Origin of the sequence: Burkholderia sp. BE17 (genome assembly GCF_009362305.1) — a bacterium.
In the GTDB taxonomy this organism is placed as follows: domain Bacteria; phylum Pseudomonadota; class Gammaproteobacteria; order Burkholderiales; family Burkholderiaceae; genus Burkholderia; species Burkholderia pyrrocinia_C.
This window is the reverse complement of record NZ_WHNU01000004.1, coordinates 1-57419: the sequence shown is the minus strand read 5'-3', so window position 1 is coordinate 57419 and position 57419 is coordinate 1. Positions and strand designations below refer to the sequence as shown.

Here is a 57419-nt window from a genome sequence, read left to right as displayed (position 1 = left end):
GGTTCAGCGGCGAATCGATGCCGTGCCAGTACTGCGCGCCGAAATACACGCCGTCGCAGATGTCGGGCCCGAGCGCCTCGAACTGCTCGAGGCCCGATGCCCACGCGAGCAGGATCGTGCAGTTGCGCTTCATCCCGAAACTGACGGCCTGGCGCAGCGTGTCCGAAGACTGCGAGCCGAAGTTCAGGATCAGCAGCACGTCCGGCTGCGCGGCCGCCGCGTTCGTCAGGTAGCCGCTGAACTCCTTCTCGGCGAGCGAGTGGTAGCTGTTGCCGACATGCTCGATACCCTTCTCCTTGAAGATCGCTTTCGCGGCCGACAGCAGGCCGTCGCCGAACACGTATTGCGGCGTGATCGTGTACCAGCGCTTCGCCTTCGGCACCATCTGGATCAACGGGCGCACCGTCTGCTCGATCGCGCCGAAGGTCGGCACCGACCAGCGGAACGTCGCGGCATTGCAATCCTTGCCGGTGATTTCGTCCGCGCCGGCCGTCGTGATGAACACGCCGTCCGCCTTCTGGACTTCCTTGCCCATCGCCAGCGATTCGGACGACAGGATGCCGCCCGCGAAGAAGCGCACGCCCTTCTGCTGCGCGATCTCCTGCACGCGCCGCACGGCGGTCGCGGGCTTGCCCTCGGTGTCGAGCGCCGTATAGGCAAGCGGCGCGCCGAGCACCTTGCCGTATTGCTTGACGGCGAGCTGCATGCCGAGATCGGCGTACTTGCCGTTGGCGGCGAACGGCCCCGACATCGGCACCGGGCACGCAAGCTGGATGGTCGAACCCTGCGCGAACGCGGCACGGGACGACATGCTGCCGAGCGCACCCGGCACGGCCGACAGTGCGGCCAGTTTCAACAGTTCTCGGCGATTCAAGTTGACGCTCCTGATAAAGGGGACACACGCGATGCGACCGACTGCCAAACCGTGCCCACGCCCTGCAGGATGCGCGCCGCCGGTTGATCCTATTTATCATGATAAATAGAATGAACCTGATGCTAGAGTTGATCAAAATTGGTGTCAATCAGGCAAAATTCCGTACCCTGCGCGGAACGGATCGTCGACGATGACGCAGCGCGCAGTCAGACAAAGGAGTCGTGAAGATGGTCATGGACCGAGCCAGGGCGGGCCTCGCGGTCGAAATCAAGCAGCCGAAGCGGGCCGACCTCGTCGCCGAGGAGATCAAGCGGCTGATCACCGAGAAGGACCTGAAGCCGGGCGACCGCCTGCCGCGCGAAGCCGAGCTGCAGCAGCTCTACGCTGTCAGCAAGAGCACGATCCGCGAGGCGCTGAAGTCGCTCGAGGTGCAGGGGCTCATCAAGGTCACGACCGGGCCGTCGGGTGGCGGGATGGTCGTCGAGGTGCCGCTCGACCGCACGCTGCAGCTCCTGCAGAACTACCTGTTCTTCAAGGACGTGACGATCGACGACATCTATACGGTGCGAAAGCTGCTCGAACCCGAACTGGCGGCGGGCGCCGTGCCGCACCTGACCGAGCGTGACTTCGCGGCGCTGGAGGCGAACATCGCGTGTTGCGACGGCGCGTCGGGCGTGCACGACCGCGGCCACATGCTGCGCCAGCGGCAGGAGGACACAACGTTCCACGACATCCTCGCGGCCGCGAACCCGAACCCTTTCCTGCGATTCAGCTGCGAGCTGATCAACGAGATGATCCGGCAGCTGATCGAGTTCCGGAACGATACGCCGCTCGTCGAGCACAAGCGCTTCGGCGAAGCGAACGTGTCGATCCACAAGGCGATCCTGCAGGCCGCACGCGAGCGCGATGCCGAGCGCGTCCGTGCGCTGATGGTCGAGCACATGACCGAGGCGCCCAAGCATGTGAAGCGGATGAAAGGCAAGCTGCGCGGGCGTCTGATCCTCGACTCCGAGATCCGCAGGCGGGCCGCCGCTCACGTTGCGGGATCCGATGCGGCCGCAACGGATCCCGAAGAGGGCTGAGCGTCTGCAAACGCGGCGTCGACGCGAGGCCGGCTGCTTCGCGGCGGCCTGAACCGCTACCGCGCGATGAATGCCGATGACGCTTCGCTTCTTGCCGTGCCGTTACGGCCGAACGCCGCGAGCGGCGTCGGCACCGGCTGGAACGTGTTCGTCTCGTGATGCACCCGCGGGATCGTGATCTTCATCGCGCGCCGCCTTCCGTGTACCCCGTCGTGCCCTTCGTCTCCAGATACTCGACGAGGCCGAACTCCGCATACTCGCGCCCGTTGCCCGAGCGCTTGTAGCCGCCGAACGGCGCGGCCGGGTTCCACGCCGGGTAGTTGATGTGGACGTTGCCGACCCGCAGCCGTGCGGCGATCCGGCGCGCGCGTTCGAGATCCTTCGACTGCACGTAGGCCGCGAGCCCGTACACCGAATCGTTCGCGAGCGCGACCGCCTCGTCCTCGGTCCGGTAGGTCATGATCGACAGCACCGGCCCGAAGATTTCCTCGGTCGCGATCGTCATGCCCGGCGTGACGTTCGAGAACACCGTCGGCCGCACGTAGAAGCCGTCGCCGAGCCCGTCCGGCCGCCCGGGGCCGCCGGCGACGAGCGTCGCGCCCTCTTCGATCCCGAGCCGGATGAAGTGCTGGATACGGTCGAACTGCGTGCGGCTGACCACCGGTCCGATGCCCGTTTCCGCCGAACGCGGATCGCCGACGACGGTGCGTTCCGCCTCGCGGCGCGCGGCCCGCTCGGCCAGCGCCAGATGATCGGCATGCACGAGCATCCGCGTCGGCGCATTGCACGACTGGCCGCTGTTGCTGAAGCAGCTGCGCACGCCGCGCGTAACCGCATCCTCGATATCGGCGTCGGGCAGGATCAGGTTCGGGCTCTTGCTGCCGAGCTCCTGGTGCACGCGCTTCACGGAATCGGCTGCCGCCTTCGCGACCTCGACGCCCGCGCGCGTCGAACCCGTGAACGACACCATGTCGACATCCGGGTGCCGCGACAGCGCATCGCCCACTTCATGCCCGTAGCCGTGCACGAGGTTGAACACGCCGGGCGGCACGCCGGCTTCGTGCAGGATCTCGGCGAACAGGATCGCGCTGAACGGCGCGATCTCGCTCGGCTTGAGCACCATCGTGCAGCCGGCCGCGAGCGCCGGCGCAACCTTGCACACGATCTGGTTGATCGGCCAGTTCCACGGCGTGATCAGCGCGCATACGCCAATCGGCTCGTGCGACACCAGCAGCGAATCGGTCTGCGTGCTGAAGCGGAACGACTGCAGCGCGCGGATCGTCTGTTCGAGGTGCGCGGTGCCGACCGCGGCCTGCATCGCACGCGCGAATGCGATCGGCGCGCCCATCTCCTGGCTGATCGTTTGCGCGACCTCTTCGTAGCGGCGCCGATAGATGTCGAGCACGCGCTGCAGCAGCGCGACGCGCTCGTCCACCGACCAGCGCGAGTACGCGTCGAAGGCCTGCTTCGCCGCACCGACCGCGCGGTCGACGTCGGCCGCGCCGCCGATCCTGAGTTGCGCATACGGCCGCGCGGTAGCCGGGTCGATCACGTCGATCGACCGTGCATCGGCCGGATCGAGCCACTGGCCGCCGATATAGGACTGTTGTGACGTTCGCATCGAATGCTCCTGTTATGAGGATGTCGGTTCAGCGCATCGCACGCGCACAGGTGTCGACGAGGATGTCGCGGATTTGCGCGACGAACCACACGATCTCGTCGCGCGACATCACGAGCGGTGGCGAGAACTGCACGATCGGCGTGCCTTCATGATCGACACCCGCGCGGCACAGCAGCCCCGCGTCGAAAATCGCGGGCGCGAGCAGCGTCGACACGAACGCCTGCGCGCCGATATCGGCCGACCAGCGGCGCGCGGCCTTGTCGGTCACGAGTTCGAGCGAGTAGTGGTAGCCGTCGCCGCGCACGTCGCCGACGCACGGCAGTTCGAGCAGGCCGTCGAGCGTCCGGCGGAACACCGCTTCGTTGTCGCGGACGTTCGCGAGCACGCCTTCGCGTTCCATGATCGCGAGGTTCGCGAGCGCGGCCGTGCATGCGACCGGATGGCCGCCGTATGTCGCGCCGTGCAGGAACATCTGCTGCGGGCCATCGAGCACGGTGTCGACGACCGCGTCGCTCGCGATCACGCCGCCGAGCGGCACGTATCCCGACGCAATGCCTTTCGCGAACGTGATGATGTCCGGCTTCAGCCCGTAGCGCGCCGACCCGAAATATTCGCCGAGCCGCCCGAACCCGCAGATCACTTCATCCGCGACGAGCAGCACGCCGTGCCGGTCGCAGATGTCGCGCAGCCCGGCCGCGTAGCCGGCCGGCGGCGTCAGGCTGCCGCCCGCGTTCTGCAGCGGCTCGACGACGATCGCGGCGACCGTGTCCGGCCCTTCCTGCACGATCAGCGATTCGATCTCGTCGAGCAGGTGACGCGTGAACTGCGCTTCCGTCTCGCCCGCCGGGCGGCCGTAGCGCTTCGTGTTACCCACATGCCGCACGCCCGACATCAGCGGCTCGAAATGCTTGCGGAAGTTCGTCATCCCGTTCAGCGCAAGTGCACCGAACGACGTGCCGTGATACGCGACGCGCCGCGCGATGAACTTGCGCCGCTGCGGCTCCCCGCGCGACTGGTGATACTGGCGCACCAGCTTGATCGCCGATTCGTTCGACTCCGACCCGCTCGACGTGAAGAACACGCGGTTCAGGCCGTCCGGCGCGAGCGCCGCGAGCTTGTGCGCGAGCCGGATCGCCGGTTCGTGGCCATAACCCCAGTTGGTTGCGAACGGCAGCCGGACCATCTGCTCGCGAATCGCGTCGCCGATCTCCGCGCCGTGGCTATAGCCGACCTGCACGCAGTACAGCCCGGCCAGCGCATCGAAGTAGCGCTTGCCGTTGCGGTCGACGAGCCAGCAGCCTTCGCCGCGGTCGAACACGGTCAGCGCGTGGTCGCGATACGCATCGGCATGCGTGAAGTGCATCAGCAGGTGGCGCTTGCCGAGCGCCTGCAGGTCCGCATCGAGATTGACGTCAACGGCGTTCATGGATCACTCCTCCTTCAGGGTTTCAAAACTGGCATTGCGCGACCGGTCGTCAATTCATCGACAGCGTCGGCGCCGGGCGCGTGAAGCCGCGCGTCAGCCACACGAGCTGGCAGAGTCCGAGCACGAGCCAGCCGATGCCGACGTAGAACGTCTGGCGCGACAGCCCCGACCAGAGCCACACGTTCATCGCGAAGCCGATCGCCGGCATCGCGCCGAACGTGATCCAGCCCGCGGCATGGCGGTGCTCGGGCCGGCACAGATAGCTGCGCATCACGCACAGGTTCACGATCGCGAATGCGACGAGCGCACCGAAACTGATCATGGTCGACGCGAGATCGAGCGAGATGAACAGCGCCGACAGCGACACGACGCCGACCGCGAGCGTCGCGCGCACCGGCGTGTGCAGCCGCGCATGCAGGTGGCCGAACACGCGCTCGGGCAGCACCCGGTCGCGGCCCATCGCGAACAGCACGCGCGTCACGCTCGCCTGCCCGGCCATCGCACTTGCGAAGCAGCCGGCCACGTAGACCGCGACGAACAGCGCCGACAGCGTGCCGCCGCCGATGCGCCGCATCAGTTCGAGGGCGGCCGAATCGAGATCCTTGAACGCGCGCCAGTCGGGGAACACCACTTGCCCGATGTACGCGATCAGCATGAACAGCAGGCCGCTCGTCAGCGTGCAGAGCAGGATCGCGCGCGGGACCGTGCGGCGCGGCTCGCGCGTTTCCTCGGACAGCGTGGTGACCGCATCGAAGCCGAGGAACGACAGGCACAGGATCGCGGACCCGGCGAAGATCGCGCGCGCGTCGCCCGACGACGGCAACGCGACGGCCATCGACAATCCTTCGCCGCTCGCGACCCGCGCCGATGCGGCGACGAAGATCGCGATGAACACGAGCTGGCTCGCGATCAGGATCAGGTTCACGCGGTTGACGAGCCGGATGCCGACGATGTTCAGCCCGGTGACCAGCGCGATGCTCGCGACGATCCACACGCCGGCCGGCACGGCCGGGAATAGCTGCTTCATGTAGATGCCGATCGCGAGGTAGCTGATCATCGGGATGAACAGGTAGTCCATCAGCAGCGCCCAGCCGACCATGAAACCGGCCGACGTGCCGAAGTTGCGGCTCGCGAACGTATATGCGGACCCGGCGCTCGGCATCAGCCGCGCCATGTGGCCGTAGCTGCGCGCGGTGAACAGCATCGCGACCAGCGTGAGCGCATACGCGGCCGTCAGATGCCCGTTCGTCTCGCTCGTGACGATCCCGTAGGTCGTGAACACCGTCATCGGCAGCATGTACGCGAGGCCGAAGATCACCAGCGTGAACAGTCCGAGCGGATGCGCGTTGCGTCGTCCGGTTGCGTCGCATCGACGCGCGCGCGGCTCCGAGTCGTTCGTCGAAACGACCGATGCGGATCGGCCTGGCCAGTCGTTGCTCATGCTGTCCTCGCGTGGATTTCGTTCATGACGTCAACACCCGTTTCGTCGGCAACGCGTGCATTGCGCGATTCGGAAATGAGTGTGGTGCGCCAAAAAATCGACGACGAATGAGAAAAGCGGACGTAATCGAGGGATATTTACGGACAGGTCGCCGCGCATCGCGCCGGCGAGTCTTGAATGGTGCTGTGCCGCACTGGCGTTTTGCGGACATTCCGGCTATGTTCTACGCGATCCCATCGCCGCATCCGCACCATGGACAGCCGCTCCCATCGAAACCAGAGCAGGGCCGAGCGCAGCCTGCGCTCGTCGCTCGGCCTCGCGCGTCCGGCCGGACGCCAGGAAGACATTCCCGCCACCGTCCACGCGATTGCGGTCGCGCTGGACGAGTGCCGCGTGCGGCATATCGACGGCGCCGCGCTGCTCGAAGGCACGGGGCTCGGTGCGGGCGAAGTCGCATCGCCGAACCTGCACGTGAATCGCGGCCAGGAGCAGCGCTGCTTCCGCAACCTGCTGCGCTGCAGCGGCGTGCCGTCGATCGGGTTGTCGATCGGCGCGCCGCTGCACGTGTCGACGCTCGGCCTCGCCGGCTACGCGATGCTGATCAGCGGCTCCGTGATGCAGGCGTTCCGGTGCATGAGCCAGTTTCCGCTGTTCATGGGGCTGTATTTCGATGTGCGTATCGATGCGCACGCGGAAGGCATGAGCGTGACGATCGGCCGCTACAACGGCGAACCCGACCTCGAGGTGTTTCAGGTCGACATGTGCCTGTCCAGCCTGCGTTTGATCGTGTCCGATCTCGTCGGCAAGCCGGTCTGGCCCGAGCAGCTGCAGCTCGCGCGCCGCACGCCGCGCAATGCGGCCGACTATGCGCGCCACTTCGGCTGCAAGGTCGGGTTCAATGCGGGCGACAATCGTCTCGTGTTCACGTCCGTGAACGGCACGGAAACGCCTCGCCTCGCGAACGAAGTCAGCTTCAACGCGCTGCACTACCAGTGCGAGGCGCTCGAACGTCAGTGGGCTGCGTCGGTCGGTACGCGCTTCGCCGATCGCGCGAAGGAGCTGATGGCGCGCGACCTGTCGCGCTTCAAGTCGATGACGTCGCTCGCGGATGCGCTGCACCTGACGGAGCGCACGCTGCGCAGGCGGCTCGACAAGGACGGCATCACGTTTCAGTCGCTGCTCGATGAAGTGCGCCACGACGAAGCGGTGCGGATGCTCGACGACCACACGCTGACGGTCGCGGCGATCGCGGAACGTCTCGGCTACAGCGAGCCGCGCAGCTTCCGTCATGCGTACCGGCGCTGGACCGGCAAGACGCCGCGCGCCGAGCCGGACGCCGACGCGTGAATCGGGCCGGTCAAGGCTTCATTGCCGGCATCAGGACTCTTTGCACAGGTAATTCATGACCAGCATCTGAATGGAGTCGTGCTCGACATGTCGGTCAATCGACAACCGGGTAACGCGTATAGATCACACATCGAAAAACCCGAAACCCGGAATGAAAATCGCAATGAATCGACTCGCGTAGAATGCCCGCAACAATCGATCCGAACGCGGCCACGCTCCGATTCCGCTCGCACCGGCGCAATGCGAAAGAGACCCGTTGCATCCGCCGGCGTCGCCGCGTAATCGGGCGAGCGCAACCGCGACGATCGTCGACCGACGAAGCCACCATGAGCAAACCGATCCTGTACCTCCTCGCCGGCAACGGCAGCGCGGCCGACTGGTGGGACGATGCGCTGCCCCACTTCCACCGCTACCAACCCGTGCCGCTGGAACTGCCGGGTTTCGGCGACAATCCCGCGCCGCCGTGCGAAGACCTCGCCGCCTACGCGCAAGCGCTGCTGGACGCGACCGAACCGGGCCACGCGATCATGGCGGTCGGCGTGAATGCACTGCTGGTGCTGCACGCGTTGCAGCGGCGCCCCGGCCACTTCAGCCGCAGCGTGCTGCTCGCGCCCGTCGGTGCGTTCCTGTGGGAACGGCACCTGCCGAAACTGATGGCGCCGAAGCCGCTGCGCAAGACCATCCACTGGCTGCTCGCGCACTACCCGACGCTATTCGCACGCAAGTTCTCCAACCTCACCTGGACACCCGCGCAGTACCGCCGCATGGGCGCCGGTTATGCGCGCTGCCGCGCGTTCCTGCCGCATTGGGATCTCGTGCGCGCCGATACCGCGCTGCCGCTGCTCGAGTGGGTGGCCGATCGCATCGAACTCGTGTGGGGCGACCAGGACAACGTGCTCGGCGTGCGGCAGGCCGCCGCGTGGTCGGCGATCCTCGCGCGCGCCGACCTCACCGTCACGCTGCAGGCCGGCTGGGGACACTATCCGTGGATCGATGCGCCGGCGGCCTTCGCGCAGTGGCTCGAAGCAGGCGACACGGGCTTCGTCGCACATACGAAAGGCGGACGCCTGGCGCTGGCCGCGATGGCCGGGCTACCAGTGCCGCCCGCGCTGTCGCTCACCCGCGCCGACGACCCGCGCCTGCCCGGCTTTCTCGCGAGCCAGCCCGATGTCGAGTGGGCAATCCGCTCGTCGAGTCATGGCGAAGACCAGGCCGATGCAGCCAACGCCGGCCTGCACACGACGTTCCTGCGCGTGCCGGCGTCGCAGGCGGCCGCGCGCGTGGCCGAGTTGCTCGACGGCGGGCTCGAGGAAGCGGTCGTGCAGCGCTTCGTCACGCCCGTGCTGTCCGGCATTGCGTTCGTGCGTCATCTCGCGGTCGAAGTCGAATGGGTGCGGGGCCACCTCGAAACGCTCGCGGACGGGCAGGCGAGCCCGCAGCGCGCGATCCTGTCGCGGCTCGGCGAACCCTGGCAGAGCGGCACGTTCCCGACCGCGCACGGCTTGAGCGCGACGCAACTGTGGACCTTCCTGCAACGTGTGCTGCGCGCGTTCCACTACGTGCCGGGCGATGTCGAATGGGCATGGGACGGCACGCGGCTGTGGCTGCTGCAGTACCGGCCGATCAGCAGCTACGGCTGGCACCGGCACCTGACCTCCGCCAACATCGCCGAGATCCTGCCGCCGCAGCCGAGCCGGCTGGTCGAGTATGCGCAACGCCGCGCGGCCGGCAGCATCCCGGCCATCATGGCGCGCTGGGATGCACGCGTGCTGCGGGACAACGAACCGTTCACCGCGCTCTATGGCGGCGCGTCGTACATCAACAACGACCTGTTCCTGGCGCGCCTCGCCGACTGGGGCGTATCGGCCGGCAACTACAGCGGCGAGATCGGCGGCGCGACGCCGCCGCTGCGCTGGCGACCGCTGCGCCTGCTGCGATCGCTGCCGGTGTTCTGGCGCATGCTGCGCGTCGCGCGCACCCACCTGCCGACGCTCGAGCACGGCTTGCGTCGCTTCGACCGGGAACTCGCGACGCTCGTCGAGCAGCGCGCCGACGGCCGGCAACTGGCCGACTGGTTCACGCGCTTCTACGTGTTCGTCGTGCAGGGCAACCTGTGCATCGCGGCATCGCTCGCCAGCAGCGGCGGCGCGCTGTGGGGGCGCCCGCCGACCGTGTACGGCCGGCTCGACGACAGCCCGCACCGCTTGCCGTGGGAAACCGATCCGGGCACCGCGCGGCCGGCGCCCACCGACCTGCCGCTGCAGGCATTTCCCGACTGGCCGCTGCCGGTTCGCGTGCTCCACGCGCTCGGCGCGCCCGGCATGCGCGGCTGGTATCTGCAGGTGCGCGAGTGGTATCGCGACAACCTGATGCGCGTGTTCTTCCGCCTGCATCATGCGATGCCGGCCGCCGATCGCGACGCGTGGTTCGCGCCTCATCCCGAGCGCCGCGAACGCAACGGCAGCTTCTGGCAGGACGGCAGCGAAGGCACCGACGAGGCCACCGGCTTCATGATCTATCCCGGCGACACGCAGGGCGTGCTCGGCCACGACATCCTGCTGGAAGACACGCTCGACCCGGGCCGGCACGCGCAGTACCAGGCCGCGCGCGCCGTGATCGCGCGCATGGGCGGCCGGCTGTCGCACGGCGCAACGCTGCTGCGCGAGCTGCGCAAGCCGTCGGCCGTGCTGCCGCGCGTCGATGCGGCATGGGTCGGGCGCCAAGTGCGGCTCAGCGACGGCCGGCTGACGCTGGTCGAATAAGTGCGACGCACCGCCTGCCGGCGTGTTGGAGGGGCCGGCGCCGGATGCACTGGAACAGGTCATCGCGGGCATGGAAGCGCTGTCGCGCAACAGGTTGCGCTACCCGTTCGCGCAGTACGGCATCCAGCAGCACGTGCACGCGGGAATGGAAGTCAGCGATCCGAAGACGACGTGACGCGTCGTGGTTGGCGGCAGCCGGAATCGACGCTCAGCGCTGCGGCGTGCGGACTTTCCCGTCGACCTTCAATATGCGCCTGTCGTGCGCGGCCTCGTATTCGACCGTCTGCGCGGGCGTGACGGCGCCGTACGACCGGCCGTTCACATAAACGGTGCCGTCCCGCAGTTCGATCCTGTCGCCGTCGACCGTCGCGCTGGCCCGTTCGCCCTGCAGCACCGCACCCGAGCAACCGACGGTCGAAAAGCTGCGGACCGAGGTGCCCGGCATCGGGCCGTTGCCGCCCTGGTCCGCCGCATGCGCCGCGCTGCAGGGCGGCGCATCCATGCTGCCGGCAGCGCGGAGCGTTCCCGCGCTGATGGCGCATCCGGCAAGCAACGCAAGCGTCATCGGCAACAGCTTGTTCATGGTGATCTCCGTGGTCCGTGGACCTGGATCGACAACGATGCATCACGTCCGGCCGAAGGCCCGCGATCGAGCAATCGGCCCGATGATCGGTCGACACCCCTGCCCGCAGGTCGGTCGACTGCGTCAAGTATGCATCCGCGTCACGACACTCCGCCATCCGCGCCAATGTCGCTCACGGCCCCAAACTGCCGACTCGTTCTGGCCCCTCGATCGACTTCAGCGCCGGGCCACCCGAAGGCGACTAAAGGGGCCGCCGCCTGGGGCCGCCGCTTCGTCGAAAATCCGCCTTGATCAAGTTGCGACCCGCAACTATTATCGATTGCGACGCGCAACCTTTTCGGGCAGACCATGGATCTCATCGACGCTCCCGCCAAGCCTCGCGAAGCGACCATCCTCGAGCTTCGCGACTTCTCCCGCAAACTGGTTCGCGAGCTCGGCTTCATGCGCGCCACGCTGGCCGACAGCGATTGGGCGCCTTCGGCCGTTCACGCGATCCTCGAGATCGGGATGGCGCCCGGCATCAACGCCCGGGATCTCGGCAACATCCTGCGCCTGGACAAATCGAACACGAGCCGGCAACTCGCGCGGCTCGAAGCCGCCGGTATCGTGGAGCGCCGCGTGTCGAGCGAGGATGCGCGCGCGACCGAGCTGACCCTCACCGCCGAAGGGAAAAAGCTCAGGAAAAGAATCGACCAGTTCGCAACGGACCAGGTGTCGAATGCGCTACGCCGCATGATTCCGGCCGACCAGCAGGCGCTGCTGCGTTCGCTCGCGCTGTATGCCGATGCGCTCGCGCAAGACAACGCCGCCAAGTCGCCCGCCGCGGCGCCCGATGCGCCGCAGATTCGCGAAGGCTACCAACCGGGCTGCATCGGCGACATCGCGAGCCTGCACGCGCGTTTCTATTCGGAGCACTGGGGATTCGGCGCCTTTTTCGAAAAGCGCGTGGCGACCGAGCTTGCCGAGTTCGCGGGCGCGCTGCCGGCCGACGGCAAGGCGCTTTGGCTGTGCCAGGAAGACGGGCGGACGCTCGCGTCGCTCGCGATCGACGGCAACCCGGCGACCGGCGTCGCGCATCTGCGCTGGTTCATCGTGAACGATGCGTTGCGCGGGTCGGGCATCGGGCGCCAGTTGATGACGCAAGCCATGCGCTTCGTCGATGAGCGGCGGTTTCGCGAAACCTACCTGTGGACGTTCAAGGGTCTCGATTCGGCGCGCCACCTGTACGAGTCGTTCGGCTTTACGCTGACCAGCGAGTCCGCGGGCACGTATTGGGGAACCGAGGTGGTCGAGCAACGTTTCAGTCGGCCAGGGCCATCGGACTGCTGATATTCACCCGGGATCGACAGCCTGTTGGTCGACGACGTCGCCCGGCGCGCCGACATGTCGCGGCGCATGCTGTCCCGGTATGTCGGCGCGAAGAATGAACCGATCCAGAATGTGCACGAACACGCGGTGAGCGATACCGAACGCGCGATGCCGCGAAATCCGGATAATGTTTGCCCGAACGTTTCACATGACAATGGATCGCCTGATGACCCGCGAAGTCTCCATCACCGGCCGCACGCTGGATCGCGCCGAATTGCTGCTCCTCGTCGAAGGCTCGCCGACGCCTCTCCATCTGGAGGACTGCGACCTCGAAGGTGCGGACCTGTCACGCCTGGATTTGCGAGGCGCGCGATTCGAACGATGCGCGCTCGCGGAAGCATCGTTCGTCGGCGCGACGCTCGCGCAGACATCGTGGGTCCGGTGCCGGGGCCGCCAGGCCAGCTTTGCATCGTCGGATCTCGAGGACGCCGTGTTCCAATCGTGCGATCTCAACAATACGAGCTGGCGACGCAGCAAGCTCGGCTCGGCCCGCTTCAACGAATGCCGGCTGACCGGCGCCGATTTCGAGGAATGCAAGTCGCTCGGCCTCGAATTCGAGAACACGTTGCTGGTCGGCGCGAGCCTGCGGCGCTTTTCATTCCGGAAGACCCGCCTCGTGGCACTCGATTTCTCGGACGCCGATCTCGCCGGTGCGGACTTTCGCGACGCCGTTTTCGAAGGCGGCAGCCTGCGCAATGCGCATCTGAACGATGTGCGGTTCGACGGTGCCGACCTGCGCGATGTGGATCTCAGTGGCACGCCCAAACTGCTCGCGTCCGGCGTCCTTCGCGGCGCGACCGTCTCCTATGACCAGGCGGCGATGCTGATCGAGAATCTCGGGATTCGGGTCGCGTAAAGGTCGCGCAGGGTCGCAGCAGACACGTTCGCGCCCGGTTCGTCGCCGCGCGACGGCGCAGGTCGCAAGCCGTCGAAGCCGATCGCGCGACCTAGCGACCTATCGCAGCGCCTGCACCACCTGCGCCTGCTCCGGCGCAAACACGTCTTCCACGAACCGGATCACGTCGTCGAGCGACGACGTGCATGCGGCGCCGCCAGCGAGCTCCCGAAACGCGCCGTCCGGCCCGAAGCAGACGAGCGGCTTGCCCCAGCGCCGCGCGAGCGAAATCTCCTCGGCCGTGCCGTGCCCGCCCGGCAGCGCGACGATCAGGTCGCTGCTCAGCACGTTCACGTAGTTGCGGTTGATCGTCTGCGGATCGGCGCCCGGCTCGCGGCGCGGCAGCGGCGTGAGGATCGGGATGTCGACGAACGGATGCGGATAACCGTCGAGCGGCACGAAACCCGCGATCGGATCGGCCTGCGTCGGCAGGATGCCGATCGATCGGCCGGCCCGGCCCGGCACGCCGGCGAACGCACGCGCGACCGCCAGCATCACGCCCTGCCCGCCGCCCGTCAGCAGGTTGAAGCCGGCCTGAGCGAGCCACGCACCGAGCGGTTCCGAGAACGCGAGCCAAGGTTCCTTGCCCGAGCCCATCACGCCGATCGTCCTGTTCTTTGCTTGCATCGTGGTTTCCGGTGAAATCTTTCCAGTACGCGCGATCGCATCGCGTTCCGACCGCAAGCGAGCCCACGCCCGCCGCGCTCATTCGAGCTCGACGCCCTTGAGTTCGGGAATCAGGAACAGCGTCGCGACCATGTCGAGCACATACAGGCCGGCGAGCATCGCGATCGCCGTCTGGAACGAGTAGTGCGCGGCCAGTGCGCCGACCGCGACCGGCCCGAAGCCGCCGACCGCGCGGCCGATATTCCACAGCACGTTCTGCGCGGTCGCGCGTGCGGCCGTCGGATAGCCTTCGGACATCAGCGTCCCGTAGCCGCCGACCATCCCGTTGACGAACATCCCCATCAGCGCGCCGGCCCACAGCATCGCCGTCGGGTCCGACAGCCGCGCGTACGCGATGACCGTCGCGACCGAGCCGAGCTGGTACAGCAGGAACGTCGGCTTGCGCCCGATCCGGTCGGCCAGTTGCCCGAACACCCAGACGCCGATCATCATCCCGACGACGGTTGCCGCCGTCCACAGCCCGGACTTCGTCAGCGAGAAGCCCATCTGCTTCGACAGGAAGGTCGGCAGCCAGATCATGATCCCGTAGTAACCGAAGTTCTGGACCGAACACAGGATCACGATGCCGAGACTCGTGCGCGCGGTGCGGCCGTCGGCGACGAGCATGCGGAACGCGTTGGACTTCGGCCGAGCCGCGCGCTGCACGAACGCTTCCGGCTCGTGCAGCTTGTTGCGCATGACCCACGCGAGCAGCGCGGGCAGCACGCCGACCACGAACATGCCGCGCCAGCCGATGTGGAGCAGCAGGAACGGCGTCAGCAGCGCGGCCAGCAGCACGCCGGCCTGCCAGCCGAGCGCGACGTAGCACGACACGCGTGCGCGCTTGCTCGCCGGCCATGCTTCGGCCGCGAGCGCCATGCCGATCCCGAACTCGCCGCCCAGCCCGATGCCCGCGATGGTGCGGTAGACGAGCAGATCCCAGAAGCCGCGCGCGAACGCGCACAGGCCGGTAAAGACCGCGAACAGCAGGATCGTCCAGGTCAGCACGCGCACGCGCCCGTAGCGGTCGCTCAGTGCGCCGAACACGATGCCGCCCGCGACGGCGCCGATCAGCGTCCACGTGACCAGCGCGCCGCCCTGCCCGGGCGTCAGTTGCAGCGCCGCCGTGATCGCGGGCAGCATGAAACCGAGGATCAGCAGGTCGAAGCCGTCCATCGCATAGCCGATCGCCGACCCGGCCAGCGCTTTCCACGCGTACGGGCCGACCTGCTCCGCGCGCGGGGCCGACGAGCCGCCGAGCGCCGGGGATTTGATGTTTGCTGCCATGGTGTCCTGCCACGAAAGTCCGGCGACATTCTAAGGCCTGTGCCCGCGTCTAAGGCCTGTGCCCGCGCGCGACGGGCTGGCGAACGCGCCGGTGCGCGGCGGTGCGGGCGCGCGTCGCCACCCGCCCTCGTCCGTCATGCGCGCATGGTCGGCGACGATTCAGGATGCGCCGCGCGCCCGCTTTCCGGGACGGAGAGCGGGAATCGGCGGGCAATGAACGGGAAAGCGGCGATCCGGTGTCGGCGGCGAGGCCGGCGATGTCGCGATCAGGCCGGACACCGAACGAAAGACATTGTGCTGGCCGGATGATGCCGGCCGGCCCGCGTGCGCGAACCGGACGGCGCCGGGCGGCCATGTGGCGCGGCGGGCTTCAGCCCTGATCGTCCCCGGGCCACCAGGTCTTGGCCTCGCGGTCGACGACGAGCGTGTCGAGATCCTTGCCTTCGAGCCATTTCGGCCGCGGGCCGCGGCCCGACCACGAGCGGCCGGTCGTCGGATCGTAGTACTTGGCGGGCGCCTTGCGTTTTCGCTGGACGATATAGCCGAGCGCGCTCAGCACTTCCTGCTGCGTAATTCCCAAAAGCTCGACTTGTTCCTTGAACGCCGCGAGCGCGGCCTGCTTCTCCTTCTGCTTCGCGTCCGACAGCTTGATGTTCAGGTCCCGAAGTTGTGCTTCGAGTTCCTGCAGAGCCTGGGTCATGTATTCATCCTCTTTGGGCATGTTTTTGCAAAAAGCTACGATGGGCGAACCTACCACGAAGTTCCGCCGATCGGTGCTGTCAAATATGCGAATCGGTTTGCCGGAGCCGGCATGGTTTGCGCAACGCGCACCAACCGACGTCGCGCGTCAAAAACAGACCGTGCCGGGCCGGCAACGCGCGGCACGCCGCCTGCGAATGCACGTCGAACGGCTGCGGCAAGTCATGCGCCGCGCCATGGCACTGGCGCGGCATGGCGCGAATGATAGCAGTGCGCGGCTTCGCGTTGCAGGTGTTACAGGCTGGCGCCTGAACGATGCGACGTTTGCCGGCCGAAGCCAGTGCCCGCCCGGGCCGCTTACCGGCCGACGTCGTGGGCGTCCCACCCGGTCCGGTCGAACAGCGCGGGCCGCATGTCCGACGCGTCCGGCAATATGCGCGCGGAAATCCGGATGGGCGTCGCGGTTCTGCGACGTTGTGCCGATAAGCAAAACGAGTCCTGAAAATAAGGCATAACGTGTCCGTCAGTCCAGGTCTGTCGACGGTATGTCCTTGATACGAAAAACACGATCTGGCCAAGCGACACGAAATGAAGCACAAGACGACAAAAATAATATTTTCTTTAAAATCAACCGTCTATGTGATCATCCTCCAGCAAATCTGCTGGCTCACATACGAGTTAAGCAAAGTTTGCGAGATTCCGGTGCCTCGAAGCCGGTAAATCGGGGCAAAGATGATCCCGGGCACCCGGCTTCGCCTACGAACTCCCCCATACAATTACCTCACTCCCAACACGCACGGATATGCGTCCCGGCTGCCTGGGCAGAACTTCGATGCTTTCCACGTTCTGCCCGAGCTTAAAACCAGCCACAAGACTGCCTCGCATTTCAAGAGGTGCCGTGTGTCTCGAGATTCAAGAGGCTGCTCCACTGGGCGCGTGCGAATGCCAGCCATCGTGGCCCGGTACGGGGGTGAGCACCCAGCCATTGCGGGTCGGGTCGCATGGGGTCTACGGACTGTAGCGCCCCCTGACGGGGGCCGCGCCTGGCTCATATGGCGGGCGCGTTTCGGAAGGCAGCGGTCACTGCCGTCCGATCCCGTCATCGCTTCCCGGCTCGACACCAGGCGCCTCATACGGCCAGATCGCTTACCGCGTCGGCGGGATATGAAACAGCGTGGGCTGCGTGAGTATCTCTGGCTTGAGGATCTCGTAGAGTTGCTGCCGGGACAACAGCCCCCGCGCGAGCACGATGTCATAGACTCGGCCGCCCGAGGCATGTGCCTCCATCGCGACGGATGTCGCGTTGGCATAGCCGATGTACGGGTTAAGCGCCGTCACGATGCCGATCGAGTTCTCGACCGACGCGCGCAAGTGCTCCGCGTTGGCCGTGATTCCTTTGACACACCGCTCGGCGAGTGTCAGGCAGCCATTGCGCAAGTGGGTCACACTCTTGAACAGGCTGTGCGCAATGATCGGCTCGAAAGCATTCAACTGGAGCTGTCCTGCCTCGGCCGCGAAACTCACGGTGACATCATTGCCGATGACCTCGAACGCAATCTGGTTCATTACCTCAGGGATAACCGGGTTGACCTTTCCCGGCATGATGCTCGAGCCGGCCTGCATGGGCGGGAGGTTGATCTCTCCAAGACCCGCGCGTGGGCCGCTGGAGAGCAGGCGCAAGTCGTTGCAGGTTTTCGAGAGCTTCACTGCCACGCGCTTGAGCACGCCGGACAACTGGACGAAAGCGCCACAGTCCTGCGTCGCTTCGACGAGGTCAGGCGCCGTGACAAGCGGAATACCCGTAATTTCCCGGAGATGCTTCAGGACGAGCGGTGCGTAATCGGGGTGCGCGGTAATGCCCGTTCCGATCGCCGTCGCGCCCATGTTGATTTCGCAGATCAGCAGTGCCGCCTCTCGAAGTCGTTCTTCATCCTCTCCGAGCATCACGGCATAGGTGCCGAACTCCTGACCGAGCGTCATCGGCACCGCATCCTGCAATTGCGTACGCCCCATTTTCAGAACGTCCTTGAACTCCAGTGCCTTGGCTTCAAAGGCGTGCCGCAAAATCTCCATCGCCTCGATAAGACTCAGGATGCCGAACCAGGTCGCGACTTTCAGCGCCGACGGGTACACGTCGTTGGTGCTCTGGCCGATGTTGACCTGCTCGTTCGGATGCAAATACTGGTATTCGCCCTTCTTCCTCCCAAACAGTTCGAGTGCGCGATTCGCGATGACCTCGTTGGCGTTCATGTTGGTCGAGGTCCCGGCGCCCCCCTGGATCACGTCGACCACGAACTGATCGTGCAGCTTGCCTCCCAGCAATTCGGCGCAGGCACCGACGATCGCGTCACACCGGGCCGTGTCGAGCAGACCCAGCTCATGATTCGCCAGTGCGGCGGCCTGCTTGATGCACGCCAGCGCCTTGATCAACTCCGGGTAGACAGAGATCGGTGAACCGGTTATCGGAAAATTTTCCAGCGCACGTAGCGTGTGAACGCCGTAGTAGGCGTCAGAGGGAACTTCACGATCTCCCAGCAGATCATGTTCGGTTCTAAACGAATTTTCGGTAGCCATGGACATGCTCCTCAAGCGGAAACGGCGTTGATCGGGTTTGAAGACACCCTCGAACCTCGAGGAGGACAAAATATGACGCGATCGCAATGCCGATCTTTCGTGATTCGAGTCGATTCAGGCACCGGGCATGGCGGCTTACGTGAAATCGCCACGCCGATCCCCTTTTTCGCTGCCCGGTCGAGGGCATCCAGCGCTTCCCTGGACGCCTCTCCGTCGCCCTCGCCCGCCAGTACGATGCCCTTCGCGCCATCGGCAATGGCATGGTCAATCTGCAATCCGTCCATGTTGCTATGCGCATAGACGATATCTACGCGCGGCAGGCGACCATTCGCCGGCAGGCCAAAAGCATCGCGTGTCGATGCAAGCGCCGGCGCAACAAAACGAATGCTCGCCGGATCGACATAGCCAATCACACCCGCGTTCGGCGAAGCAAACGTCTGCACGGCAGTCGTGTTGGTTTTCGTAATCCAGCGCGGCGCGTGAATCTGGTCGTTCATCACCACCATCACACCTCTACCTCGGGATTTCGCACTTGCCGCCACTTCCACCGCTTCGTAAAGATTGTTGGGGCCATCCGCGCTCGTCGATCCGCCCGGCCGCATCGACCCTACGAGTACCACCGGCTTGTCCGAGCGCACGACGTTCTGCAGAAAGAATGCCGTTTCTTCCATCGTGTCCGTGCCGTGGGTGATCACGATGCCATCTGCTTCGTTTCGATCGAAGGCTTCCCGGATCCGGTGCGCAAGCCGGAACCAGATCTCGTCGCTCATGTCCTGCGACCCGACATTGGATATCTGCTCGGACTTGATGCTTGCGAGTTTTTCAATGCCCGGAACCGCCCGAACCAGTTCCTGGCCCTTGACGTTTCCCGAGTTGTAGCCAATGGCCGAACGCGGGTCGGCTGTGCCGGCAATCGTGCCACCGGTTGCGAGGACGAGGATCCGCGACGGTCCGGCTGCCGAATTTTCCGCCGCAACGGCCGTCGCGTTATCCGATGCTGTGTCCGCAGCCCACACGCTGGCGCCATTCAATGAACAGGCGCATGCGAAAAGCGCGGCGGCAACCGTTTTGCGCGACCTGCGCAGACAGGTGGCTTGCCGGAGGGTGGTCTTGATGTTCATATCCAGTCTTCTGAAGGATTTCAACAGCACAAAGAACGACATCGCCTGCCAACGTCATTACGAAGTACTACTTTTATAAACGGTCCACGTTCCATTCGATATGTTCGGCGAAGGTCGATCGACCCACGTGGCTGCCCGATATGACCGCCGAACATCCCTACGTTTGTCGTGTATGGCGCTTTGTCAGCGAGACCGACCGGGTCAGCCTGCTGATCGGGTAACCGGCCGCTCCGCTGCCGCGGTCGCCAGGGCGACGCATTGCCGTGCAAGAACATCGGTCGGATCGACAAGACTGACGCGTGTGCCTGTCCTTCCCACGAAACTACCCTGCGGCAATAAAAGCGGCAGTTCGGTACATCCCAGTACGATGACTTCGACACCTTCCGCAATGAGCCCGTCAATGGCAGCGGAGATATCGTCGAGGCAACGTCCGGTGGTAAATCCCGCTTTCACCCCTGCCGGGCCGTAGATCGCTTCCATCACCCGGGCCTGCAATTCCGCTCCAGGCACGATTTGCCGCAACCCTTCCGATTCCAGCGCTTTCTCGTAGACGCCGCTTGCGATCGTCCCCGAGGTTGCCAGCACGCCAACGCAGGAGATCAGCGGAAACATCTCCCGGAGATGGCGGACCGTTACGGTCAGCATATTGACGATCGGGATGCCCAGATACGGTTGAATACGTTCGACAAATGCATGGGCGGTATTACACGGAATGGCGATGATGTCCGCGTCGCCCGACTCGAGCTTCTTGCAGGTCGCGTAAAGCGAAATGGTCGGGTCGGGACCGTCACCGATCAGGTTTTCCGTACGGTCGGGAATCTGCGGATTCTGTTCGATCAGAAGCCTGATATGGTCCTGGTCGCGATTGGCCGGCGTATTGCGTACGATCTTCTGCATGAAGTCCACCGTCGCCGCGGGCCCGACGCCACCGACTACGCCCACTTTGAAGATGGATTCGGGCAAACCGTAATTGCCCGCTATCACGTACTGCGCATACGCAAGATTCGAATCGATCAACGGCACGCGAAACGGGCCCATTTCCTCTGCCACGAGCGCAATTTCCGTCAGGCCTGGCACGATGATATTTGCGCCTTGCTCGACGAGGTCCTCGCACGCGTCGCGCAGCAGCGCGACAGGCCGGCCGCACAGGTTGCCGCTCTTGATGCCGTCGGCGCCGTAGACAGCTTCGGTGACGAGATCGATACCGTCGCGTGGGCGGGGGTAAACAACCTCGAATTCCGGTGCCGCGAAGTACTTTTCAAAGAGCCCTTTTCGACGGGAGTAGTCCGAGGTCAACACGCCGATTCGCCGGGCAGACGGAAACTTCCTTCGAACATGGCTGCGAACGGCTTCCACCATATCGACGATCTGCAACGGCGAGTTGGCCTTCAGCTCGTCGATGAACGTATGACTGATGAAGCACGGGAGTACCACGGTCGTCACGCCCCGCTTCTCGAAGCCGCGGATCATGTCGAAAATGTAGAGCTTCCGTTGAGTCGTCGCTTCGCCGCCACTGGCCGCCCCTCGAAAGGGATGCTGCTCGAAAATGACGTCGACGTGTTCCGCATCGCTCGATGCAGGCGTCGATTTGACGAGCTTGAAAAAGACATCCGCGCTGGCCAGTGGACCCAGGCCGCCCACCACGCCGAATTTTCTCCCGCTCAGCATGTTTGCGCCGATCATTTCGTTTCGCCCTGCAATTGGGCCAAGGCAACGCTGTTCTCTCCATCGTCCTGCTTGGCGAGCCGCTTCAACTCCCACTTGGCAATGACGGCCGTCGAGATACTGTTACCGATCACGTTCGTAGCGGTTCGCCCCATATCGAGAATCTGATCGATGGCGAGAATCAGCACCACGCCGGACGGCGGCAGATGAAACATCGGTGCAACTGCGGCGACCACCACCACGGAACCTCTTGCGACACCGGCCATGCCCTTGCTGCTCAACATCAGGACGAGCAACATCATGATTTGCGTTCCGACCGGCATGTCGATGCCGAATGCCTGCGCAATGAAAATCGCTGCAAACGCCTGGTACATCATCGATCCGTCGAGATTGAACGCGTAGCCGAGCGGCAACGTAAAACCAACGACCTTCTTGTCGATACCGAACGCTTCGAGCTTCTCGGTCAGACGCGGATAAGCGGCCTCGCTGCTCGCGGTCGAAAAGGCGAGCATCGCGGGTTCACGGACAGCTCTCAGCAACGTCCAGATCGATTTTCCCAGGAAGACATAACCGACGACGATGAGGGCAATCCAAAGCAGGACCAGGCCGAGGTAGAAGCTGCCGACGAGCTTGCCGTACGTGGTCAGCACATCCAGGCCGTTCACCGTGATCGCGGATGCCAGGGCGCCGAATACACCGACGGGTGCGAGCCGCATCACATAGTCGGTCAGCTTCAGCATTGCAGGGACGAGCGCATCGATGCCGGCGATCAACGGCGTGACCCGCGGGTCCTTTTTGATCGCACTCAGAACGACGCCAAACAGCACGGAGAAGACGAGGATTTGCAGGATGTCATTTCGCGCCATCGCATCGATGATGCTGGAAGGAAACGCATGCGTGACGAAGTCCTTGAAGTTCAGACCCGCGGTGTTGAGACCGGTTGCCACATCGGCACTGGTCTGCGTCATATGCAGCCCCGCGCCGGGCTGAAGCGCATTCGCAAGGACGAGGCCAAGCGCGAGCGAGAAAAGCGACGCGCACACGAACCATCCCACCGACCTGAACCCGATTCTGCGCACGTCGCTCGTCCCTTCCATGCCGGCGAGCCCGGATACCAGCGTGGCGAAGACGAGCGGCGCGATGATCATCTTCACAAGGCGCAGGAAGATGTCCGTGATGATCGAGAAGTACCCTGCGATTGCCTTGGCTTCTGCAGCACCGGCGACGCTCCGATGGCACACGTAACCGACGACGACGCCGAGCACCATGCCAGCCAGAATATAGACAGTTAAGCGATTTTTCATTTCCATCAGTCCGAGGAATGCGCACAAAGGTCCGACGTGACCGCGGTACGCTGGCGGGAGGCAAAAACGTCGTTAGCGGGGCGACGTTTCTGTGTATGGGACGGATGATAGAGATGATCGAAAAAGGCTCGATGCGGGTCCTGCATGGGGATATGCGAACCTCACATAACGCGGGATAACCCCTAATCGGCAGCCGACGACGCGGCACGAAGATGGCGCCAGAGCGCGTCCAGAAACTCATTGCGATTCGACGCATCGCGGTAGACGCGAAGTTCGATTTCGAGGTTCCATGCGTCCCGGCCCGCCGGAACCAGTTCGCTCGCGCCGAGCTCGTCGACGATCGAGCTTTTCGGCAGCCACGCGACGCCTTCGCCTTCCAGGACCAGTTTCTTGACGACCTCCGCCATGTCGGACTCGTAATGCAGCCGCAAGGCCGGGCTCGTGTCGACTCGACTCAAAAGGAGTGCGAGGCAGCGGCCGAAATAGCTGGTTTCCGTATACGAAATCAACGGCAATGCATCGGTCGCCGTTCCAGGCAACCGGAACGCAGGCCCGCCACGCGGATTTGGCCGGCAGACAGGCATCAGTAAATCGACGCCCACGGCGAGATGCTCGTACCGGGTCGGGTCGAGATGGAGGGGAAGCTCCGGGTGATGATAGGCAAACATCAGATCACAGTTGCCGTTCACGAGCATCAGGATCGAGTCGTGCACATTGGTGGGTATCACCCGGGCACGTACCTCCCCGAAACGCGCAGTGAGCGCTTTCAACCAGCCGGGCAAGAAACCCAGCGCGATCGTATGACCCGCCGCAATCCGCAGGCCTTTGCCCGCCATGCGCTGGTCGTTGCGAATGATGGCTCGCGTATCGAACAGCTTTCCCAGTATGTCTACCGCTGCCTCCCGAAACAGTTGTCCGGCAGGCGTCAGGGTTGGAGGGAAGCTGCTGCGGTCGATGAGATCCGCGCCAACCCACTGCTCGAGCGACTGAATGCGCCTGCTGAACCCCGACTGGGTGACGTTCCGAAATTGCGCCGCCCGCGAGAAGCTCTGATACTGCGAGAGGGCAATGAAGTCCTCAATCCACTTGATTTCCATTTCTGGTCCTGTAACAAGGCGGCATCTTCTGCGAGATCGATCGATTCTACGCCCGGCCCCTTTCCCGATAACGTCGCGGGAAGCGGATGTCATCGGGCCGTGCAAGACCGGTGCGCTCCAGCTATCAATGCGTTCAGGCTCCGTTCAACTTTGCGACGCCCGGCTGAAAGGTGCGGGTGACGACGTGCGGGCCGCTGCCGTCTTGGACTGGATAGTCCCGGTAGTCTGAATACGCGTGGTTCAACAGGCTGGCGGCGCCCGTTATCCGCGCACCGGCCGTTGGCGCACCCAGGAGCACAGCAAAGACTCGCCTGGTCATAAGGGGTGACGTCTGCTTTCTTTTCGCGGTTGCGACGATGCAGTAGCCTGCCGCCTCGGTATGACCCGTCTTCATGCCGTCGACCGACGGGTCCTTTCCAAGCAGCCAGTTTCTGTTTCGCTTCTCGAACTTGCCGAATGCGAAACGCTGCTCCGACGAGAATGCGTAGTACTCCGGGAAGTCCTTGGTGAGGCGCAAGGCCAACGTGGAAAGGTCACGAGCGGTCGAGTAATTTCCCGGCGTGGTAACGCCCGACGGCGTCGAGTAGTGGGTATGTTTCATTCCTAGCTGCCGTGCGGTTTCGTTCATGAGTTGCTCGAATCCAGCTAGCGAGCCTCCGACGCGCTCGGCCAGGACAAGTGCGGCATCGTTGGCAGAGGCGGCAATCAGACCGCGGACGAGCGCTTTGACCGGCACCCGTTGCCCCGGTACCAGGTACATTCTGGCCTCGTCGTTTCCGACTTCACCGATATCCGCGGCGCCCACCTGCACTTTCTCGTCCCAGCTCACGGTTCCGCGCTTCAACGCGCCGAGTACGATGTACGCTGTCATGAGTTTGGTGAGCGATGCCGGCTGACGCTCGGCGTCCGCGTTATGCTCCACCAGCATCTGAGCGGATTCGCCGTCGACTACCATCCATGACGCGGCCTGGACGTCAGACGGTGGCTGCGCGGCCGCACTTCCGGCTGTCACGCATGAAGCGATTGCCGCCGTGACGAGAAGGCATCGAAAAAGAGAATTGGAAAACCGGAACGTCAAGTTTGAAACCTGCGTGAAGACATTGTTGGTCTTGCAAACGACGTTTTCCGCGGCAACTACGCGGCAAGTCGCGGTGCATGGACCGGGCCGCTCATCTTAGACGCGCGAAGAGCATGGCTCCATGCCACTTTCGCATGACGTCATGCTGAATCAGCAAACTCAAGACTTTGGATCACTAAGCGATAGCGGTCGAACTGTCGGCGATCGACGAGCCCAGACACCTTCGACAAGATGGCCGACAAGGCGTGATGTGGCCCATCGAGCAACAAGACATGACCTGTCCGGGTGCCTGCTTCAGGCTTGACGGAACGACGTGTCGTTTGCCGGCCGAAGCCGATCCATGCCCGGGCGCCTTACCGGCCGACGCCGTCCGCATCCCACCCGATCCGGTCGAACAGCGCGCGCAGCTTCGCGCCGCGTGCCGCGTTCAGCGCGGCCGCATGCGCGACGCGGCCGGCGAGATGCGCGCGGAAATCCGGATGCGCGTCGCGGTTCTGCGACGCCGGTCCGCTCCGGATGCAGTTGGTCAGGATGGCCTTCAGGAGATCGAACTCATCGCGCGCCAGATTCGGATGTCGATTGACGACCACGCCGGCCAGCTGCTGCCGCGTGCCGCGCCGCATCACGCGGGTCTTGCGCAGGTGCAGCGCGAAGCCCTCCTCGAGCGCGATTGCGGCGACCCGGACCTGCAGCCGCTCGACTTCGCGTGCGAGCGCGCCGCCGCCCGAAAACGCGAGATCGTCGGCATAGCGCGTATAGGTCGCATCGAGCGAACGCGCGAGCGCGGCGAGCCGCATGTCGAACCGGAATGCGCCCAGGTTCGCCAGCGCCGGCGACGTCGGCGCGCCCTGCGGCAGGTGCCGGTTGCGGTAGCGCTGCCGGGCGATCCAGTCGAGCCGCTCGCGCAGGTCCGGCGCGAGCAGCCGCGCCGACGGCACGCGGTTGGTGCACAGCCCGGTGAGCGAGCGCGCGACTTCGGCCGGATACCCGAGCGTGACGAACAGCGCATGGACCCGTGCGGCGCGCACCGACACGAAGAAATCCGCGAGATCGAAGCGGACGACGACGTCGCGATCCGCGTGCGGCGCCGCAAACGACACGATCCCGCGCCCCTTGCGAAAACCGTGTACCGCGCCGTGCGGCGCAATGCGATCGAGCAGCCCGTGCAGGATGCGGCGCTGCGCTTCGCGCAGCCGCCCCTTCGGGATCTCGACCACGCGGCACCCGCCGCTGCGCTTGTCGACCGCAACGTACGTGTAGTGATGCAGCGGCGTCGTGCCGCCGCGTGCGTCGACGCGCCAGTGGTCGGACAGCCAGTCGAGCTCCGGCACGCTCACGTCGAGCCAGCCGGCGAGATCGCCGGGCGTCGCCCATTGCGGCACGTCGCAGCCGGCGAGCGGCGCCGGCAACGGCCGCTGGACCGGCGGCCGCCGCACGACGCGGATCACGGCCGGCCGATCGTCGCCGTACCACGCGCGCACGAATCCGGGCGCATCGGCCAGGTCCGCCGCCAGCGCACCGATGTCGGCATCGGCCCAATTCGCGCCGAAGCGCGCAAGCGCGGCATCCGCGGCTTCGTGCGTCCACGGCGGCGCAGCGCCGAGCACGGCCGTCATCCGGGCGATGACGCCAGCGCGTTCGGGCGATCCGGCCAGCATCGCCTCGGCAATCGTGCGAACGGTATCGAACAAGGATGCGTACATGGAAATCGATGGGCGGGACGATGAGCCAACGTGACTGGTGCTGCGAGAGCCGCCGTTGCGCAACGCGCAACGTCCGCTCTTGCGACGCATCGGGGTATCGAGCTCATCCACGGGGTAGCCCCGTAGTCCTGGAACATCGGCTGCCTGTTCCCGGCGTGTGCTTGACCCACCGGCCCGCGTCGGGACTTTAAAGGCCGGGAATGCAGGATGTCAAACCGGGCGGCCGGCCGGCGCCGCCGCAGCGCGCGCGAGCTCGACGAAATCTTCGAGCCATTTCAGTTGCATGGCTTGGCTCCTGGGCGCGCGGCGAGATGCTGCGCGGTGTTTGCGATTCGCACTTGCGGCGAATTGGCAGGCCAGCGTCGGGCGTGCGCCGCAGGCCGCGAGTGGCGCCCGCTCCTACAGCGCCTGCGGCGCGTCGCGCAGCACGGTGCGCAACGCGGTATCGAACGGCGTCGCGTAATCGATCCCGAGTTCGCGCACGCGCGACGCGTCCAGATGGCAATCGTACGGGCGCGGCGTCGCGTCGGTCGGTTTGTCGATCGGTGCGAGCGATGCGTCGATGCCGAGCGCGGTCGCGATCCGCCGCGCGATGTCGTACTTCGTCATCGGCTCCTCGCCCGACCAATGCCGGATGCCGGCAATGGACGCGCCCGCGAGATGACGCAGCGTCAGCTCGCGGATGACTTGCGCGACGTCCGGCGTGTAGGTCGGATAGCGGATCGCCCATGCGTCCATGCCGACCGCGTCGGCACCCGGGCGCGCGGAAGCGACGATCGCGGGGACGAGGCTCGTGACGGCCGATTCGCTCCAGTCGGCGATCGGGCCGTAAAGCAATGGCAGGCGCAGCACGCACGACAACGGCGATGCGGCGAGGAGCGCAGCTTCGCCTTCCAGCTTCGTGCGGCCGTAGATGTTCAGCGGGTTCGGCGTGGCGTCTTCACGGTACGGGGCCGCCTTCCCGTCGAATACGTAGTCGGTGGAGATGCCCAGCGTCCATGCGCCATATCGCGCGGCGAGCGCGCCGATGCGGGCCGGGGCGGTGACGTTGATGGCGCGCGCGGCGGCCGGGTCGCGTTCGCACACGTCGGGGCGGCGTTCGGCCGCGCAGAGGATGACGGCGGCCGGTTTGCGGGTTTCGAACAGGTGTTCGAGGGACGGCTGGTCGAGCACGTCGAGTCGGGCGACGTTTTCCGGCGGCAGCGCGAGAAGTTTTGCGCCTGCGCTTTGCGGGTTCCGGATGGTCGCGAGCAGCGTCAGCGACGATTCGCGGGCCAGCGACGCGGCAACCGCGCGGCCGAGCAGGCCGGAGGCGCCGATGAGGAGGACGGTCGGGAGTTCGGTCGACGGGGTTGGGCTTGGCATGGGCGGCGATTCGGGTGACGTGGGGAGGCGCGGGGTCGCGTTCGGCGTTCGAGACCTGGTCGTTCGGAGGATAGCGGAAAAGGTGCGCGACCGATCACCCGCAAGCGACGATCGAGCCGTACGACGCGGGTGCGCTGCCCACCGTGCTTCGGCACGACGCCGGCTCCGCAGGCGAAGTCGACACACCGTGTGGCCGCCGCCCCGCGTGCGCAATCTCCTGAACCGTCTCACCCCATCCATCGCCGAAAATACAAAGCCCGGCACACTTCCGCGCACCGGGCCCGTCACACCGCACCGAAACTTCGCGATGCCTTACTTCCGGTCGAACGAATACCGCCCCGGCCCGGTCAGCGCGAGCAACAGCAGCCCGCCGATGATGCTCACGTTCTTGTAGAAGTTGATCATCGCCATGTACTGGTCCATGCCCTGCAGCGCCCAGTAGCGATGGCCGATCAGCGCGGTCGCGAGCGTATAGGCGGCGAACACCAGCGCAAGCGGACGCGTATAGAAGCCGATCGCGATCAGCGCGCCGCCGGCCAGCTCGACCCCCACCGCGATCGCGGCGGCCAACTCGGGCGCCGGGTTCCCCGTCGACGCCATGTACGCGACCGTGCCCGAGAAGCCGTTCAGCTTCTGCCAGCCGAACAGCACGAACAGGATCATCATCAGCACGCGAGCCGCCAGCAGCAGCTCGTCCTTCTTCGACTCCAGCGAAATGTAACGCATAGCAATCACCCTTGAATTGACGGTTTGATGCATCCGCTGCCGATGCACGCCGCATCGGCGCACCAGTCCGGCACCGGACCACTCCTCGCACGATCGGACAGCGGGCCGGCCGGCCCGCCGCCTAAGAATCCGTCCGGTTGCGCCGTTCCTGGCGCGCTCCGGATCGGTTCTGGCGAAGCACGGGATGAAGTCTACTGTCTCCCCATGAATCATCAATCCTTCACAAAGCGATTCGTCGTCCCCATTTAGTTGACAATTGGACGCCACAAGGCCGTTACACAGCGGCTGACGGGGGCAGCGCAAGCGATTCCCGGCCCGCGCAAATCAATTCGTTCCCGTGTTTCCGGATCAGAAAAACTACCGGGCTTCTTCGGGTCACCTTATCCAATCTACATTGTTTTCGCCAATTGACACATACCGGTCACAACAACGCGTCTCGACAGTTATATAGCGGCACGTTCGACGCACGACTCAAACGCTGTCGCCTCATCCCTGAAATTCGACCACCTTTTCAATATGAGAACGATCTTCTTTCGAGCAGCGACACATGGCCCGGAAATGCGGATTGGCAAACGAAAACGTTTCACGTGCTTGCGGCCTGATGTCGTGTATGGCAAGACATCGTCTGCCTGACAAGGCTCATGGCTCGACACCGACCACGAAGAACACCCGCCCCACTCAGCTGCTTCGCCGGATGTTTAGCGACACGAGCGAAAAATTCCTCATCAAACATTCATGCTTTCAGCAAGTTTTAAATGTCTGCAAAAATAACTGAATAAATACAAATAAAATCATGTGTCTATGCCGAAAGATTGCTGACTCCAGTCACACATTCTCCCACCCCTCCCCTGTCTACAATTTTCTCAATAAACATTACAAAAAATTACCAATTAATACCGGTTTAAATATACGATGGCGCACCGATTCGCTCTTACGTTTCCCCGACACCTGCCGTGAATCCCGGCATGCGTCGCGCGGGAGGCAGCATGCAGGCGAATCGCGACGAGGCCGCCCGGATCACCGCAAGCGGACTCGACAGCCGTTCGTCGCAGGATCGCCTTTCAACCGGAGCCCACCCATGCCAACGAACACGCCCGTGAGCAGCGGCGCGAACGCGAACAGCCTGATGCAGCAGGCGGCGCAATCGATCATCAACGGCTCGACCGGCAATCCGACGATGGATGTCGGCACGCTGGTCAAGACGCTGGTGAACGCGAAGACGGCCGGCCGTGCCGCGACGCTTGCCGCGTCGCAAGCGACCGGCAGCACGCGGATTTCCGCATTCGGCGCACTGTCGTCGGCGCTGGGCGCGCTCCAGGCGGGCCTGACATCGCTGACGAACGGCGGGCTGCAGTCGACGTTCAACGCCGTCGCGAACGGCAAGGGCCTGACCGCGACGGCGGGTGCGGGCGCGGTCGCCGGCACCTACACGATCGGCGTCACGCAGATCGCGACCGCGCAGGCGCTGTCGTCGGCGGGGTTCAACGGGACCAAGGCACTCGGCACCGGCACGCTGACGCTGTCGCTCGGCAGCCAGTCGTTCAAGGTCGAGGTCGGCAGCACGAACAACACGCTGTCGGGCGTCGCGGCCGCGATCAACGCGGCGTCGAACAACCCGGGGATCAGCGCGACGGTCATCAACGGCACCGACGGCGCGCACCTCGTGCTCGCATCGTCGAAGACGGGCGCGGCGAACGCGATCAGCGTCGCGGTCGGCAACGTGGCCAACGACAACGGGCTGTCGAGCCTCGGCGTCACGTCGACGGCCGACACGGCCGGCGGCGCGTCGAAGATCGAATCGGCGAACAGCGCGGCCGCGTGGCGGCAAAGCGCCGTCGCACAGGATGCGAAGTTCACGATCAACGGGATCGCGTCGACCAGCGCGAGCAACGCGGTGTCGGGCGTGCTGACGGGCATCACGCTGAACCTGTCGGCGGCTGCGGTCAGCACGACCGATACGCAGACGCTGACGGTCAGCACCGACACGAAATCCCAAGCGGCGACGATCACGAATTTCGTGAACCTGTACAACACGGTCGTCAAGACGATGGGCGCGCTGACGAGCTACACGCAAGGCGCGAACTCGCAGGGCGCGCTGATCGGCGATTCGACGCTGAACGCGATCCGCAACTCGCTCGCGTCGATCGTCGCGCGCGGCGTCGACAGCGGCGGCACCGAGAAGGGCAACGGGCACGCGAACCTGCTGTCGATCGGCATCAAGCTCGAGAAGGACGGCACGCTGAGCGTCGACAGCGCGAAGCTCGGCGACACGCTTTCCGCCAACCCGACGGCGGTCGCGCGCCTGTTCAACCCGACGAGCGGGATCGGCACGCGCGTGGCCGAGCAGATCACGCACTTCACGAAGAAGGACGGAATGATCGACGTGCGCACGAACGCGCTGAACGCCGATCTGAAGCGCATCACGCAGCAGCAGTCGGATCTGTCCAACTACGCCGAGCAATTGACCAGGCAATACCAGGCGCAGTTCACGGCGCTCAATACGCTGATGGCCAAGATGAACTCGAACACGCAGTACCTGACGCGGCTGTTCGGCGGCGCAAACAGCAGCGGCACGCTCGCGAAAAGGTGAGTGGCCGCGCCTCGCGGTGACCGCTTCGGCGGTTCTCGCGCAATGGTTCGAGTGGTTCGAACCGCGGCGCACGGCGTACCGCCTGAAGACATTGCTCATGCCCGGCGACGCGCTAGTGTTCGCAGGTGCGCTTCCCCAATTCGCGCAATCGCGACAGGCAGCCTGCACGCGGCTCGCCTGAAATGCGCGTGCCGTCAGCCGAGCCCCTCGACGCGATCGGCGAACAAATCGATCGCGCGCGACACCTGACGCCCGAAATAACCCGGCCGCTCGCGTTCGTACGCGCGCAGCAACGTCGTGCATTCGCGCTCGGCCCAGCGCCAGACCGGGCCCTGCTTCGCGAATACCGGATGATCGTGCAACTCGGCCGGCACCGCGTGCTCGTCGTCCCAGCCCCAGAAATACGGCTGGTATGCGCGGGTGAACGGCATCCCCAGATTGTTCGCGACGGTTTCATCGTGGCGCATCGTGAAGTCGACGATCTCCTTGCGCACGCGGCCGCCGACATCGTCGTGGCGCGCTTCGATCCAGCAGTGATACCGCGCGAGGTGCGACAGATGCCGCGCGGTGCGGCGCCGCTCGCGCGTCGTGCACAGCGCGTACAGGTTGCCGCCGCCGAAATCCATCACTTCGCCGCCCGCGAACGGCCGGTAAGTCTTGCCGGTCAGCAGCGTCAGCACCTGCGCGCCGACGATCGCGTAGTCGGCGCACCGCATGTAGCCGCCGCGCGTCGTCGCTTCCGATACGCTCCGGTGCACGACCTCGTCGATCACGGCGTGCAGCATGGCATCTACCGGCGCCGCCAGGATCGGTGGCTGGCTAGTCGTCGTCACTGGTTGCATCGGAGGCGAATACGGATTCAACGGGTCATCGGTAAAAAATGCTCCGAGGCATAATATTACGAATCGTTACAAGAACCGATAGACGGATTGAGCAGATTTGTATGCTTTTGTCGTGCGGTGCGGGAGCGTGCCGGACAGGCCGGCGGACGCCGTGGAAGCAGTACGCAGCGCGGTAGTCGGACGCGCGTCGGCGCCGCGCTCACGGATCACGGGCGGTTCGATTTTGTGATGCGGTGGACGAAAGCCGAACGGTACGTCGGCCTCGTGTCTGCGGTGTGCCGCCGTTCGTCACAACGGGCATTGCGCCCGGCCCGGCCGGCTACCGTGGTGGAGTGATTGCGGCAGGCGCCATTGCCGCCACCGATGCAATCTGGAATCCCGATCGTTTCGTCTCGTTGCGCACCCGCACGAACGTGGCGCCGGGTTCATACCATCCGGGACGTCGCAGGTACGCCGTCGACACTGCATGGCGCGACGCATTCGCCATGCATCGCGCCACGCCGATCTTTCGTGCGGAACACACGCGCCGCCGCCGCTTGCCTCTCGATGAACGCGCGCAACAGCGGCCGACTACGCGGCACGCCATCCCGTCGCGCGCCGCGAGCACCGCACGGCGCGCTGCATCCGCTATTGCGCGGCGATTCGCCGGCGGAAATGCTCGGTGCCGGCCACGATCTTGTCGAGCACCGCGTCGAGCGCCCAGAATCGTTCGCGCACGTCGTAGTCGATCGCGCGGCATTTGATCGACCCGAACGTGCCGATCCGCTGATGGTAGAGCTTCGCGAGCGCCGGGTAGCCCAGCGCTTCCGACACCGCCGACAAGACCAGGAACGTCGACAGCTCGTCGGCCAGCGCCGGGTTCGTGTCTCCTTGCGTGCGCAACCACCGGTAGAGATCCGGATGGAAATTGGTGAACACGCCGTTGAAGCCCGCGGACCCCGCCTTCATCGCGTCCCACGCAATCGCCGCGTTCGCGTTCAGGATCTTCAGCGGCGATCCCGCGGCGAGCGCGACCCGCCGCTTCACCGTCTCGAGATCGCAGCTCACGTCCTTGAGCATCACGAACCGGCCCGTGTCGATGCACGCGCGCAGTTCGTCATCCGAAAGAAGCCGCCGGTAAGGCGCCGGACACTCATACAGGCCGAGCGGCAGATCCGACGGCAATCGCGCGAGCAGCTTGTGAAGATGGTCGAGCAACGCGGCGCTGCCCTTGCGCTGCGGGTCGAGCCGGTTGGTCACGAGCACGACGCCCTGCGCACCCGATTCGGCCGCCGCGCACAGCTCGGCAACCTGCGCGTCGAGATCGTCGCTGATGTGCCCCGATGCGACGACGGGCACGCGCCCGGCCACCCGCTCGACCACGAAGCGCGCCAGTTCCGCGCGTTCGGCAAGGCTCAGGAACTGCATCTCGCTCGACTGCGCGACCGCGAACAACGCATCCGAGCCGTGCGCCAGATACCATTCGATGAGCCGCTCGAGCCCCGCGTAGTCGATCGCGCCGGCGTCGTCGAACGGCGTCAGCATCACCGGTACGATCCCCTCGATGGTCACGTTCGCTTGCTGCTGGTGTTGCATCTGTTTCTCCTTCCTTCAGTGAATGCGTGGTGCGAGCTGCGTGCTCAGGCCGGCAACGGCCCGGACGCGGCGTTCGCCGCCTGCTCGGGAATCGGCTTGCGCACCAGCAGCAGGTAGGCCATCGCGCCGGCGAACGCGATCGCCGCGGCAGTCAGCAGCGCGGGCACGAACGACCACTTCTGCGCAATGATGCCCGTCAGGATCGGCGCGAGCGCGCCGCCGATGAACCCGCCGAAATTCTGGATCGCGCCAAGCGATGCGACGCGGTTCGGCGGCGCGGCCGCGGTCGCGAGCGCCCACGAACTGGCCGACGCCGCGTTGGCGAGAAAGATCACGACCGAAATGCACGCGAGCGCGACCGCGTTGCTCTGCACGAGCGCGGCCGGGATCGTGAACGCGACCATCCCGAGCATCGCGACCACCACCGCATTGCGCCGGCTCACGACCGGCGAACGGCTGCGGCGCGTGACCACGTCCGACAGCCAGCCGGCGACCAGCGAGCCGACGAACCCGCACAGGAACGGCACCGACGCGGCAAAGCCGGTGCGGATCAGGCTCATGTGCCGCTCCATCGTCAGGTAGCCGGGCAGCCAGGTCAGGTACACCCAGTTCAGGTACACGGACCCGAAAAAGCCGATCAGCATCCCCCAGGTCGTGCCGTGCGAGAACAGGCTGCGCCATTCGGCGAAGGTCAGCTTCGGCGCCGCGACGACGCTTTGCGCATCGGCATCGAGATAACCGCGCTCGTCCGCATTCAGTTGCGCACGCAACGGATCGCGGTACAGCGCAAACCAGACGACAGCGACGACGAGACCGAGTGCGCCCGTCGCAATGAACGCCCAGCGCCAGTCGAACGACGCGACGAGGATCGACAGCAGCAACGGTGCGAGCGCAGTGCCGAGCGGCGACGCGGCGTTGAAAATACCGGTCGGCGTGCCGCGCGCGCGCAGCGGAAACCAGTTGCTCACCACCCGCGCGGCCGACGGGAATTGCGGCGCCTCGCCGATGCCGAGCGCGATGCGCGCGACGATGAACCAGCCGAAGGTGGACACGATGCCGCCCGCCGCCTGCGCGAACGACCAGACGATCAGCCCGATGCCGAGCAGCCGGCGCGGACCGATGCGGTCGACGAGCCCGCCGACCGGGAACTGGCACAGCGCATAGCTCCACGAGAACGCCGACAGCAGCAGCCCCATCTGCGAGAGCGACAAGCCGAGATCGCCCCGGATCGCCGAACTCGCGACGGCCAGCGTGCCGCGATCGAGATAGTTGACGATCCCGCTCGCCATCAACAGCGCGAGCGCGATGCGTTGCCCGCGCCGGATACGCGGCGGTGCGTGCGGAACAGATTGGTTTTCGCTCATTACGTTTGTCTCCATGTCACTGGTGGCGGCCGGGTCCGGCCTTTCCGTCTCATGCGGAATTCAGGTATCCATACGTGTCACTTCCTCGCGCGTCGGGATCGAGGTCTGCGCGCCGTAGCGCGTGACGCTGATCGCGGCCGCACGCTGACCGAAGTCGATCGCGTCGTCCATCGACGCGCCGCTCGCCCGCGCCGCCGCGAACCCGCCGACGAACGTGTCGCCTGCCGCGGTCGTATCGACCGCGACCACCGCCATCGCACGATGGCGGCCGTTCCCTGCGCAGCCGCGCCAGCAGACGCCGCGCGCACCGAGCGTGACCAGCACGTTGCCGACGCCCTTCGCGCACAGCGCATCGGCGGCGCGCACGGCCGACGCATCGTCGCCGACGGCGATGCCGGTCAGCGACTCGGCTTCGGTTTCGTTGACGACGAGGTAGTCGATCCGCGCCAGCAACGCGTCGAACAGCGGCTGCGCAGGTGCGGGATTGAGCAGCACGGGCGTGCGGTGCGCGGTTGCACGGGCAATCGCGTGCGCCACGGTCGCGATCGGCACTTCGAGCTGGCACACGAGCAGCGCCGCCCCGGCGATCGTTTCGCGCGCCGCGTCGATCCGGCCGGCGTCGAGGCACGCATTTGCGCCGGGCACGACGACGATGCTGTTCGCGCCGCCGTCGTCGACCGTGATCGCGGCAACGCCGGTTGCCGTGCCGTCGATGCGGTGCAGGTGCGTCACGTCGATCCGTTCCGCCGCCAGCGCGCCGTGCAGGCGCGCGCCGAACGCGTCGTCGCCGACGCAGCCGATCATCGCGACCGACGCACCCAGGCGCGCGGCCGCGACCGCCTGGTTCGCCCCCTTGCCGCCGTGAACGGTCTGGAATTCAGTGCCGAGCAGCGTCTCGCCCGGCACCGGCAGGCGCGGCGCGCGCGTGACGAGGTCGATGTTCACGCTGCCGACGACAGCGATATGCGGTGAACGGGCGCTGTTCATTTCTCGATGTAACCGCTTACATTTGAAGCGGACAAAATGGCCGGGAAGGCCGTCGTCGATGAAAATCCAGCGATGCGAATGAAGTATGTGTCTGACATAATACGGAACAGCATCAAGATAGCGCTTACATTCTCACAGGATCGAATCGGGATGCAAGCGGGACCACCATGAATCGAGGGTAAACAATGACGCCTTTGACAGCGCGCGGCATCGACAACACCGCCACGCAGGGAGACGGAACATGAGCACGCCTCCATCGCGCGGCGGCGCGTCGCGTGCGCGCCGCGGCAGCGGCCGCTCGGTGCTCGGCGACGTCGCGAAACTGGCCGGCGTGTCGACCGCGACCGTCTCGCGCGTGTACAACGATCCCGGCAAGGTGTCGGCCGACGTGCAGCAGCGCGTGCGCGACGCGGCGCGCGCACTGAACTGGATTCCGAATGCGGCCGGCCGCGCGCTCGCGTCCACGCGCACCCACATCACCGGCGCGATCATTCCGACGCTCGACGACCAGGTGTTCGCGTCGCAGGTCGCGGGCATGCAGACCGTCATGGCGGAGCACGGCATCACGCTGTTCCTCGGCTGCTCGAACTACGATCCCGCGCAGGCGCTGGCGCAGGTGCGCGCGATGCTGTCGCGCGGCGTGGAAGCCGTGTCGCTGGTCGGCGAGGCGTATCCGCCGGAACTGTTCGAACTCCTTGCGATGCACGGCGTGCCGTACGTCGTCACATACGCGTATCGCGACGACAGCCCGCACTGCTGCATCGGCTTCGACAACCGCGCGGCGTTCGCGCGGCTCACCACGCACCTGCTCGACCTCGGCCACCGCGATTTTGCGATCATCATGCAGCCGTCGGCCGACAACGACCGCGTGCAGGCTCGCCTGCGCGGCATTCACGACACGCTTGCCGCGCACGGGCTCGCGGTGCGCCCCGTGCATCAGCACGAAGGCGCGGCCACGATCGCGTTCGGGCGGGCGAGCCTGCGCGCGATCGCCGGCAGCGACGCGGCGACGCGGCCGACGGCCGTGATTTGCGGCAACGATGCGCTCGCACTCGGCGCGTTGCTCGAGGCGCAGGCGCTCGGCATCGACGTGCCCGCGCAATTGTCGATCACCGGGTTCGACGACATCGCGCTCGCGCGCGAATTTCAGCCGCCGCTGACGACGATGTGGGTCGACACCGATGCGATCGGGCGGCAGGCCGCGCATGCGTTGCTCGACGCGCTCGAGAACGGCGCAACGGGGCCCGGTTGTGCCGTCGTGCCCGAGTTGCGGATACGGGAATCGGTTGCGCCGCCGGCGCAGGCGCAGGCTCGCGCATCGCGCAAGAAATGAACACGCGCCGGCCGCCCCGCGCGCTCACTGCATCACGTCGATCGGCAGCGTCTTGTCGAGAGTGTCGTGCCACGCCTGGATGGTCTTCGGCACGGTTTTCTTCCACGCCTGCGCGTTCGAGTAATAGCGCATCCGGACCTTGTTCTGCGCATCGAACACGAGCAGCCCGATCCACAGATCGGTGCCGCGGCTCATCACGATCGCCGCGTTCGTCGTCGCGATGCCGCGCACCCAGTATGACTTCACGCGCGCGTTGAGCCCGTCGAGATCCTTTTCGTCGGCGCTGTAATTGACCATGTCGACGAGCGTCGGGTAGTCGGCGCCGAGCAGCTTGTGCGCGGTCGCGTTCTGCGTCGCGTCGGTCACGACCTTGAGGCTCAGCAGGTCGGCCCGCGGCTTGGCCTGGAACTGCGATGCGGTCACGTAGTCGCCCGCGTAGACGACGCCCGCGCCGGCGCCGCAATCGAAATCCCCACCCTGTTGCGTGACGCGGATGCGCCCGCCCTTCCGGTCGAAATCGAGCCGGCATTTGTCCTTGCGATAGGTGCCGCTGTCGCCGTGCAGCACGATGTCGCCGTCGAGCCCGCCGGTATTCGCGCCGTTGTTGGCGTTCAATTCGAAATGCAGCCGAGGCGCGGTGCCGGTGAGCGTCAGCACGCCGCCGAACGACGGGTTGTCGCTCGTCAGGTACCAGGTCTGCTGCCAGCGGTCGGCGGCAAGCGGCATGCCGTTCAGGCTCGCGAGCCGTTCGCGATAGCGGTCGCCGAGGCACGGCGCGTCGGTGCCGCACTGGTCGCGCTGCTTGAGCCACTTCAACTGCGCGGCCTTCAGCTCGGCCGTATCGCCGCCTTTCGCGAGCGCCTTTTTCCATGCGGCCGCCAGGTCGCCGTCGAGCTTCGATAGCGCGGCGTCCGCGCAGATCGTCTTCTCGGTCGGCGAAGCGGCCTTCGCACAGTCGAAGCCGGCCGCGTGTGCCGCGATCGGCAACAGCGGCAGCAGCGCGGCCGCCGCGATGGATCGCAGGCGCATGTACCGCGCATCACCTGCGGGAATCGCGGCTTGCCCGCGCGCGTTCGATCGGTTCTGGATGGTCATCGGCTTGGATCGTCGCTGGGTCGCGCGCCTGTAGAAGCTACCTGTACGCGACATTCGAAGTAAAAACGCCCGGCCCGGCATGGACGCATGCCATCGCCCGCCGAAGCGTAACCCGAATGCACGACGCCGATCAATCGACGTTCGATGTCGGCGCAACCGTCCTGGTGGCCACGCTGCATTGCACGATGCCGTCGCGCAATGCAGCGGCCACGGCAGCATCGATGATCCCGATGAACACCATTGCGCCATCGCCATCGCCATCGCCTTCGTGTGCGGGTGCGGGTGCGGGTGCGGGTGCGGGTGCGGGTGCGGGTGCGGCGCCTGCGCGGCACCCACCGTCGAAGCCGGTTACGGTGCGAGCCGGCCTCAGCCGTCGAACGGCACCAGCTCGTAACTCGTGCTCCGACCGCCGGACGACGAGCGGCGCAGCACACCATGCTCGACGAGTTCCATGATGTCGCGCAGCGCCGTATCTTGCGAGCACTTCGCGAGGGCCGCCCACTTGGTGGTCGTCAACTTCCCTTGGAAGCCGTCGAGCAAGCGATTCATGACCTTGACCTGACGCTCGTTCATCGCGAAGCCCGCACATCGTTGCCAGAAGCGCGCCTTGACCAGGACCGCGCCGAGCGTCGTGTGCGCGTGATCGATGGCCCTGCCGAGTGCATTCAAAAACCACGCGAGCCATTCGGTGACGTCGAGCGAACCGCGCTGCGTACGCTCCAGCACGTCGTAATACGCGTTACGCTCGCGCTGGATTTGCGCCGACAGGCTATAGAAGCGCTGCGGACTCCGATCGGCGCGCGCCAGGACCAGATCGCCGAGCGCTCGCGCGATACGGCCGTTGCCGTCGTCGAACGGGTGAAGCGTGACGAACCACAGATGGGCCAGGCCGGCCCGGATCAACAAGGGCTCGACCGGCGTGGCGTTGAGCCACGCGAGAAAACGCCCGATCTCGTTCGCCAGGCGCGCGGCCGGGGGCGCTTCGAAATGCACGCGCTGTCGGCCGATCGGCCCGGACACCACCTGCATCGGCCCGCGTGCATCCGTGCGCCATGCGCCGACCGTGATTCGCGACATCCCCGAATAGCCGGTCGGGAACAGGGCGGCATGCCACCCGAACAGACGGCTTTCGGTGACCGGCGCCGCCGAATGGGCCGTCGCGTCCAGCACCATGTCGACCACGCCGTCGACGTGGCGATCGACCGTCGCAAGCGCACCGATATCGACCCCGAGCCGGCGCGCAATCGACGATCGGACCGATGCGACGTTCAGGTTTTCGCCCTCGATAGCGCTGGTCTTGACGACGTCCTCCGTCAGCGCAACCAGGCTGGCCTCATCGCGCAGCGCCAGGCCGAGATCCGCCAGTCGCCCGGCCAGCATGCCTTGCGCACGGCTGACGTCGGCGAGTGACGTGGCAAGTGCCGGGAGGTCGAAGCGCCACGCGGGCCAGTCGGCCGACTCCCAGATGAAGGTGTAATCTCCGCTCATGATGCGGAGATTATCCCATCGATTCACCGCACGATTCAATATTCTCCGCAAATTCTGCGGAGAATAACGCCCCCATTCACCGCACGCCGCCCGCTACCGCCGCCTGCCCGCCCCGCCCTTCGCCGCCGGCACGGCCTCCCCGAGCCGCTCCGCGAGAAACCCGATGAACGTGCGCAGCGTGACGAACCCTTCGCGATGCTGCGGAAACACCGCATTGAGCGTGATCGGCGGCGGCGCATATGCGTCGAGCACCGGCACGAGCGCGCCGCTGTCGAGCGCCGCGCCGACGATGAAGTGCGGCAGCAGCGCGATGCCGAGCCCCGCGATCGCCGCGTCGCGCACGACTTCGCCGTTGTTCGCGACGAGCGGCCCCTGCACGTCGAACGTGCGCGCCGCGCCGTCGACGCGGAATTCCCAGCCGACGCGCCGCTCGCGCCCGTACAGCAGGCACGTGTGGCCGGCGAGATCGGCCGGCGTCTCGGGCGTGCCCTGCCGCTTCAGATAAGCAGGGCTCGCGCACGCGATCATCCGCCACGCGCCGAGCGGGCGCGCGATCAACGTCGAATCCTCGAGCGAGCCGATCCGCAGCACGAGATCGAAGCCCTCGCCGATCAGGTCGACGCGCCGGTCGGTCAGGTCGAGGTTCAGCCGCACGGCCGGGTGCGCGGACAGGAATTCGGCGATCAGCGGCGACACGTGCGTGATCCCGAACGACAGCGGCGCGCTGATCTTCAGTGACCCGTGCAGCTCGGTGCTGCGCACCGACATCGCCTGCTCGGCGTCGGCGATCTCCGCGAGGATCCGCTGCGCGCGCGCATAAAACTCCTGCCCCGATTCGGTCACCGCGAGATTGCGCGTGTTGCGATGCAGAAGCCGCACGCCGAGCGACGCCTCCAGCGCCATCGTGCGCCGGCTGACGAACTGCTTGGACAGCATCAGCTGGTCGGCCGCCGCCGTGAAGCTGCCCGCATCGACCGTCGCGACGAAGATCCTCAGATCGTTGAGTTCCATATTGTCCACCCCATAGCGACAGTCATTATCGCCACAGCCATTTATTTGTCAAATCGATTGACCTAAGATTCATCTCAACGAACGGCCGGACCCACTTCCGAGGTCCGGCGACTTCAAGGACAAGAATCATGATCGAAATCCGTGCAGCAAACCAACGTGGCCGTGCGGAGCATGGCTGGCTCAGCTCCCGTCATACGTTTTCGTTCGCGAATTACTACGATCCGAAGCAGGTCGGCTTCTCCGACCTGCTCGTGATCAACGACGACCGCGTCGCGCCGGGCCGCGGCTTCGGCACGCACCCGCACCGCGACATGGAAATCCTGTCGTACGTGCTCGACGGCGCGCTGGAACACAAGGACTCGATGGGCACCGGGTCGGTGATCGTGCCGGGCGACGTGCAACTGATGAGCGCGGGCACGGGCGTGCGCCACAGCGAGTTCAATCACTCGCCGGACGCCGGGGTCCACTTCCTGCAGATCTGGGTCGGGCCCGCCGAAAAGGGTGCCGAGCCGCGTTATCAGCAGACGAATGTCGCGGCCGAGGACAAGCGCGGCAAGCTCACGCTGGTCGTGTCGCCGAACGGCGACGCCGGTTCGCTGAAGATCCGGCAGGACACGCGGATCTACGCGGGCCTGTTCGACGGCGATGAACACGCTACGCTGGAACTGGCACCGGACCGCTTCGCTTACGTGCACGTTGCACGCGGCAGCGTGACGGTCAACGGCGTGACGCTCGGCGAGGGCGACGGCGCACGCATCCGCGGCGAACAGGCGCTGACGCTCGCCGACGGCAACGATGCCGAAGTGCTGGTGTTCGACTTGCGTCCGGTCGAAGTGACGGCCGAGTGGGCATGACGCCCGTTCGGGAAACCGGGCCCCGCTGAACGCGGGGCTCTTTTAATCGGAGATTCGCAACATGGCCAAGGTACTCGTTCTTTACTATTCGTCCTACGGGCACGTCGAAACGATGGCGCAACACGTCGCGGAAGGTGCGAAATCGGTGCCCGGCGTCGAGGTCGCGCTCAAGCGCGTGCCGGAAACGATCCCCGTCGACCAGGCCAGGGCGATCGGCGTGAAGGTCGACCAGGCCGCACCGGTCGCCACGGTGGACGAACTCGCCGATTACGACGCGATCATCTTCGGCACGCCGACCCGCTTCGGCAACATGGCCGGCCAGATGCGCACGTTCCTCGACCAGACCGGCGGCCTGTGGATGAAGGGCGCGCTCGTCGGCAAGATCGGCAGCGTGTTCGCGTCGACCGGCACGCAGCACGGCGGCCAGGAAACGACGATCACGTCGTTCCACACCACGCTGCTGCACCAGGGGATGGTGATCGTGGGCGTGCCGTACGCATGCAGCGGGCTCGTCAACATGAACGAAATCACCGGCGGCACGCCGTATGGCGCGACGACGCTCGCAGGCGCGGACGGCAGCCGCCAGCCGAGCGCGAACGAACTCGAAATCGCGCGTTACCAGGGCAAGCACGTCGCGGAACTCGCGAGCAAGCTCGCGTCGTAACGCGTCGCACTCGCCGGGAATCCGCCGGCCGCACACGGTCCGGCATTCCCGGAAAACCGCACACGAACGGACGGCGCCGGGGCAACCCGGCGCCGTCCGTTCGTGCGTGTTTGCCGGCCGTTACTGCCCCGAAGCCGGCACGGCGGGCGCCGCCTTCGTCGCGGGCGTCTTCTGCACCGCGTTCTGCGGATAGTTGCTCTGGTCGTTGGTCAGCCGGTAGCCGCTGCCGGTGCCGATCGCCTTCAGGTCCGACGCGTGGCGCGCCCGGGCCGCCTTGCGCGCCGCCTTCTTCTGCGCCTTGTCGAGCTGCTTCTGGGTCGGCGCGGACGCCGGATCCTGCGCGTATGCCACCGGCACGGCGGTCAACAGCAGACCGAACGACGCCGTTACTGCTACTGCCACCGATACCACGCGAGACGTCTTCATGACCGGATCTCCTTGTCGATTGTTGGTTGTGGGTCGAATACCAGCGCGCACGCGACGGCTTGCGACGACGGCGCCGATGCAACGTTAGCCGATCGCTGCGCAAATGTCCCTGTGCGTTCCTGAATTCTCCCGATAACGACGGCGATACATGGGCGCCGGGCACGCCGTCGGGTCGGCATGCCGTCCGCGCCCATCCGGGAAACCGATAACCCGGCGGCAGCCTGTGCTCAGACCCAGCGCGACAGCACCGGCAGCAGGATCGGCACGACGAAGGCAGTCAGCACGCCGTTCAACCCCATCCCGAGCCCGGCAAACGCACCGGCCTCCTCGCTGACCTGGAACGCACGCGCGGTGCCGATCCCGTGCGACGCGACGCCGAGCGCGAAGCCGCGCACGGCCGGCTCGTCGATCCGCAGCGCATTGAGGATCCCGCGCGCGCACACGGCGCCGAAGATCCCGGTCGAGATCACGAGCACGGCGGTCAGCGACGGAATGCCGCCGATCTCCGCGGCGACGGCCATCGCGATCGGCGTCGTCGCCGATTTCGGCGCGAGCGACGCGATCGTCTGGTGCGATGCGCCGAACAGCGCGGCGATGCCGACCGCCGACACGATCGCGGTCAGCGAGCCCGCGAGCAGGCCGACGAGCAGCGGCAGCGCGCTGCGCCGCAGCTTCGACCACTGCCGGTACAGCGGCAGCGCAAGCGCGACCGTCGCGGGGCCGAGCAGGAAATGGACGAACTGCGCGCCTTCGAAATAGGTCGGATACGGCGTATGCGTGATCGTCAGCAGCACGACGATCAGTGCGACCGCGATCAGCACCGGGTTCGCGAGCGGGTTGAAGCGCGCCCGCGCATAAACGGCCTGCGCGAACAGATAGGCGATCAGCGTGATGGTCAGACCCAGCAGCGGGGTCGCGGCGAGATAGACCCAGATCGCGCCGAGTTTCGGGAAGGCCGTCATTGCGTGCGCTCCGCGGTGCCGTCCGCACGGCGCTGGCGCCGCAGCAGCGCACGCGTGACGAGCGCCGTCACCGCGATCGCGAGCGTGGTGCTCACGGCCAGCGCGACGACGACCGCCACCGCATCGCCGCGCACGCGGTCGGCCGACACCATGATGCCGACGCCGGCCGGCACGAACAGCAGCGACAGGTGGCGCAGCAGCTCGAGCGCGGTCGGCTCGAGCGCGTCGGCCACCTGCGGGCGCAGCATCACGAAGCCGAACAGCAGCAGCATGCCGATCACGGGGCCCGGCACCGGCAGCGCAAACAGATAGGACACGCCTTCCCCCAGACACTGGAAAGTCAGCAAGATCGCGAACGCCTGCAGCATGAACCGCTTCTCCGGAAGGGGGCCGCGATACCGTGCGGCCGCGCGACCGATATGCCGGCGGCTTGCGGCGCCGGCGTGGACGATATGCGCGATCGTATCAACAATGCCCGCGGGCAGTCGCGACCGTGCAATCGCACGATCGCACGATCCCGCTTCGGCCGTTTCAATCCGGTTGGATCAGGCAAGAGCTCGGGCTGAACCGGGCGGAGCGAAGGAGCGATAGTTCATCGGTCCGGACGCGCGTGGCGTGGCCTTTCACCGCGCCTGTCGTCTGCATGCAAATCCATGGTCGGCCCGATCCCTACTCATCAGACTACGCTTAGTAGGGATCGGGCCGACCATCGCATCAACGGCGGGCATGAGCCCGCCGTTTCGTCGTTCGCATTCGAACCCATTCGAATGCCACCCACCGCGTTACTTCAGCCGCGTCGCGATTTCATTCGCCAGCGCCTTCGTCGCGGCCTTCGTCGGGGCATCCGTGGCCAGTGCGTTCAGCAGACCGAAATCGTGGATCGTGCCGTCGTAACGCGTGGTCGTCGCGTCGACACCGGCCGCGTCGAGCTTGCGGCCGTACGCTTCGCCTTCGTCGCGCAGCACGTCGAACTGCGCGACCTGGATCAGCGCGGGCGGCAGGCCCTGCAACTGCGCGGTGCTCGCGCGCAGCGGCGACGCGTAGATCTCGTTGCGTTGCGCGTCGTCCTTCGTGTAGGCGTCCCAGAACCACTTCATCATCGGCCGCGTCAGGAAGTGGCCCTGCCGATACGCGTTGTACGAGCCCGTGTCGAAGTTGTGATCCGTGACGGGCCACATCAGGCCCTGGAAGCGGATCGCGGGGCCGCCCTTGTCCTTCGCCATCAGCGACACCACGGCCGCCATGTTCCCGCCGACGCTGTTGCCGACCACCGCGAGGCGGCCGCCGTCGACGCCGATCTCCGCACCGTGCGCGGCTACCCACTTCGTCGCCGCATACGCCTGGTTGATCGCGACCGGGTAACGCGCTTCCGGCGACGGCGTGTAATTCACGAACACCGCGACCGCCCCCGATTGCACGACGAGATCGCGCACGAGGCGTTCATGCGTCGGGAAGTCGCCGAGAATCCAGCCGCCGCCGTGGAAGAACATGAACACCGGCAGCGTGCCCGTCGCGCCTTGCGGGCGAACGATCGTGATCGGCACCGACAAGCCGTCCTGCTCGATCGTGCGGTTCGACACGTCGATGCCCGACAGGTCGACCTTCGCGCCGTTCTGTGCGTCGACCAGCACCTGGCGTGCCTTCGCGGGGCTCAACGTTTCTAGGCCGGGGCCCTTCTGGCCGTTCAGCGCGGCGAGGAACCCGCTCGTCGCCGCATCGGGCCGGACGGCTTCGGCGCCGGCGGCGAATGCGCCGGACGCGGTGGACAACGCGGCTGCAACGGCGGCGGCGATCAGCAGCGGCTTGACGATCTTCATGATGAAACTCCTTGGCTTAACCGGCGAATGGCGATGAATGGTTCGTAGTACGTGCGATCAGACGAGCGTCAACGTGACGTCGATGTTGCCGCGCGTCGCGTTCGAGTACGGGCAGACGATGTGCGCGCGGTCGATCAGCGTTTGAGCGGTGTCGCGGTCGAGGCCCGGCAGCGAGATCTTCAGTTCGACTTCGATGCCGAAGCCGTTCGGGATCGCGCCGATGCCGACGCTGCCTTCGATGGCGGCATCCGCGGGAATCGCGATCTTGTCGCGGGCCGCGACGAACTTCATCGCGCCGATGAAGCACGCGCTGTAGCCGGCCGCGAACAGTTGCTCGGGATTCGCGCCTGCGCCGCCCGCGCCGCCGAGTTCGCGCGGCGTGGTCAGCTTCAGGTCCAGGCCGCTTTCAGGCACCGTGGCACGGCCGTCGCGGCCGCCGGTGGCTTTTGCATGGGCGCGGTACAGCACTTTTTCGATCGACATGACAGACTCCTTTTCAATCAGTGAGTGAAACAGCCTTCCAACCCGGGACCGCGCGCCGAAAGCGTTGCCGCCGGCATCACGTTTGTTTATCTACTCATAGATAGATAAACATCCCCAAAAAATGCAGGCGGTCGATCCACCTGCTCCGATCATCTATCTACCAAAAGATAGACAACAAAACCCAATAAAAGGCGGCGAACCGCCTGACTGCTTGCCCCATCCGTCAGGACCGGGTTTTCCAGACGGCCTCGACATCCTCGAGACGCGCCCGCGTGTGAAACAGCCGGCTGGCAAGCACGCTGCCCTGGAACGCCGCGTACAACGTGCGCGCCGCCGTTTCGGGCTTGCCGCTGAACTGCAGCGTGCGTTCCTTCGCGCCCTGCGCCAGCAATTCCGCAAGCCAGCTCTCGTTGGCCTTGAAGAATGCCTGCACGGCCTGCCGCACGTTCTCCGGCAACGATTCGATGTCGGCCGCGAGCATCCCGCACAGGCAGATCTGGTTGCCGTCGCCGAGCGTCCGGCCGAACAGCTTCGTGTACAGGCTCAGCTTCACGTCGGCCGGCAACGCCGGATCGATCGCCCGCATGGCCGCGAGGACTTCATCGCTGTAGGCCGCTACCGCTTCCAGCACGAGGTCGTCCTTCGACGGGAAGTAGTAATGGATGCTCGACGTCTTCACGCCCACCAGGTCGGACAGGTCTCGATAGCTGAAGCCGTTGTAACCGCGCAGCATCATCAGCGTGATCGCGTGGTCGAGAATCTGTTCGCGGACGGTCGGTTTCGTTTCCATGGATCGAACTTTATCTACTCATAGATAGATAGTCAAGGACTTTTTTTGGAGCGGAATGAAAAGCCTCGAAAGCCCGGCGGTGCGGTCACGCGCCAGCCCGCATGGCGGCTGCTTACAACCGGCCTGCAGTCCAATCGAATCGATGCGACACTCGCAGCCAGGCGAAGCGACCACGACGCAATCGTCGGTCGGATATGCGCGCCAGCGCCCCGACATCGCGTCGCGCCCGGCACATGCATCACCGGCCCGCCCGCTTCGTCGGACCGTATAAGGAGAACAATCGATGTACTCGTGGTTTGAACGGCGCCTGCCGACTTTCCCGCTCGAAGATCCCGTCACGCCGCCGAGGGGATTCTTTTCGTTCGTCTGGGCGTGCACGAAAGGCGCGCGCGGCTGGATTCTGCTGATCGCGCTGACGTCGGCCGCGCTGGCCGCGTACGAAGCCGCGCTGTTCGCGATGATGGGGCGCGTGGTCGACTGGCTGTCGTCGTCGGCGACGCCGGCGGAATTCGGCGGCCGCCACTTCGGCACGCTCGCCGGTTTCGCGGCGATCCTCGTCGGCAGCGCGCTGCTGATCGCGCTGCATACGATGGTCAAGCACCAGGTGCTCGCGATCAACTTCCCGATGCGGCTGCGCTGGCTGTTTCATCGGTTGATGCTCGACCAGAGCCTGTCGTTCTATGCGAACGAATTCGCCGGTCGCGTGACGACCAAGATCATGCAGACCGCGCTCGCGGTGCGCGACGCGCTGTTCATGTCGGTCGACGTCGTGATCGGCGTCGCCGCGTACCTGATCGGCATCCTCGCGCTCGCGGCGAGCTTCGACTGGCGGCTGATGATCCCGCTCGCGCTGTGGGCGCTCGGCTACGGCGTAGCGTGCGCGTTTTTCGTGCCGCGCCTGGGCGCCGTCGGCAGCCGGCAGGCCGACGCGCGCGCGCTGATGACGGGCCGCATCACCGACGCGTATTCGAACATCACGACCGTGAAGCTGTTCTCGCACACGCGCCGGGAAGCCGACCACGCACGCCGCGCGATGGAGGCGTTCAAGGCGACCGGCGACGCGCAGATGCGGCTCGTCAGCGCGTTCGAGATCGTCAACCACCTGCTGTCGACGCTGCTGCTGGTCGGCTCGGCTGGCCTCGCGCTGTATCTGTGGATGCATGGCGAAGCGAGCGCGGGCGTCGTCGCGGCCGTGATCGCGATGGCGCTGCGCCTGTCGAGCTATTCGCACTGGATCATGTGGGAGATGACCGAGCTGTTCGAGAACGTCGGCACGATCCAGGACGGCATCAACACGCTGACGAAGGTGCGCAGCGTGGTCGACGCGCCCGATGCGAAGCCGCTCGCGGTGCAGCGCGGCGGGATCGTGTTCGACAACGTGCAGTTCGCGCACGAGGACAACGATCGCGCGGTGTTCGACGGGCTGAACCTGACGATCCGGCCGGGCGAGCGGATCGGGCTGATCGGCCGCTCGGGCGCCGGCAAGTCGACGCTCGTAAACCTGCTGCTGCGTTTCTACGACGTGGGCGGCGGCGCGATCCGGATCGACGGGCAAGATATCGCGCACGTGACGCAGGACAGCCTGCGCAGCGCGATCGGGATGGTCACGCAGGATACGTCGCTGCTGCACCGGACGATGCGCGAGAACCTGCTGTACGGTCGCCCCGATGCAACCGAGCGCGAAATGCAGGACGCGGCCGTGCGCGCGGAGGCGTCCGAGTTCATCGACCGGCTGCGCGATCGCCACGGGCGCAGCGGCTACGACGTCGAGGTCGGCGAGCGCGGCGTGAAGCTGTCGGGCGGCCAGCGGCAGCGCGTCGCAATCGCGCGCGTGATGCTCAAGGACGCGCCGATCCTCGTGCTCGACGAAGCGACCAGCGCGCTCGATTCCGAAGTCGAAGTCGCGATCCAGCGCAGCCTCGACAGCCTGATGAGCGGCAAGACGGTGATCGCGATCGCGCACCGGCTGTCGACGATCGCGGCGATGGACCGGCTGATCGTGCTCGACGAAGGGCGCATCGTCGAGGAAGGCACGCACCAGCAACTGCTGCAGGCGAGCGGCATCTACGCGGCGCTGTGGGCGCACCAGAGCGGCGGGTTTCTCGGTGAAACGGCGGAGGCGGAAGGCGTGGAGCAATAGGCCGTGCAGGATGCATGCGGCGCGCGGCCTCCCGGCGGAGGCCGCTTGCGCCGACCCGGACGTTACAACCTGACGATCGTCGATTTCAGCTCGGTGTATTTGTCGAGCGCGTGCAGCGACTTGTCGCGACCGTTGCCCGACTGCTTGTAGCCGCCGAACGGAAAGTTCATGTCGTCGCTGCCGTCGCCATAGCAGTTGACCCACACGGTGCCCGCGCGCAGCCGCCGCGCGACCTGGTGCGCCGTCGCGAGATCGGCCGACCATACGGCCGCTGCCAGCCCGTATTCGGTGTCGTTGGCAATCCGAACGGCCTCGTCGACGTCGTCGAACACGATCACCGACAGCACGGGCCCGAAGATCTCCTCGCGCGCGATCTTCGCATCGGGCTTCACCTCGAACACCGTCGGCTCGACATAGAAGCCGCCCGTCTCCTCCTTCACGCGCGCGCCGCCCGTGACGAGGCGGCCCTCGTCGCGCCCGATGCCGATGTAACCCATCACGCGATCGAGCTGCACGCGATCGACGATCGCGCCCATCGTCACCGAAGGATCGAGCGGATGCCCGGGCGCGAAACGCCGCGATGCTTCGACCAGTTTCGCGACGAATACATCCTTGATGTCGCGATGCACGAGCAAACGCGAGCCGGCCGTGCACACTTCGCCCATGTTGAAGAAGATCGCATCGGCCGCCGCTTGCGCGGCGCGATCGAGATCGGCGCAATCGGGCAGCACGATGTTCGGCGACTTGCCGCCCAGTTCGAGCCACACGCGCTTCAGGTTCGACTGCGCGGCGCACGCCATGATCTGCTGCCCGGTGCGCGTCGATCCGGTAAATGCGATGCAGTCGACATCGCGATGCAGCGCCAGCGCCCTGCCCGGCTCCGCACCGCCCGGCACGACGCTGAACACGCCGGGCGGCACGCCCGCGTCGCACGCGAGCTGCGCGACGCGGATCGCGGTCAGCGGCGATTTCTCCGAAGGCTTGAGCACCACGCTGTTGCCGGCCGCGAGTGCCGGCGCGAACTTCCACGCGGCCATCAGCAGCGGGAAATTCCACGGCACGACCGCCGCGACCACGCCGATCGGCTCACGCGTGACGAGCCCGACGAGATGATGGTCGGCCGGCACGACCTCGCCGCCGACCTTGTCGATCGCTTCCGCATACCATTCGACGCAATGCGCGGCGGCCGGCACGTCGATCGCCGTGGTGTCGGCGATCGGCTTGCCGGTGTCGAGCGTCTCGAGCAGCGCGAGCTCGTCGAGATGCTCGCGCATCAGCGCGGCCCAGCGCTGCAAAACGGCCTTGCGGGCGCGCGGGTTCATGCCGGCCCAGACCTGCGCGTCGAACGCACGGCGCGCGGCCGCGACCGCCGCGTCGACATCGTCGCCGCCGCAATCGGCCACGTGCGCGAGCACGCAACCGTCGATCGGGCTCACGCACGCGAAGGTCGCGCCGGCGTGTGCGTGGCGCGCCTCGCCGTCGATGAACGCGCGCCCGTCGATCCGCAGCCCGGCCGCGCCGGCCTGCCAGTCTTCGAATGTCCGTTGATTCATTTGGATTCCTGTAAAAATTTTCGTGTCACGATCCGGTAACCGGATCGATCGGCGTGAAGATGCACGCGCGCGCCTCGATCGCGTCGCCCGCCGCGAGACACAGCGCCTCCTGGAAGCGTCCGGCGACGAGCTGCACGCCGGTCGGCACGCCGTTGCGAATGCCGGTCGGCACCGACAGCCCCGGCAGCCCGAGCAGCGCGGTCGCGAGCAGCGGCCCCTGCTGGCGGACGATCTCGCGCATCGCGTCGTCGCCGTGCTGGTCGGCGTCGATCGCGAACGGCTGTGCGCACGACACGGGCATCAGCAGCAGCGGATAGCGCGTCAAGAACTGCTGCCAGTCACGCAGCAGCGCGGTGCGCCGCGCGAGGCCGTTCATGTAGCCGGCGAGATCCAGCGGCGCCGCCAGATTGCGCTGGCTCGCGAACGCGGTGCGGATCGCCGCGTCGCCGTGCTGCATGATCACGTCGCCGAGCCCGCTGCGTGCTTCGTTGGTCACGAGGTCGAGCCACAGTTCGCACGCTTCGGCGATCCGCGGCGGTTCCGCTTCCTCGACGATGCAGCCGGCATCCTCGAGCCAGCGCGCGGCCTGCCGGATCGCATCGACGACCATCGGATCGGACGGCACGCCCGGCAGCGCCGGGCACACGGCCACGCGCGCAGGGAACGCTGCCTCGCGCGCAGCCGGCGCGACCGGCATCCACCATGCGTCGCGCGCGTCGCCGGCCGCCATCGCGTCGAGCGCAAGACGCAGGTCGCCGACCGTACGCGCGAGCGGCCCCTGCACGGACGCGAGCTGCACCGCGAGCGTGCGGTCCTTCGCCTGCGTCGGGTTGTACGCGGGGACGCGCCCGGTGCTCGGCCGCAGCCCGGCGACGCCGCACGCATACGCCGGGTAGCGGATCGAGCCGCCCAGGTCGTTGCCGTGCGCGATCGCGCCGATGCCGGCCGCCACCGCCGCGGCCGCGCCGCCGCTGGAACCGCCCGGCGTCAGCGCCGGATCCCACGGATTCGACGTGCGGCCGTGCAGTTCGTTGTCGGTGAACCAGCGATACGAAAACGCCGGCGCGTTGCTGCGCCCGATCACGATCGCGCCGGCCTTGCGCAGGTTCGCGGTCACCGGGCTGTCCTCGTGCGCGATCAGGTCCGAAAACGCGCGCACGCCGTTGGTCGTCGCACGTCCGGCCGTGTCGACGTTGATCTTCACGGTCACCGGCACGCCGTGCAGCGGGCCGAGCGGCAAGCCGCGCGCGATCGCTGCATCGGCGACGGACGCCGCCTGCAACGCGCTGTCGGCCAGCACGTCGACGATCGCGTTGATGACGGGGTTCACCTGTTCAAGCCGCTGCAGGCAGCTGCGCGTGAGTTCCGTCGCCGACACGTCGCGCCGCGCGACATGCGCGGCCATCTCGGCCGCGCTGAGACGCCACAATTCCCGGGTCATGGGTTGCTCCTCGTTGATCTCGATGGTTGGGTTGAATCGGCCGCGCACTACGCGCACTACGCGCGCGACTGTCGGGCCTGCGGTGCGTGCGACGCATAGATCTTGCGGCACGTTTCGACGACTTCCCACGTGCCGCGAAAACCCGGCGGGATCACGAACCGGTCGCCGGCGCGCAGCACGCGTTCGCGGCCGTCCGCATCGCGCACGATCGCGACGCCGCTCAGCATCTCGCAATACTCCGACTCGTCGTACTCGATCGTCCAGCGGCCGGGCGTGCATTCCCAGATCCCGCAACTGAACTGCCCGCACGGGCTGATGTAGTGATGCGACAGCGTCTGCATCGGGTTGCCGTCGAGCAGCAGCCCGCTCGGCACGCGGCTCTGCGTGAGCTTCGCCGGCGCCCGCATCAGGTCGACGAGATTCGTGATGTCGGTCATGTTTGCCTCCAGGGCATGAATGGTTCGAAACGTTTCGGTGCCGCGCGGCCGTGCGAGCCGGCCCGCACGGATCAGAGCAGGTCCATCGTCCGGTGCCACGCCATCGCGAGCGCCAGCATCGGCGTGCGCAGCAGGCGTCCGCCCGGGAAGTCGCGATGGCGAATCCGGCCGAACAGGTCGAAGCGCGCGGCCTGCGCGTCGATCGCTTCCGCGATCAGCCGCCCCGCGAGGCCGGTCACGTTGACGCCGTGTCCGGAGAAGCCCTGCGCGAAATACACGGTCGGCTCGAGCCGGCCGAAATGCGGCGCGCGATTCATCGTCGCGTCGATCAGGCCGCCCCACGCGTAGTCGATCCGCAGGTCGGCAAGCTGCGGAAACGTCTTCAGCATGTCGCGCCGCATCGCGGCCGCGAGGTCGCGCGGCGAGTTGGTCGAGCTGCTGGCCTTGCCGCCCCACAGCAGCCGGCGGTCGCGCGTCAGCCGGAAATAGTCGAGCGCCGCATTGCTGTCGCAGATCGCCGCATCGGCCGGCATCGTCTCGGCCGCGCGCGCGTTCCCGAGCGGCTCCGTCGCGATCAGGTAGGTCGCCACCGGGATGATCTTGCGCGCGAGCGCCGGCGCAAGCTGCCCGAGGTACGCATTGCCCGCCAGCACGACGTAGCGAGCATCCACGTGCCCGCGCGGGCACCTGACGCGGTGGTGCGGCGCGGCGCGATCGAGTGCGAGCGCGGGCGTGTCCTCGTGGATCGTCACGCCGGCTTCGCGCGCGGCCCGCGCGAGGCCGAGCGTGTAGTTCAGCGGATGCAGGTGGCCGCTGCCGTCGTGACGCAGGCCGCCGACGTAGCGATCCGACGCGACGAAGCGATGCAGGTCGGCAGGTTCGACGATCTCGTAGCCGCGGTAGCCGAAACGGCTCGCCGCGGTATCGCGCCACTTGCGCAGCGCATCGAGATGGCGCGGCTTGTTCGCGGCGGTCAGGAAGCCGAACGTCAGGTCGCAGTCGATGCCGTGCCGCTCGACCCGCTGCCTGACGATATCGACCGACTCCAGCCCCATCGCCCACACGCGCCGCACGTCGTCGTCCGGCAGGTAGGCCGAGAACGTATCGATGTCGCACGCGTACCCCGCGATCAACTGGCCGCCGTTGCGGCCGCTCGCGCCCCAGCCGATCTTCGACGCCTCGACGAGCACGACCGAATGGCCGCGCTCGGCGAGATCGAGCGCCGCGGACAGGCCGGTGAGCCCGCCGCCGATCACGCAGACGTCGGCGGTGACGGCGCCGTCGAGCGACGGATGGCGCACCCGGTTGTTGACCGTCGCTGCATAGTAGGACTGAACATATTGCTGGTTTTTGAACTTGAGCATGAGTGAGACTCGCGAACGGCGTCGCGTCAGAATGCGTAGATGAGTTGGGTCGCGAGCAGGTCGTTCGATTTCGCATACGACCCGTCGTGACGCAGGAAGACCTTGTTGCTCGCCCAGTCGTGCCGATATTCGACCTTTACCGTCACCTGCTGGGTCGGGTAGAACAGCAGGTCGAACGCGGCGGCCTGCCGCGTCGCACCCTTGCACTCGAAGCCGACACCGCCGTTCGCCTTCGACATCGCCAGGCAGTCCGCATCGATGCCGAAGCCGTTGTTCGGGTCCATCCCGTTGCCGTTCAGGCCGATCGACGAACCGCCGCCGCCGTTCTTCCGGTTCACCAGCAGGTCGTAGCGCAGCGTCGCGCCCATCCGGCCGACCACCGGCACGTTGAACTTGCGGTGCGCGAGCAGCGACAGCCCGAACCATTGCGCGAGCCCGCCGTTGAACGCGCCGTGCTGCTGCTGGCCGTAGTCGATCTCGGCGTTGTACTGCGCGTCGGCAAGCGTGTAGGTTGCGTCGACTTCGCCGAAGAAGAACGCGCCGTACGCGCTCGGCGCGTTACCGCCGACGCCGTAGCGCACGTTGCCGGTCGCCGGATCGATCGCGCTCGGCAGCGTCTGGCGGCCGATGTTGATCGAACCGCCGATATCGAGCGCGCTGCCGCGCAGGTAGTCGACGCGCGCGGTGAAGGTCGGCACCTTGTTGCTCGTCGTGATCGGATCGCCGAGCGCGTTGACGCCTGTCTGCGTGACCGCGCCCGCGCTGCGGAACTGCTCGTTGCCGACGAAGAACTTCCACGCCCAGTGGCCGTCCGCGCTCTGGTAGTTGATGCCCGCACCGATCGACGAGCCCGGATCGGAGAAGTCGTACAGCAGGTTGTGCGTGAGCGTGAGCATCTGGCTCGACTGCTGGTACTCGTAGCCGCCGAAGCCGAGCACGAGCCCGCCGACGAATGCCGTCGTGCCCGACAGCGGCACCGTGACGACTGCCGTGTTCACGATGTCGAGCCCGCTCGCGCCGCTGCCCGTCATCATCGACAGGCCCGCGCCGCGGTTCGGCATCAGCGTGATTTCCGCGGACGGCGCGGTCGGGCCGACGCCGAACGTCTTCTTGATGTCGAGGAATACATCGCCGAACGTGCTGTTGTAATAGGTGTACGCGTTCTCGTGGTTCGCAAACTGGAACGACGACGTGCCGGCACCGCGGTTGTACAGGTAGGTCGGATCGAGGTAGCCGGTCACCGACAGCCCCGCGATCGGGCCCGTGCGCGCGGCATCGGTCAGCGAGTCGACCTTCAGTTGCTGGTTCGCGACCTGCTGGCGGATTTCCGTCACGTCGTCGTTGGTCAGCGCGGCCCGCGCCTGCCCGTAGCCGGGCGCGGACGGGTCGGGCGCGGCCGCTGCGGGCGCCGCGTTGGACGCAGCCGGTGCGGCCGCCGGCTTCGCAGCGAGTTGCGATTGCATCGCGCTCATCTGCCGCTGCAGCACGGCGAGCTGCTGCTGCAGCGCCCTGATCTGGTCGGCGCTCGAGTTCGCAACGGCGAGCCCCGGCAGCGCACCGGCGATCAGCGCGCAGAGATACTTCTTTTTCATGGAAAGTCTCCTTGTCGTTCTTCACTTCACGGGATGCGGTGCGGGGGTGTGCCGGGGGTGCGCGGCCGACGGGCGCGCTGGCGGCGAAGCGGACGACAATGCAGGTTCATCCGGCACGGACGCCGCATGCCACGCACGCGCATCGCGCTGCAGTCGCCGCTCGCGGGCCAGCATCGCGCGGTTCACGACGACGACGCCGATCGTCACGACCGCGATGAACACCGTTGCGAGCGCATTCATTTCCGGATTCAGTCCGAGCCGCACGCGCGAGAACACGACGAGCGGCAGCGTCGTCGAACCGGGGCCCGACAGGAACGCGGACAGGATCACGTCGTCGATCGACACCGTGAACGCGAGCAGCCAGCCGGACACCAGCGCCTGCGCGATCAGCGGCAGCGTGATCACGAAGAACACTTTCCACGGCCTCGCGCCGAGGTCGAGCGCGGCTTCCTCGATCGAGCGGTCGAGCTCCTTCACGCGCGACTGCACGATCACCGCGACGAACGACAGGCACAGCATCACGTGGCCGATCCAGATCGTCAGCCAGCCGCGCCCGGCCGGCCAGCCGAAGGTCTGCTGCATCGCGACGAACAGCAGCAGCAGCGAGATGCCCTGGATCACTTCGGGAATCACCAGCGGCGCGTTGATCATCGCGGCATAAAGCGTGAAACCGCGAAAGCGCCCCATGCGAGCCAGCACGAAGCCGGCCCACGTGCCGATCGCGACCGACGCGGTCGCCGTCAGCAGCGCGATCTTCAGCGACAGCCACGCGGCCGCGAGCAGTTCGCCGTCGTGCAGCAGCGCGCCGTACCATTTCAGCGAGAAACCCGACCACACCGTCACCAGCTTCGATTCGTTGAACGAATAGACGACGAGACTGACGATCGGCACGTACAGGAACAGGAAGCCCGCGCCCAGCACGCACGCGGACAGGATGCGATTCGCGCGGGTCATTTCCGCCCCTCCGCTTCAGTCTGGCTGTAATGGAGCAGCGCCATCGGCACGAGCAGCAGCAGCACCATCGTCACCGTCACCGCGGACGCCATCGGCCAGTCCATGTTGTTGAAGAATTCATCCCACATCACGCGGCCGAGCATCAGCGTGTTCGCGCCGCCGAGCAGCTCGGGAATCACGTACTCGCCGACCGCCGGGATGAACACGAGCAGGCTGCCCGCGACGATGCCGTTGCGCGACAGCGGCAACGTGATGCGCCAGAACGCCGACCACGGCGTCGCGCCGAGATCGTGCGCGGCCTCGAGCAGCGTCAGATCCATCTTCACGAGGTGCGCGTACAGCGGCATCACCATGAACGGTAGGTACGAATAGACCATGCCGATATAGACGCCCGCGTCGGTGTGATACAGGCGCAGCGGCGTCGCGATCACGCCGAGCGCCGCCAGCGCGTGATTCAGCAGCCCGTCGTCCTTCATGATCCCGACCCACGCATACACGCGGATCAGGAACGACGTCCAGAACGGCAGCATCACGGCCATCATCAGCAGGTTGCGGCGGGCCGGCGCCGAGCGCGCGATGCAATACGCGATCGGGTAACCGGCCAGCAGGCACATCAGCGTCGACGCGGCAGCCATCTTCAGCGAGCTGACGTAGGTTTTCAGGTACAGGTCGTCCTGCAGCAGCAGCGCGTAATGCTTCAGCGACAGCACGAACTGCACCGTGCCGGCCTCCAGCCGCGCGAGCGCGGTGTACGGCGGAATGCCGAGCATCTGGTCGGCGAAGCTGATCTTCAGCACCAGCACGAACGGCAGCGCGAAGAAGACCGCGAGCCACAGGAACGGCACGCCGATCGCGACGCCGCGGCCCGACGGCAGGAACCGCGACAGCACGGCGAAGCGGCCCGGACGCGACCGGCCGGCGCCGGTGCTCGCAGCGCCGGTCGATACCGGCGCGGACGGAGTGGAAGCGGAGG

At 66.2% G+C, this 57419-nt stretch carries 48 protein-coding genes and 1 pseudogene (1 of these 49 running past the window's edge); 11 read left to right on the top strand and 38 right to left on the bottom strand.

The features are described from left to right. Window positions 1-874, bottom strand: the 5' portion of a protein-coding gene (locus tag GD429_RS05615) for an ABC transporter substrate-binding protein (protein WP_152856048.1). Its footprint begins 335 nt before the window's first position; only the first 874 of its 1209 coding nucleotides appear in the window; the start codon lies at window positions 872-874; its stop codon lies off the left edge, out of view. 227 nt (window positions 875-1101) lie between these two features. Here GD429_RS05615 and GD429_RS05610 point away from each other — a divergent pair, with 227 nt between their 5' ends. Continuing rightward, window positions 1102-1956 (top strand): FadR/GntR family transcriptional regulator, encoded by an 855-nt coding sequence (locus tag GD429_RS05610; RefSeq protein ID WP_152856047.1) that lies wholly within the window; start codon window positions 1102-1104, stop codon window positions 1954-1956. A gap of 98 nt (window positions 1957-2054) precedes the next feature. Here the strand turns inward: GD429_RS05610 and GD429_RS40305 are convergent. The 4 genes and pseudogenes from GD429_RS40305 to GD429_RS05595 all read right to left on the bottom strand — a co-directional run. Then, a pseudogene (locus GD429_RS40305) lies at window positions 2055-2141 on the bottom strand (M81 family metallopeptidase); the annotation flags it as partial. Then, entirely contained in the window at window positions 2138-3577 is a 1440-nt protein-coding gene (locus GD429_RS05605) for an aldehyde dehydrogenase family protein (RefSeq protein WP_152856046.1), read from the bottom strand. The gene GD429_RS05605 and the pseudogene GD429_RS40305, both read right to left, overlap by 4 nt. Before the next feature lie 28 nt (window positions 3578-3605). Beyond that, window positions 3606-5003: an aspartate aminotransferase family protein gene (locus tag GD429_RS05600; protein ID WP_152856045.1), complete on the bottom strand. Its 1398-nt coding sequence runs from the start codon at window positions 5001-5003 to the stop codon at window positions 3606-3608. Between the two features lie 49 nt (window positions 5004-5052). Further along, window positions 5053-6444 carry an APC family permease gene (locus tag GD429_RS05595; RefSeq protein ID WP_152856044.1) on the bottom strand — a complete coding sequence of 464 codons (1392 nt, stop codon included), beginning with the start codon at window positions 6442-6444 and terminating at the stop codon, window positions 5053-5055. A gap of 252 nt (window positions 6445-6696) precedes the next feature. Here GD429_RS05595 and GD429_RS05590 point away from each other — a divergent pair, with 252 nt between their 5' ends. The 3 genes from GD429_RS05590 (at window position 6697) to GD429_RS40300 (ending at window position 10728) form a co-directional block, all read left to right on the top strand. Continuing rightward, the gene (locus tag GD429_RS05590) at window positions 6697-7791 is read left to right on the top strand and encodes an AraC family transcriptional regulator (RefSeq protein ID WP_152856043.1); all 1095 of its coding nucleotides are present in this window, start codon (window positions 6697-6699) and stop codon (window positions 7789-7791) included. Between the two features lie 326 nt (window positions 7792-8117). Further along, complete coding sequence (locus GD429_RS05585) at window positions 8118-10553, top strand: PEP-utilizing enzyme (RefSeq protein WP_193727061.1); 2436 nt, start codon at window positions 8118-8120, stop codon at window positions 10551-10553. 22 nt (window positions 10554-10575) lie between these two features. Next, complete coding sequence (locus GD429_RS40300; protein ID WP_193727066.1) at window positions 10576-10728, top strand: hypothetical protein; 153 nt, start codon at window positions 10576-10578, stop codon at window positions 10726-10728. A 33-nt stretch (window positions 10729-10761) separates the two neighbouring features. Here GD429_RS40300 and GD429_RS05580 read toward each other — a convergent pair whose 3' ends face one another. After that, window positions 10762-11136 (bottom strand): sugar ABC transporter ATPase, encoded by a 375-nt coding sequence (locus GD429_RS05580; RefSeq protein WP_152856042.1) that lies wholly within the window; start codon window positions 11134-11136, stop codon window positions 10762-10764. A gap of 348 nt (window positions 11137-11484) precedes the next feature. Between GD429_RS05580 and GD429_RS05575 the strand changes: the two genes are divergently transcribed. Together GD429_RS05575 and GD429_RS05570 are read left to right on the top strand one after the other, a co-directional pair. Then, window positions 11485-12465, top strand: a complete 981-nt coding sequence (locus GD429_RS05575; RefSeq protein WP_152856041.1) for a helix-turn-helix domain-containing GNAT family N-acetyltransferase — start codon at window positions 11485-11487, stop codon at window positions 12463-12465. A 205-nt stretch (window positions 12466-12670) separates the two neighbouring features. After that, window positions 12671-13360, top strand: a complete 690-nt coding sequence (locus GD429_RS05570) for a pentapeptide repeat-containing protein (protein WP_227791552.1) — start codon at window positions 12671-12673, stop codon at window positions 13358-13360. 99 nt (window positions 13361-13459) lie between these two features. On the opposite strand, the gene GD429_RS05565 is transcribed toward GD429_RS05570, so the two are convergent. From GD429_RS05565 to GD429_RS05510, 12 genes are all read right to left on the bottom strand, one after another. Further along, entirely contained in the window at window positions 13460-14026 is a 567-nt protein-coding gene (locus GD429_RS05565) for a DNA-binding protein (protein ID WP_152856040.1), read from the bottom strand. A 78-nt stretch (window positions 14027-14104) separates the two neighbouring features. Beyond that, on the bottom strand, window positions 14105-15352 hold the full coding sequence (locus GD429_RS05560) for an MFS transporter (protein ID WP_152856039.1): 1248 nt from the start codon (window positions 15350-15352) through the stop codon (window positions 14105-14107). 370 nt (window positions 15353-15722) lie between these two features. Further along, a complete protein-coding gene (locus GD429_RS05555) occupies window positions 15723-16052 on the bottom strand; it encodes an H-NS family nucleoid-associated regulatory protein (protein ID WP_034182616.1) in 330 nt (109 codons plus the stop codon). A 1145-nt stretch (window positions 16053-17197) separates the two neighbouring features. Next, window positions 17198-18625, bottom strand: a complete 1428-nt coding sequence (gene aspA / locus GD429_RS05550) for an aspartate ammonia-lyase (protein WP_152856038.1) — start codon at window positions 18623-18625, stop codon at window positions 17198-17200. An 11-nt stretch (window positions 18626-18636) separates the two neighbouring features. After that, a complete protein-coding gene (locus tag GD429_RS05545; RefSeq protein ID WP_152856037.1) occupies window positions 18637-19746 on the bottom strand; it encodes an asparaginase in 1110 nt (369 codons plus the stop codon). Window positions 19747-19947: 201 nt separating this feature from the next. Then, on the bottom strand, window positions 19948-21429 hold the full coding sequence (locus tag GD429_RS05540) for an aspartate/glutamate racemase family protein (RefSeq protein ID WP_152856036.1): 1482 nt from the start codon (window positions 21427-21429) through the stop codon (window positions 19948-19950). Continuing rightward, on the bottom strand, window positions 21426-22715 hold the full coding sequence (locus tag GD429_RS05535) for a dicarboxylate/amino acid:cation symporter (protein ID WP_152856159.1): 1290 nt from the start codon (window positions 22713-22715) through the stop codon (window positions 21426-21428). The genes GD429_RS05540 and GD429_RS05535 overlap by 4 nt, the downstream gene beginning before the upstream one ends. A gap of 182 nt (window positions 22716-22897) precedes the next feature. Next, window positions 22898-23812, bottom strand: coding sequence for a LysR substrate-binding domain-containing protein (locus GD429_RS05530; RefSeq protein WP_152856035.1), 915 nt, complete (start codon window positions 23810-23812; stop codon window positions 22898-22900). A 133-nt stretch (window positions 23813-23945) separates the two neighbouring features. Further along, entirely contained in the window at window positions 23946-24890 is a 945-nt protein-coding gene (locus GD429_RS05525; RefSeq protein WP_227791551.1) for a D-alanyl-D-alanine carboxypeptidase family protein, read from the bottom strand. A gap of 353 nt (window positions 24891-25243) precedes the next feature. Further along, on the bottom strand, window positions 25244-26593 hold the full coding sequence (locus tag GD429_RS05520; protein WP_152856033.1) for a reverse transcriptase family protein: 1350 nt from the start codon (window positions 26591-26593) through the stop codon (window positions 25244-25246). Between the two features lie 399 nt (window positions 26594-26992). Continuing rightward, window positions 26993-27958, bottom strand: a complete 966-nt coding sequence (locus GD429_RS05515; RefSeq protein ID WP_152856032.1) for a dTDP-4-dehydrorhamnose reductase family protein — start codon at window positions 27956-27958, stop codon at window positions 26993-26995. A 312-nt stretch (window positions 27959-28270) separates the two neighbouring features. Next, the gene (locus GD429_RS05510) at window positions 28271-28684 is read right to left on the bottom strand and encodes a DoxX family protein (protein ID WP_152856031.1); all 414 of its coding nucleotides are present in this window, start codon (window positions 28682-28684) and stop codon (window positions 28271-28273) included. Window positions 28685-29762: 1078 nt separating this feature from the next. On the opposite strand from GD429_RS05510, the gene fliD reads away from it, so the two are divergent. Then, window positions 29763-31274: a flagellar filament capping protein FliD gene (fliD, locus tag GD429_RS05505; RefSeq protein WP_152856030.1), complete on the top strand. Its 1512-nt coding sequence runs from the start codon at window positions 29763-29765 to the stop codon at window positions 31272-31274. A 194-nt stretch (window positions 31275-31468) separates the two neighbouring features. Here fliD and GD429_RS05500 read toward each other — a convergent pair whose 3' ends face one another. From GD429_RS05500 to rbsK, 4 genes are all read right to left on the bottom strand, one after another. Beyond that, window positions 31469-32116, bottom strand: coding sequence for a hypothetical protein (locus GD429_RS05500; RefSeq protein ID WP_152856029.1), 648 nt, complete (start codon window positions 32114-32116; stop codon window positions 31469-31471). A gap of 627 nt (window positions 32117-32743) precedes the next feature. Continuing rightward, window positions 32744-33691 carry a dihydrodipicolinate synthase family protein gene (locus GD429_RS05495; RefSeq protein ID WP_152856028.1) on the bottom strand — a complete coding sequence of 316 codons (948 nt, stop codon included), beginning with the start codon at window positions 33689-33691 and terminating at the stop codon, window positions 32744-32746. A 44-nt stretch (window positions 33692-33735) separates the two neighbouring features. Continuing rightward, window positions 33736-35055 carry an MFS transporter gene (locus GD429_RS05490; protein ID WP_152856027.1) on the bottom strand — a complete coding sequence of 440 codons (1320 nt, stop codon included), beginning with the start codon at window positions 35053-35055 and terminating at the stop codon, window positions 33736-33738. A gap of 60 nt (window positions 35056-35115) precedes the next feature. Next, entirely contained in the window at window positions 35116-36042 is a 927-nt protein-coding gene (gene rbsK / locus GD429_RS05485) for a ribokinase (RefSeq protein WP_152856026.1), read from the bottom strand. 241 nt (window positions 36043-36283) lie between these two features. Here rbsK and GD429_RS05480 point away from each other — a divergent pair, with 241 nt between their 5' ends. Then, complete coding sequence (locus GD429_RS05480) at window positions 36284-37375, top strand: LacI family DNA-binding transcriptional regulator (RefSeq protein WP_152856025.1); 1092 nt, start codon at window positions 36284-36286, stop codon at window positions 37373-37375. Between the two features lie 24 nt (window positions 37376-37399). Here the strand turns inward: GD429_RS05480 and GD429_RS05475 are convergent, their stop codons facing one another. The 3 genes from GD429_RS05475 to GD429_RS05460 all read right to left on the bottom strand — a co-directional run bounded on the left by GD429_RS05475 (window position 37400) and on the right by GD429_RS05460 (window position 40969). Further along, window positions 37400-38470 (bottom strand): lysozyme inhibitor LprI family protein, encoded by a 1071-nt coding sequence (locus GD429_RS05475; RefSeq protein WP_152856024.1) that lies wholly within the window; start codon window positions 38468-38470, stop codon window positions 37400-37402. Between the two features lie 366 nt (window positions 38471-38836). Continuing rightward, window positions 38837-39958, bottom strand: a complete 1122-nt coding sequence (locus GD429_RS05465) for a Fic family protein (protein WP_152856023.1) — start codon at window positions 39956-39958, stop codon at window positions 38837-38839. A gap of 93 nt (window positions 39959-40051) precedes the next feature. After that, the gene (locus GD429_RS05460; protein WP_152856022.1) at window positions 40052-40969 is read right to left on the bottom strand and encodes a LysR family transcriptional regulator; all 918 of its coding nucleotides are present in this window, start codon (window positions 40967-40969) and stop codon (window positions 40052-40054) included. 128 nt (window positions 40970-41097) lie between these two features. On the opposite strand from GD429_RS05460, the gene GD429_RS05455 reads away from it, so the two are divergent. Further along, on the top strand, window positions 41098-41823 hold the full coding sequence (locus tag GD429_RS05455) for a pirin family protein (RefSeq protein WP_152856021.1): 726 nt from the start codon (window positions 41098-41100) through the stop codon (window positions 41821-41823). 61 nt (window positions 41824-41884) lie between these two features. Then, window positions 41885-42487, top strand: a complete 603-nt coding sequence (wrbA, locus tag GD429_RS05450) for an NAD(P)H:quinone oxidoreductase (RefSeq protein ID WP_034182519.1) — start codon at window positions 41885-41887, stop codon at window positions 42485-42487. 120 nt (window positions 42488-42607) lie between these two features. On the opposite strand, the gene GD429_RS05445 is transcribed toward wrbA, so the two are convergent. The 6 genes from GD429_RS05445 to GD429_RS05420 all read right to left on the bottom strand — a co-directional run bounded on the left by GD429_RS05445 (window position 42608) and on the right by GD429_RS05420 (window position 46965). After that, on the bottom strand, window positions 42608-42913 hold the full coding sequence (locus GD429_RS05445; protein ID WP_152856020.1) for a hypothetical protein: 306 nt from the start codon (window positions 42911-42913) through the stop codon (window positions 42608-42610). Between the two features lie 227 nt (window positions 42914-43140). Continuing rightward, window positions 43141-43875: an LrgB family protein gene (locus GD429_RS05440; RefSeq protein WP_034182521.1), complete on the bottom strand. Its 735-nt coding sequence runs from the start codon at window positions 43873-43875 to the stop codon at window positions 43141-43143. Further along, window positions 43872-44243, bottom strand: coding sequence for a CidA/LrgA family protein (locus GD429_RS05435; protein WP_152856019.1), 372 nt, complete (start codon window positions 44241-44243; stop codon window positions 43872-43874). The genes GD429_RS05440 and GD429_RS05435 overlap by 4 nt, the downstream gene beginning before the upstream one ends. Before the next feature lie 414 nt (window positions 44244-44657). Then, a complete protein-coding gene (locus GD429_RS05430; protein WP_152856018.1) occupies window positions 44658-45692 on the bottom strand; it encodes an alpha/beta hydrolase in 1035 nt (344 codons plus the stop codon). Between the two features lie 57 nt (window positions 45693-45749). Further along, entirely contained in the window at window positions 45750-46175 is a 426-nt protein-coding gene (locus tag GD429_RS05425; RefSeq protein WP_105391976.1) for an organic hydroperoxide resistance protein, read from the bottom strand. Window positions 46176-46398: 223 nt separating this feature from the next. Further along, window positions 46399-46965 carry a TetR/AcrR family transcriptional regulator gene (locus GD429_RS05420; RefSeq protein ID WP_152856017.1) on the bottom strand — a complete coding sequence of 189 codons (567 nt, stop codon included), beginning with the start codon at window positions 46963-46965 and terminating at the stop codon, window positions 46399-46401. Between the two features lie 283 nt (window positions 46966-47248). Here GD429_RS05420 and GD429_RS05415 point away from each other — a divergent pair, with 283 nt between their 5' ends. After that, window positions 47249-49105 carry an ABC transporter ATP-binding protein gene (locus tag GD429_RS05415; protein WP_152856016.1) on the top strand — a complete coding sequence of 619 codons (1857 nt, stop codon included), beginning with the start codon at window positions 47249-47251 and terminating at the stop codon, window positions 49103-49105. A 62-nt stretch (window positions 49106-49167) separates the two neighbouring features. On the opposite strand, the gene GD429_RS05410 is transcribed toward GD429_RS05415, so the two are convergent. The 7 genes from GD429_RS05410 to GD429_RS05380 form a co-directional block, all read right to left on the bottom strand. After that, a complete protein-coding gene (locus tag GD429_RS05410; RefSeq protein ID WP_152856015.1) occupies window positions 49168-50658 on the bottom strand; it encodes an aldehyde dehydrogenase in 1491 nt (496 codons plus the stop codon). A gap of 25 nt (window positions 50659-50683) precedes the next feature. Continuing rightward, complete coding sequence (locus GD429_RS05405) at window positions 50684-52099, bottom strand: amidase family protein (protein WP_152856014.1); 1416 nt, start codon at window positions 52097-52099, stop codon at window positions 50684-50686. 56 nt (window positions 52100-52155) lie between these two features. Continuing rightward, window positions 52156-52536, bottom strand: a complete 381-nt coding sequence (locus tag GD429_RS05400; RefSeq protein WP_152856013.1) for a cupin domain-containing protein — start codon at window positions 52534-52536, stop codon at window positions 52156-52158. Window positions 52537-52607: 71 nt separating this feature from the next. Beyond that, window positions 52608-53900 (bottom strand): NAD(P)/FAD-dependent oxidoreductase, encoded by a 1293-nt coding sequence (locus GD429_RS05395; RefSeq protein ID WP_152856012.1) that lies wholly within the window; start codon window positions 53898-53900, stop codon window positions 52608-52610. 26 nt (window positions 53901-53926) lie between these two features. Then, the gene (locus GD429_RS05390) at window positions 53927-55492 is read right to left on the bottom strand and encodes a DUF3138 family protein (protein ID WP_152856011.1); all 1566 of its coding nucleotides are present in this window, start codon (window positions 55490-55492) and stop codon (window positions 53927-53929) included. A 21-nt stretch (window positions 55493-55513) separates the two neighbouring features. Further along, window positions 55514-56446 carry an ABC transporter permease subunit gene (locus GD429_RS05385; protein ID WP_152856010.1) on the bottom strand — a complete coding sequence of 311 codons (933 nt, stop codon included), beginning with the start codon at window positions 56444-56446 and terminating at the stop codon, window positions 55514-55516. Continuing rightward, window positions 56443-57419 (bottom strand): ABC transporter permease subunit (locus GD429_RS05380; protein WP_227791549.1); only part of this gene is annotated, 977 nt, incomplete at its 5' end. The genes GD429_RS05380 and GD429_RS05385, both read right to left, overlap by 4 nt.

What these genes read in the sequence shown, in the direction of transcription:
- GD429_RS05610 (WP_152856047.1), top strand. Translation starts at nt 1,102, where the DNA reads ATGGTCATGGACCGAGCCAGGGCGGGCCTCGCGGTCGAAATCAAGCAG.
- GD429_RS05605 (WP_152856046.1), bottom strand. Translation starts at nt 3,577, where the DNA reads ATGCGAACGTCACAACAGTCCTATATCGGCGGCCAGTGGCTCGATCCG.
- GD429_RS05600 (WP_152856045.1), bottom strand. Translation starts at nt 5,003, where the DNA reads ATGAACGCCGTTGACGTCAATCTCGATGCGGACCTGCAGGCGCTCGGC.
- GD429_RS05595 (WP_152856044.1), bottom strand. Translation starts at nt 6,444, where the DNA reads ATGAGCAACGACTGGCCAGGCCGATCCGCATCGGTCGTTTCGACGAAC.
- GD429_RS05590 (WP_152856043.1), top strand. Translation starts at nt 6,697, where the DNA reads ATGGACAGCCGCTCCCATCGAAACCAGAGCAGGGCCGAGCGCAGCCTG.
- GD429_RS05585 (WP_193727061.1), top strand. Translation starts at nt 8,118, where the DNA reads ATGAGCAAACCGATCCTGTACCTCCTCGCCGGCAACGGCAGCGCGGCC.
- GD429_RS05580 (WP_152856042.1), bottom strand. Translation starts at nt 11,136, where the DNA reads ATGAACAAGCTGTTGCCGATGACGCTTGCGTTGCTTGCCGGATGCGCC.
- GD429_RS05575 (WP_152856041.1), top strand. Translation starts at nt 11,485, where the DNA reads ATGGATCTCATCGACGCTCCCGCCAAGCCTCGCGAAGCGACCATCCTC.
- GD429_RS05570 (WP_227791552.1), top strand. Translation starts at nt 12,671, where the DNA reads ATGACCCGCGAAGTCTCCATCACCGGCCGCACGCTGGATCGCGCCGAA.
- GD429_RS05565 (WP_152856040.1), bottom strand. Translation starts at nt 14,026, where the DNA reads ATGCAAGCAAAGAACAGGACGATCGGCGTGATGGGCTCGGGCAAGGAA.
- GD429_RS05560 (WP_152856039.1), bottom strand. Translation starts at nt 15,352, where the DNA reads ATGGCAGCAAACATCAAATCCCCGGCGCTCGGCGGCTCGTCGGCCCCG.
- GD429_RS05555 (WP_034182616.1), bottom strand. Translation starts at nt 16,052, where the DNA reads ATGACCCAGGCTCTGCAGGAACTCGAAGCACAACTTCGGGACCTGAAC.
- aspA (WP_152856038.1), bottom strand. Translation starts at nt 18,625, where the DNA reads ATGGCTACCGAAAATTCGTTTAGAACCGAACATGATCTGCTGGGAGAT.
- GD429_RS05545 (WP_152856037.1), bottom strand. Translation starts at nt 19,746, where the DNA reads ATGAACATCAAGACCACCCTCCGGCAAGCCACCTGTCTGCGCAGGTCG.
- GD429_RS05540 (WP_152856036.1), bottom strand. Translation starts at nt 21,429, where the DNA reads ATGATCGGCGCAAACATGCTGAGCGGGAGAAAATTCGGCGTGGTGGGC.
- GD429_RS05535 (WP_152856159.1), bottom strand. Translation starts at nt 22,715, where the DNA reads ATGAAAAATCGCTTAACTGTCTATATTCTGGCTGGCATGGTGCTCGGC.
- GD429_RS05530 (WP_152856035.1), bottom strand. Translation starts at nt 23,812, where the DNA reads ATGGAAATCAAGTGGATTGAGGACTTCATTGCCCTCTCGCAGTATCAG.
- GD429_RS05520 (WP_152856033.1), bottom strand. Translation starts at nt 26,593, where the DNA reads ATGTACGCATCCTTGTTCGATACCGTTCGCACGATTGCCGAGGCGATG.
- GD429_RS05515 (WP_152856032.1), bottom strand. Translation starts at nt 27,958, where the DNA reads ATGCCAAGCCCAACCCCGTCGACCGAACTCCCGACCGTCCTCCTCATC.
- GD429_RS05510 (WP_152856031.1), bottom strand. Translation starts at nt 28,684, where the DNA reads ATGCGTTACATTTCGCTGGAGTCGAAGAAGGACGAGCTGCTGCTGGCG.
- fliD (WP_152856030.1), top strand. Translation starts at nt 29,763, where the DNA reads ATGCCAACGAACACGCCCGTGAGCAGCGGCGCGAACGCGAACAGCCTG.
- GD429_RS05500 (WP_152856029.1), bottom strand. Translation starts at nt 32,116, where the DNA reads ATGCAACCAGTGACGACGACTAGCCAGCCACCGATCCTGGCGGCGCCG.
- GD429_RS05495 (WP_152856028.1), bottom strand. Translation starts at nt 33,691, where the DNA reads ATGCAACACCAGCAGCAAGCGAACGTGACCATCGAGGGGATCGTACCG.
- GD429_RS05490 (WP_152856027.1), bottom strand. Translation starts at nt 35,055, where the DNA reads ATGAGCGAAAACCAATCTGTTCCGCACGCACCGCCGCGTATCCGGCGC.
- rbsK (WP_152856026.1), bottom strand. Translation starts at nt 36,042, where the DNA reads ATGAACAGCGCCCGTTCACCGCATATCGCTGTCGTCGGCAGCGTGAAC.
- GD429_RS05480 (WP_152856025.1), top strand. Translation starts at nt 36,284, where the DNA reads ATGAGCACGCCTCCATCGCGCGGCGGCGCGTCGCGTGCGCGCCGCGGC.
- GD429_RS05475 (WP_152856024.1), bottom strand. Translation starts at nt 38,470, where the DNA reads ATGACCATCCAGAACCGATCGAACGCGCGCGGGCAAGCCGCGATTCCC.
- GD429_RS05465 (WP_152856023.1), bottom strand. Translation starts at nt 39,958, where the DNA reads ATGAGCGGAGATTACACCTTCATCTGGGAGTCGGCCGACTGGCCCGCG.
- GD429_RS05460 (WP_152856022.1), bottom strand. Translation starts at nt 40,969, where the DNA reads ATGGAACTCAACGATCTGAGGATCTTCGTCGCGACGGTCGATGCGGGC.
- GD429_RS05455 (WP_152856021.1), top strand. Translation starts at nt 41,098, where the DNA reads ATGATCGAAATCCGTGCAGCAAACCAACGTGGCCGTGCGGAGCATGGC.
- wrbA (WP_034182519.1), top strand. Translation starts at nt 41,885, where the DNA reads ATGGCCAAGGTACTCGTTCTTTACTATTCGTCCTACGGGCACGTCGAA.
- GD429_RS05445 (WP_152856020.1), bottom strand. Translation starts at nt 42,913, where the DNA reads ATGAAGACGTCTCGCGTGGTATCGGTGGCAGTAGCAGTAACGGCGTCG.
- GD429_RS05440 (WP_034182521.1), bottom strand. Translation starts at nt 43,875, where the DNA reads ATGACGGCCTTCCCGAAACTCGGCGCGATCTGGGTCTATCTCGCCGCG.
- GD429_RS05435 (WP_152856019.1), bottom strand. Translation starts at nt 44,243, where the DNA reads ATGCTGCAGGCGTTCGCGATCTTGCTGACTTTCCAGTGTCTGGGGGAA.
- GD429_RS05430 (WP_152856018.1), bottom strand. Translation starts at nt 45,692, where the DNA reads ATGAAGATCGTCAAGCCGCTGCTGATCGCCGCCGCCGTTGCAGCCGCG.
- GD429_RS05425 (WP_105391976.1), bottom strand. Translation starts at nt 46,175, where the DNA reads ATGTCGATCGAAAAAGTGCTGTACCGCGCCCATGCAAAAGCCACCGGC.
- GD429_RS05420 (WP_152856017.1), bottom strand. Translation starts at nt 46,965, where the DNA reads ATGGAAACGAAACCGACCGTCCGCGAACAGATTCTCGACCACGCGATC.
- GD429_RS05415 (WP_152856016.1), top strand. Translation starts at nt 47,249, where the DNA reads ATGTACTCGTGGTTTGAACGGCGCCTGCCGACTTTCCCGCTCGAAGAT.
- GD429_RS05410 (WP_152856015.1), bottom strand. Translation starts at nt 50,658, where the DNA reads ATGAATCAACGGACATTCGAAGACTGGCAGGCCGGCGCGGCCGGGCTG.
- GD429_RS05405 (WP_152856014.1), bottom strand. Translation starts at nt 52,099, where the DNA reads ATGACCCGGGAATTGTGGCGTCTCAGCGCGGCCGAGATGGCCGCGCAT.
- GD429_RS05400 (WP_152856013.1), bottom strand. Translation starts at nt 52,536, where the DNA reads ATGACCGACATCACGAATCTCGTCGACCTGATGCGGGCGCCGGCGAAG.
- GD429_RS05395 (WP_152856012.1), bottom strand. Translation starts at nt 53,900, where the DNA reads ATGCTCAAGTTCAAAAACCAGCAATATGTTCAGTCCTACTATGCAGCG.
- GD429_RS05390 (WP_152856011.1), bottom strand. Translation starts at nt 55,492, where the DNA reads ATGAAAAAGAAGTATCTCTGCGCGCTGATCGCCGGTGCGCTGCCGGGG.
- GD429_RS05385 (WP_152856010.1), bottom strand. Translation starts at nt 56,446, where the DNA reads ATGACCCGCGCGAATCGCATCCTGTCCGCGTGCGTGCTGGGCGCGGGC.